This is a genomic window from Phenylobacterium sp. (assembly GCF_004799515.1).
Classification (GTDB): Bacteria; Pseudomonadota; Alphaproteobacteria; order Caulobacterales; family Caulobacteraceae; genus Phenylobacterium.
In genome coordinates this window covers 113,535-166,016 of sequence record NZ_SSMX01000047.1, presented here as the reverse complement: position 1 = coordinate 166,016, position 52,482 = coordinate 113,535, and the positions used below count along the sequence as shown (strand labels likewise).

General features: G+C 69.8%; 62 protein-coding genes (2 of these 62 running past the window's edge). 23 read left to right on the top strand and 39 right to left on the bottom strand.

All coding sequences use genetic code 11. The annotated features are described in order from the left end of the window. From E8A49_RS19325 to E8A49_RS19295, 7 genes are all read left to right on the top strand, one after another. A protein-coding gene (locus E8A49_RS19325; protein WP_293385459.1) for an alpha/beta hydrolase crosses the window boundary here: on the top strand, positions 1-286 show its final stretch. Its footprint begins 782 nt before the window's first position; only the last 286 of its 1,068 coding nucleotides appear in the window; the start codon falls outside the window, past its left edge; the stop codon is at positions 284-286. Positions 287-330: 44 nt separating this feature from the next. Next, complete coding sequence (locus E8A49_RS19320) at positions 331-585, top strand: aa3-type cytochrome c oxidase subunit IV (protein ID WP_293385456.1); 255 nt, start codon at positions 331-333, stop codon at positions 583-585. Between the two features lie 134 nt (positions 586-719). Then, a complete protein-coding gene (locus E8A49_RS19315; protein WP_293385453.1) occupies positions 720-1,853 on the top strand; it encodes a Re/Si-specific NAD(P)(+) transhydrogenase subunit alpha in 1,134 nt (377 codons plus the stop codon). Between the two features lie 5 nt (positions 1,854-1,858). Next, entirely contained in the window at positions 1,859-2,203 is a 345-nt protein-coding gene (locus E8A49_RS19310; protein WP_293385450.1) for a proton-translocating transhydrogenase family protein, read from the top strand. Further along, positions 2,200-3,615 carry an NAD(P)(+) transhydrogenase (Re/Si-specific) subunit beta gene (locus E8A49_RS19305; RefSeq protein ID WP_293385447.1) on the top strand — a complete coding sequence of 472 codons (1,416 nt, stop codon included), beginning with the start codon at positions 2,200-2,202 and terminating at the stop codon, positions 3,613-3,615. Before E8A49_RS19310 ends, E8A49_RS19305 begins: the two co-directional genes overlap by 4 nt. Before the next feature lie 150 nt (positions 3,616-3,765). Continuing rightward, positions 3,766-4,815: an aldo/keto reductase gene (locus E8A49_RS19300; protein WP_293385444.1), complete on the top strand. Its 1,050-nt coding sequence runs from the start codon at positions 3,766-3,768 to the stop codon at positions 4,813-4,815. Between the two features lie 27 nt (positions 4,816-4,842). Continuing rightward, complete coding sequence (locus E8A49_RS19295) at positions 4,843-5,721, top strand: alpha/beta hydrolase (RefSeq protein WP_293385442.1); 879 nt, start codon at positions 4,843-4,845, stop codon at positions 5,719-5,721. Positions 5,722-5,731: 10 nt separating this feature from the next. Here the strand turns inward: E8A49_RS19295 and tilS are convergent, their stop codons facing one another. From tilS to ruvA, 10 genes are all read right to left on the bottom strand, one after another. After that, a complete protein-coding gene (gene tilS, locus E8A49_RS19290; RefSeq protein ID WP_293385439.1) occupies positions 5,732-6,952 on the bottom strand; it encodes a tRNA lysidine(34) synthetase TilS in 1,221 nt (406 codons plus the stop codon). Further along, positions 6,943-7,809, bottom strand: a complete 867-nt coding sequence (gene ybgF / locus E8A49_RS19285) for a tol-pal system protein YbgF (RefSeq protein WP_293385436.1) — start codon at positions 7,807-7,809, stop codon at positions 6,943-6,945. Before ybgF ends, tilS begins: the two co-directional genes overlap by 10 nt. Continuing rightward, entirely contained in the window at positions 7,806-8,378 is a 573-nt protein-coding gene (gene pal, locus E8A49_RS19280) for a peptidoglycan-associated lipoprotein Pal (protein ID WP_293385433.1), read from the bottom strand. The genes ybgF and pal overlap by 4 nt, the downstream gene beginning before the upstream one ends. A 90-nt stretch (positions 8,379-8,468) precedes the next feature. After that, on the bottom strand, positions 8,469-9,773 hold the full coding sequence (gene tolB / locus E8A49_RS19275) for a Tol-Pal system beta propeller repeat protein TolB (RefSeq protein WP_293385430.1): 1,305 nt from the start codon (positions 9,771-9,773) through the stop codon (positions 8,469-8,471). Further along, on the bottom strand, positions 9,773-10,576 hold the full coding sequence (locus E8A49_RS19270; protein ID WP_293385427.1) for an energy transducer TonB: 804 nt from the start codon (positions 10,574-10,576) through the stop codon (positions 9,773-9,775). Before E8A49_RS19270 ends, tolB begins: the two co-directional genes overlap by 1 nt. Before the next feature lie 23 nt (positions 10,577-10,599). After that, positions 10,600-11,115 (bottom strand): ExbD/TolR family protein, encoded by a 516-nt coding sequence (locus tag E8A49_RS19265; protein WP_293385424.1) that lies wholly within the window; start codon positions 11,113-11,115, stop codon positions 10,600-10,602. 3 nt (positions 11,116-11,118) lie between these two features. After that, entirely contained in the window at positions 11,119-11,823 is a 705-nt protein-coding gene (tolQ, locus tag E8A49_RS19260; protein ID WP_293385421.1) for a protein TolQ, read from the bottom strand. Positions 11,824-11,899: 76 nt separating this feature from the next. Continuing rightward, a complete protein-coding gene (locus E8A49_RS19255; protein WP_293385418.1) occupies positions 11,900-12,388 on the bottom strand; it encodes a YbgC/FadM family acyl-CoA thioesterase in 489 nt (162 codons plus the stop codon). Further along, positions 12,381-13,418, bottom strand: a complete 1,038-nt coding sequence (gene ruvB, locus E8A49_RS19250) for a Holliday junction branch migration DNA helicase RuvB (RefSeq protein WP_293385415.1) — start codon at positions 13,416-13,418, stop codon at positions 12,381-12,383. Before ruvB ends, E8A49_RS19255 begins: the two co-directional genes overlap by 8 nt. After that, entirely contained in the window at positions 13,415-14,029 is a 615-nt protein-coding gene (gene ruvA / locus E8A49_RS19245) for a Holliday junction branch migration protein RuvA (RefSeq protein ID WP_293385412.1), read from the bottom strand. Before ruvA ends, ruvB begins: the two co-directional genes overlap by 4 nt. A gap of 235 nt (positions 14,030-14,264) precedes the next feature. On the opposite strand from ruvA, the gene E8A49_RS19240 reads away from it, so the two are divergent. Continuing rightward, positions 14,265-15,518, top strand: a complete 1,254-nt coding sequence (locus E8A49_RS19240; protein ID WP_293385409.1) for an MFS transporter — start codon at positions 14,265-14,267, stop codon at positions 15,516-15,518. 3 nt (positions 15,519-15,521) lie between these two features. Here E8A49_RS19240 and E8A49_RS19235 read toward each other — a convergent pair whose 3' ends face one another. Then, the gene (locus tag E8A49_RS19235; protein WP_293385406.1) at positions 15,522-15,662 is read right to left on the bottom strand and encodes a hypothetical protein; all 141 of its coding nucleotides are present in this window, start codon (positions 15,660-15,662) and stop codon (positions 15,522-15,524) included. A gap of 99 nt (positions 15,663-15,761) precedes the next feature. On the opposite strand from E8A49_RS19235, the gene E8A49_RS19230 reads away from it, so the two are divergent. Further along, positions 15,762-16,085: a hypothetical protein gene (locus tag E8A49_RS19230; RefSeq protein ID WP_293385403.1), complete on the top strand. Its 324-nt coding sequence runs from the start codon at positions 15,762-15,764 to the stop codon at positions 16,083-16,085. Between the two features lie 13 nt (positions 16,086-16,098). Here E8A49_RS19230 and ruvC read toward each other — a convergent pair whose 3' ends face one another. After that, positions 16,099-16,602 carry a crossover junction endodeoxyribonuclease RuvC gene (ruvC, locus tag E8A49_RS19225; RefSeq protein ID WP_293385400.1) on the bottom strand — a complete coding sequence of 168 codons (504 nt, stop codon included), beginning with the start codon at positions 16,600-16,602 and terminating at the stop codon, positions 16,099-16,101. A gap of 67 nt (positions 16,603-16,669) precedes the next feature. Next, on the bottom strand, positions 16,670-17,380 hold the full coding sequence (locus tag E8A49_RS19220) for a hypothetical protein (RefSeq protein ID WP_293385397.1): 711 nt from the start codon (positions 17,378-17,380) through the stop codon (positions 16,670-16,672). A 272-nt stretch (positions 17,381-17,652) separates the two neighbouring features. On the opposite strand from E8A49_RS19220, the gene E8A49_RS19215 reads away from it, so the two are divergent. Further along, positions 17,653-18,072, top strand: coding sequence for a hypothetical protein (locus E8A49_RS19215; protein ID WP_293385394.1), 420 nt, complete (start codon positions 17,653-17,655; stop codon positions 18,070-18,072). Between the two features lie 63 nt (positions 18,073-18,135). On the opposite strand, the gene E8A49_RS19210 is transcribed toward E8A49_RS19215, so the two are convergent. Both E8A49_RS19210 and E8A49_RS19205 read right to left on the bottom strand, forming a co-directional pair. After that, positions 18,136-18,441 carry a hypothetical protein gene (locus E8A49_RS19210; RefSeq protein ID WP_293385391.1) on the bottom strand — a complete coding sequence of 102 codons (306 nt, stop codon included), beginning with the start codon at positions 18,439-18,441 and terminating at the stop codon, positions 18,136-18,138. A gap of 87 nt (positions 18,442-18,528) precedes the next feature. Next, entirely contained in the window at positions 18,529-19,116 is a 588-nt protein-coding gene (locus E8A49_RS19205) for an NAD(P)H-dependent oxidoreductase (protein ID WP_293385388.1), read from the bottom strand. A 37-nt stretch (positions 19,117-19,153) separates the two neighbouring features. Between E8A49_RS19205 and E8A49_RS19200 the strand changes: the two genes are divergently transcribed. The 3 genes from E8A49_RS19200 (at position 19,154) to E8A49_RS19190 (ending at position 21,315) form a co-directional block, all read left to right on the top strand. Further along, complete coding sequence (locus tag E8A49_RS19200; protein WP_293385385.1) at positions 19,154-19,624, top strand: MarR family transcriptional regulator; 471 nt, start codon at positions 19,154-19,156, stop codon at positions 19,622-19,624. Positions 19,625-19,700: 76 nt separating this feature from the next. After that, positions 19,701-20,975 (top strand): cytochrome c3 family protein, encoded by a 1,275-nt coding sequence (locus E8A49_RS19195; RefSeq protein WP_293385383.1) that lies wholly within the window; start codon positions 19,701-19,703, stop codon positions 20,973-20,975. 73 nt (positions 20,976-21,048) lie between these two features. Further along, entirely contained in the window at positions 21,049-21,315 is a 267-nt protein-coding gene (locus tag E8A49_RS19190; protein WP_293385380.1) for a hypothetical protein, read from the top strand. A 40-nt stretch (positions 21,316-21,355) separates the two neighbouring features. Here the strand turns inward: E8A49_RS19190 and E8A49_RS19185 are convergent, their stop codons facing one another. Continuing rightward, positions 21,356-22,042 carry a GNAT family N-acetyltransferase gene (locus E8A49_RS19185; protein WP_293385378.1) on the bottom strand — a complete coding sequence of 229 codons (687 nt, stop codon included), beginning with the start codon at positions 22,040-22,042 and terminating at the stop codon, positions 21,356-21,358. A gap of 162 nt (positions 22,043-22,204) precedes the next feature. Here E8A49_RS19185 and E8A49_RS19180 point away from each other — a divergent pair, with 162 nt between their 5' ends. Next, positions 22,205-24,067, top strand: a complete 1,863-nt coding sequence (locus E8A49_RS19180; RefSeq protein WP_293385375.1) for an NF038122 family metalloprotease — start codon at positions 22,205-22,207, stop codon at positions 24,065-24,067. A 145-nt stretch (positions 24,068-24,212) separates the two neighbouring features. On the opposite strand, the gene E8A49_RS19175 is transcribed toward E8A49_RS19180, so the two are convergent. From E8A49_RS19175 to E8A49_RS19145, 7 genes are all read right to left on the bottom strand, one after another. After that, positions 24,213-24,509: a UrcA family protein gene (locus tag E8A49_RS19175; RefSeq protein ID WP_293385372.1), complete on the bottom strand. Its 297-nt coding sequence runs from the start codon at positions 24,507-24,509 to the stop codon at positions 24,213-24,215. 171 nt (positions 24,510-24,680) lie between these two features. After that, positions 24,681-25,256, bottom strand: a complete 576-nt coding sequence (locus tag E8A49_RS19170) for a hypothetical protein (protein ID WP_293385369.1) — start codon at positions 25,254-25,256, stop codon at positions 24,681-24,683. 3 nt (positions 25,257-25,259) lie between these two features. After that, entirely contained in the window at positions 25,260-25,943 is a 684-nt protein-coding gene (locus tag E8A49_RS19165) for a peptidylprolyl isomerase (protein ID WP_293385366.1), read from the bottom strand. A 23-nt stretch (positions 25,944-25,966) separates the two neighbouring features. Next, entirely contained in the window at positions 25,967-26,755 is a 789-nt protein-coding gene (locus tag E8A49_RS19160; RefSeq protein WP_293385363.1) for a site-2 protease family protein, read from the bottom strand. A 71-nt stretch (positions 26,756-26,826) separates the two neighbouring features. After that, positions 26,827-27,885: an alpha/beta hydrolase gene (locus E8A49_RS19155; protein WP_293385360.1), complete on the bottom strand. Its 1,059-nt coding sequence runs from the start codon at positions 27,883-27,885 to the stop codon at positions 26,827-26,829. After that, the gene (locus tag E8A49_RS19150) at positions 27,882-29,561 is read right to left on the bottom strand and encodes a M28 family metallopeptidase (RefSeq protein ID WP_293385357.1); all 1,680 of its coding nucleotides are present in this window, start codon (positions 29,559-29,561) and stop codon (positions 27,882-27,884) included. The genes E8A49_RS19155 and E8A49_RS19150 overlap by 4 nt, the downstream gene beginning before the upstream one ends. 229 nt (positions 29,562-29,790) lie before the next feature. After that, the gene (locus E8A49_RS19145) at positions 29,791-30,000 is read right to left on the bottom strand and encodes a cold-shock protein (protein ID WP_293385354.1); all 210 of its coding nucleotides are present in this window, start codon (positions 29,998-30,000) and stop codon (positions 29,791-29,793) included. 307 nt (positions 30,001-30,307) lie between these two features. On the opposite strand from E8A49_RS19145, the gene E8A49_RS19140 reads away from it, so the two are divergent. Both E8A49_RS19140 and E8A49_RS19135 read left to right on the top strand, forming a co-directional pair. Beyond that, positions 30,308-30,523 (top strand): hypothetical protein, encoded by a 216-nt coding sequence (locus E8A49_RS19140; protein ID WP_293385351.1) that lies wholly within the window; start codon positions 30,308-30,310, stop codon positions 30,521-30,523. A gap of 107 nt (positions 30,524-30,630) precedes the next feature. After that, entirely contained in the window at positions 30,631-30,927 is a 297-nt protein-coding gene (locus tag E8A49_RS19135) for a hypothetical protein (RefSeq protein ID WP_293385348.1), read from the top strand. 27 nt (positions 30,928-30,954) lie between these two features. Here E8A49_RS19135 and E8A49_RS19130 read toward each other — a convergent pair whose 3' ends face one another. Next, entirely contained in the window at positions 30,955-31,587 is a 633-nt protein-coding gene (locus tag E8A49_RS19130) for a DUF4142 domain-containing protein (protein ID WP_293385345.1), read from the bottom strand. Positions 31,588-31,682: 95 nt separating this feature from the next. Further along, positions 31,683-32,999: an alkyl sulfatase dimerization domain-containing protein gene (locus E8A49_RS19125; RefSeq protein WP_293385342.1), complete on the bottom strand. Its 1,317-nt coding sequence runs from the start codon at positions 32,997-32,999 to the stop codon at positions 31,683-31,685. On the opposite strand from E8A49_RS19125, the gene E8A49_RS19120 reads away from it, so the two are divergent. Then, entirely contained in the window at positions 32,998-33,210 is a 213-nt protein-coding gene (locus tag E8A49_RS19120; protein ID WP_293385339.1) for a hypothetical protein, read from the top strand. The genes E8A49_RS19125 and E8A49_RS19120 overlap by 2 nt on opposite strands. Before the next feature lie 9 nt (positions 33,211-33,219). On the opposite strand, the gene E8A49_RS19115 is transcribed toward E8A49_RS19120, so the two are convergent. From E8A49_RS19115 to E8A49_RS19095, 5 genes are all read right to left on the bottom strand, one after another. Then, on the bottom strand, positions 33,220-33,708 hold the full coding sequence (locus tag E8A49_RS19115) for an SRPBCC family protein (protein WP_293385336.1): 489 nt from the start codon (positions 33,706-33,708) through the stop codon (positions 33,220-33,222). 63 nt (positions 33,709-33,771) lie between these two features. Next, positions 33,772-34,806, bottom strand: a complete 1,035-nt coding sequence (locus E8A49_RS19110; protein ID WP_293385334.1) for a response regulator — start codon at positions 34,804-34,806, stop codon at positions 33,772-33,774. Beyond that, a complete protein-coding gene (locus E8A49_RS19105) occupies positions 34,803-35,249 on the bottom strand; it encodes a response regulator (RefSeq protein ID WP_293385332.1) in 447 nt (148 codons plus the stop codon). Before E8A49_RS19105 ends, E8A49_RS19110 begins: the two co-directional genes overlap by 4 nt. Then, positions 35,246-36,751 carry an ATP-binding protein gene (locus E8A49_RS19100; RefSeq protein WP_293385330.1) on the bottom strand — a complete coding sequence of 502 codons (1,506 nt, stop codon included), beginning with the start codon at positions 36,749-36,751 and terminating at the stop codon, positions 35,246-35,248. Before E8A49_RS19100 ends, E8A49_RS19105 begins: the two co-directional genes overlap by 4 nt. Beyond that, positions 36,751-37,497 (bottom strand): YebC/PmpR family DNA-binding transcriptional regulator, encoded by a 747-nt coding sequence (locus E8A49_RS19095; protein ID WP_293385328.1) that lies wholly within the window; start codon positions 37,495-37,497, stop codon positions 36,751-36,753. Before E8A49_RS19095 ends, E8A49_RS19100 begins: the two co-directional genes overlap by 1 nt. Before the next feature lie 152 nt (positions 37,498-37,649). On the opposite strand from E8A49_RS19095, the gene E8A49_RS19090 reads away from it, so the two are divergent. Then, on the top strand, positions 37,650-37,886 hold the full coding sequence (locus E8A49_RS19090; RefSeq protein ID WP_293385325.1) for a hypothetical protein: 237 nt from the start codon (positions 37,650-37,652) through the stop codon (positions 37,884-37,886). Positions 37,887-37,962: 76 nt separating this feature from the next. On the opposite strand, the gene E8A49_RS19085 is transcribed toward E8A49_RS19090, so the two are convergent. From E8A49_RS19085 to E8A49_RS19075, 3 genes are all read right to left on the bottom strand, one after another. After that, entirely contained in the window at positions 37,963-38,568 is a 606-nt protein-coding gene (locus E8A49_RS19085) for a histidine phosphatase family protein (RefSeq protein WP_293385322.1), read from the bottom strand. A gap of 12 nt (positions 38,569-38,580) precedes the next feature. After that, positions 38,581-39,366 carry an SDR family NAD(P)-dependent oxidoreductase gene (locus tag E8A49_RS19080; RefSeq protein ID WP_293385319.1) on the bottom strand — a complete coding sequence of 262 codons (786 nt, stop codon included), beginning with the start codon at positions 39,364-39,366 and terminating at the stop codon, positions 38,581-38,583. A gap of 147 nt (positions 39,367-39,513) precedes the next feature. Continuing rightward, a complete protein-coding gene (locus tag E8A49_RS19075; protein WP_293385316.1) occupies positions 39,514-40,479 on the bottom strand; it encodes a zinc-binding alcohol dehydrogenase family protein in 966 nt (321 codons plus the stop codon). Between the two features lie 84 nt (positions 40,480-40,563). On the opposite strand from E8A49_RS19075, the gene E8A49_RS19070 reads away from it, so the two are divergent. Continuing rightward, a complete protein-coding gene (locus E8A49_RS19070; protein ID WP_293385313.1) occupies positions 40,564-41,454 on the top strand; it encodes a patatin-like phospholipase family protein in 891 nt (296 codons plus the stop codon). Here the strand turns inward: E8A49_RS19070 and E8A49_RS19065 are convergent. Further along, positions 41,451-42,614: a DegT/DnrJ/EryC1/StrS aminotransferase family protein gene (locus tag E8A49_RS19065; RefSeq protein ID WP_293385310.1), complete on the bottom strand. Its 1,164-nt coding sequence runs from the start codon at positions 42,612-42,614 to the stop codon at positions 41,451-41,453. The two genes, E8A49_RS19070 and E8A49_RS19065, sit on opposite strands and share 4 nt — an antisense overlap. Positions 42,615-42,747: 133 nt before the next feature. On the opposite strand from E8A49_RS19065, the gene E8A49_RS19060 reads away from it, so the two are divergent. Beyond that, positions 42,748-43,095 (top strand): hypothetical protein, encoded by a 348-nt coding sequence (locus E8A49_RS19060; protein WP_293385307.1) that lies wholly within the window; start codon positions 42,748-42,750, stop codon positions 43,093-43,095. Here the strand turns inward: E8A49_RS19060 and E8A49_RS19055 are convergent. The 4 genes from E8A49_RS19055 to E8A49_RS19040 all read right to left on the bottom strand — a co-directional run bounded on the left by E8A49_RS19055 (position 43,092) and on the right by E8A49_RS19040 (position 46,948). Then, positions 43,092-44,069, bottom strand: coding sequence for a WYL domain-containing protein (locus E8A49_RS19055; protein ID WP_293385305.1), 978 nt, complete (start codon positions 44,067-44,069; stop codon positions 43,092-43,094). The two genes, E8A49_RS19060 and E8A49_RS19055, sit on opposite strands and share 4 nt — an antisense overlap. Positions 44,070-44,114: 45 nt before the next feature. After that, positions 44,115-45,701, bottom strand: coding sequence for an AMP-binding protein (locus tag E8A49_RS19050; RefSeq protein ID WP_293385302.1), 1,587 nt, complete (start codon positions 45,699-45,701; stop codon positions 44,115-44,117). Between the two features lie 162 nt (positions 45,702-45,863). Beyond that, positions 45,864-46,445, bottom strand: a complete 582-nt coding sequence (locus tag E8A49_RS19045) for a hypothetical protein (protein WP_293385299.1) — start codon at positions 46,443-46,445, stop codon at positions 45,864-45,866. Positions 46,446-46,537: 92 nt separating this feature from the next. Next, the gene (locus E8A49_RS19040) at positions 46,538-46,948 is read right to left on the bottom strand and encodes a DUF2177 family protein (protein WP_293385296.1); all 411 of its coding nucleotides are present in this window, start codon (positions 46,946-46,948) and stop codon (positions 46,538-46,540) included. A 101-nt stretch (positions 46,949-47,049) separates the two neighbouring features. Between E8A49_RS19040 and E8A49_RS19035 the strand changes: the two genes are divergently transcribed. The 3 genes from E8A49_RS19035 (at position 47,050) to E8A49_RS19025 (ending at position 51,630) form a co-directional block, all read left to right on the top strand. Beyond that, the gene (locus tag E8A49_RS19035; RefSeq protein WP_293385293.1) at positions 47,050-48,426 is read left to right on the top strand and encodes a VWA domain-containing protein; all 1,377 of its coding nucleotides are present in this window, start codon (positions 47,050-47,052) and stop codon (positions 48,424-48,426) included. Between the two features lie 207 nt (positions 48,427-48,633). Next, positions 48,634-50,661: a PAS domain-containing hybrid sensor histidine kinase/response regulator gene (locus E8A49_RS19030; protein ID WP_293385290.1), complete on the top strand. Its 2,028-nt coding sequence runs from the start codon at positions 48,634-48,636 to the stop codon at positions 50,659-50,661. A 156-nt stretch (positions 50,662-50,817) separates the two neighbouring features. Continuing rightward, entirely contained in the window at positions 50,818-51,630 is an 813-nt protein-coding gene (locus E8A49_RS19025) for an SDR family oxidoreductase (protein WP_293385287.1), read from the top strand. A 4-nt stretch (positions 51,631-51,634) separates the two neighbouring features. On the opposite strand, the gene E8A49_RS19020 is transcribed toward E8A49_RS19025, so the two are convergent. Next, a protein-coding gene (locus tag E8A49_RS19020) for a carboxyl transferase domain-containing protein (RefSeq protein ID WP_293385284.1) crosses the window boundary here: on the bottom strand, positions 51,635-52,482 show its 3' portion. Its footprint extends 2,494 nt past the window's final position; only the last 848 of its 3,342 coding nucleotides appear in the window; its start codon lies off the right edge, out of view; its stop codon occupies positions 51,635-51,637.

The window sequence follows — 52,482 nt, the reverse complement described above, 5'->3', positions numbered from 1 at the left end:
GTTCGACCCCAACATGTGGGCCAAGCTCGACCGCGAGCGGGCCATGGGCGGCGATCCCCTGGAGGCGGTCACGGTCAAGACGCCCATGGTGCACATCTATGGCGCCAAGAGCCGCATCGTGGAGCACCGCAAGGCGGGCGCGCCCTCGCCCTTCCCGCCGGGCATGATCGAGATCGAGATCCCGGACGCCCACCACCACATCATGATCGACCAGCCGCTGGCGCTGGTGGCGGCGTTGCGCGCCCTGCTCGCCGCCTGGCCGCCCGAACCCGCAAGCGCGTCTTGAGCACAGCGGCGGTCTCGTGTAGCACCGCCCTCAAGAGCCCAGAGTTGAAGAGAGACGTGATGGCCGGCCAGGCTTCCGAATATCACCGCGGCGACATGGACATCCACGAGCAGGTGGCGACCTTCCACCTGGTGATGGGCATCACCAAGTGGGGCTCGCTGATCATCGCCGCCTCGCTGCTGTTCCTGACGCTGTGGTTCTGCACGCCGACCGGCTTCTTCGGCGCCTTCATCACGGGCGCGGTGGTCCTGGCGCTCGGGATCTTCTTCCTGCGCAGCCGCGGCGACGCCGAGCACTGATCCGACCGCCCGCCGGGGCCGTCACCAAAGCTTCTTCCGCATTCGTTCGCCGACCTCGGTGGGGCGGCTGGACAGGTCGGGTGAACCGATCCTAAGGTCCCTCCCGCAGCCGCGTTCGGGGGGCTTTGCGCTTTATGGCCGTCATTGCCGTCACCAGGGAGCGCCGCAGCGGCGAGACCCGGGTCGCCGCCGTTCCGGAAACGGTCAAGAAGCTCATCGGCGCAGGGTTCACCGTGGTGGTCGAGACCGGCGCTGGGACCGCCGCCTCCTACCCCGACGCCGACTATGAGGCCGCCGGCGCGACGCTGGCCAAGACCGCCAAGGATGTGCTCGCCAAGGCCGACATCCTCTTCAAGGTGCGGGGGCCCGAGGCCGACGAGCTCGCGGTCCTGAAACCCGGCACGATCGTCGTGGCGACCCTCAATCCCTATCAGGACAAGGCGACGCTGGACGGCCTGGCCAAGGCTGGGGCCACCGCCTTCGCCATGGAGTTCGTGCCGCGCATCACCCGCGCCCAGGTGATGGACGTGCTGTCCTCCCAGGCCAATCTCGCCGGCTACCGGGCGGTGATCGAGGGCGCAGAGGCCTACGGCAAGGCCATGCCGATGATGATGACCGCCGCCGGCACGGTGGCCGCGGCCAAGGTGTTCATCATGGGCGTGGGCGTCGCCGGCCTGCAGGCTATCGCCACGGCGCGGCGGCTGGGCGCGGTGGTCACCGCCACCGACGTGCGCCCGGCCACCAAGGAGCAGGTGGAAAGCCTCGGCGCCAAGTTCCTGGCGGTCGAGGACGAGGAGTTCAGGAACGCCCAGACCGTCGGCGGCTACGCCAAGGAGATGAGCGCCGAGTACCAGGCCAAGCAGGCCGAGCTGATCTCCAGCCACATCGCCAAGCAGGACATGGTGATCACCACCGCCCTGATCCCCGGCCACCCGGCGCCCAGGCTGGTGAACGCCGCCCAGGTGGCCTCCATGAAGCCCGGCTCGGTGATCGTCGACCTGGCCATCGAGCAGGGCGGCAATGTGGAGGGCGCCAAGCTGGGCGAGGTGGCCGTCACCCGGAACGGCGTGAAGATCCTGGGCATTCCCAACCTGCCCGGCCGCATCGCCGCCGATGCCTCGGCGCTTTACGCCCGCAACCTCTTCGCCTTCTCCGGCCTGTTCCTCGACAAGGAGGGCCAGTTCGCCCCCGACTATGAGGACGAGATCCTGAAGGCGGCCCTGGTCACGCAGGGCGGCGCGGTCGTGCACCCGAACCTCAAGGGCTGAAGCGCATGGAAGCCGTCGATCCCACCGTCTTCCGCCTGGCGATCTTCGTGCTGGCGATCTTCGTCGGCTACTACGTGGTCTGGAGCGTGACGCCGGCGCTGCACACGCCGCTGATGGCGGTCACCAACGCCATCTCCTCGGTGATCGTCGTGGGCGCGCTGCTGGCGGTGGCCGCGCACGGCGAAGGCGGCGAGCTGACCGCCAACGTCATGATCTCCAAAGGCGCCGGCGCGGTCGCCGCGGCCTTCGCCAGCGTCAACATCTTCGGCGGCTTCCTCGTCGTTCGGCGGATGCTGGCCATGTACAAGAAGAAGGCTCCCGCCGCGCCCAAGAAGGACGCCGCGGCATGAACGCCAACCTCGCGGCCATCCTCTACCTGGTCTCCGGCGTCCTGTTCATCCTCGCGCTGCGGGGCCTCTCCTCGCCGACCACCAGCCAGGCCGGCAACCGCAACGGCATGATCGGCATGGCCATCGCCGTCGGCACGGCGCTGGCGACGCTCTGGAGCCAGGGCGCGCTCGACCCGCTGACACTAGGCCTGATCGTCGGCGGCGTGGCCATCGGCGGCGGGGTCGGCGCGGTGATCGCCCGGCGCGTGGCCATGACCGCCATGCCGCAGCTCGTGGCGGCCTTCCACAGCCTGGTGGGCATGGCCGCCTGCCTGGTGGCGGTGGCCGCCATCCACACGCCGGCCGCCTACGGCATCGCCGCGGAAGGCGGCGGGGTGGTCACCCACTCGCTGATCGAGCTGGCCGTGGGCCTCGCCATCGGCGCGGTGACCTTCACCGGCTCGGTGATCGCGTTCGCCAAGCTGAACGGCAACATGAGCGGCGCACCGATCCTGCTGCCCGCGCGCCACCTGCTTAACCTGGCGCTGGGCGTCGGCATCGTGGCCCTGATCGTGCTCCTGGTGATGAGCGGCGGGACCGCCCTCTGGGCCTTCTGGGGCGTCTTCGCCCTCAGCCTGATCGTGGGCGTCACCCTGATCATTCCGATCGGCGGCGCCGACATGCCCGTCGTGGTCTCGATGCTGAATTCCTACTCCGGCTGGGCGGCTGCGGCGCTGGGCTTCACGCTGGAGAACACCACCCTGATCATCACCGGCGCTCTGGTGGGCTCGTCCGGGGCGATCCTCAGCTACATCATGTGCAAGGCGATGAACCGCAGCTTCATCTCCGTGATCCTGGGCGGCTTCGGCGCGACGGACGCCGCGGCCGGCGGCGGCAAGGTCGAGACGCGGCCGGTGAAGCAGGGCAGCGCCGACGACGCGGCCTTCATCATGAAGAACGCCTCGAAGGTGATCATTGTCCCCGGCTACGGCATGGCGGTCAGCCAGGCGCAGCACGCGCTTCGCGAAATGGCCGACAAGCTGAAGGCCGAGGGTGTCGACGTCCGCTACGCCATCCACCCGGTGGCCGGCCGCATGCCCGGCCACATGAACGTGCTGCTGGCCGAGGCCAATGTCCCCTACGACGAGGTTTTCGAGCTGGACGACATCAACGCCGAGTTCCCCACCGCCGACGTGGCCTTCGTGATCGGCGCCAACGACGTCACCAACCCCGCCGCCAAGACCGATCCGGCCAGCCCGATCTTCGGCATGCCGATCCTGGACGTGGAGAAGGCGCGCACGGTCCTGTTCGTGAAGCGCGGCATGAGCTCCGGCTACGCCGGCGTCGAGAACGAACTCTTCTTCCGCGACAACACCATGATGCTGTTCGGCGACGCCAAGAAGATGGTCGAGGGCATCCTCAAGAGCCTCTGACGGCCGCGACCGCCGGCCGTTCGCCGAAGCTCACTCTGCACGCGACAGGTCATTTCGGGTTTATTGCACCGCTGGCGCGGGATGGACCTTCCCGCGCCACATCCGCCTGACCATATGGCCTGGCATCCAACAAAAACCTGGAGGCGCCCCATGAAGTACAACCAGCTTGGCCGTACGGGCCTGTTCGTGTCCGAGATCTGCCTGGGGACCATGACCTTCGGCGGCAACGAGGACGCCGGCATGTGGAAGGCCATCGGCGCGCTGCAGCAGGACGACGTGGACAAGATCGTGGGCCGCGCGCTTGAGGTCGGGGTGAATTTCTTCGACACCGCCGACGTCTATTCCTTCGGCGAGAGCGAGAAGCGGCTGGGCCAGGCGTTCAAGAACCTGGGGACCAAGCGCAAGGACGTGGTCATCGCCACCAAGGTGTTCGGCGAGATGGGCCCGCGCCCCAACGACCGCGGCGCCTCGCGCGGCCACATCATGGACTCGGTGCGCGCCAGCCTGGAGCGGCTGCAGACCGACCATATCGACCTCTACCAGATCCACGGCAACGACTCGGTCACGCCCATCGACGAGACCCTGCGCGCCCTCGACGACCTCGTGAGCCAGGGCTTGGTGCGCTACATCGGCGTGTCGAACTGGGCCGCCTGGAAGATCGCCAAGGCGCTCGGCCTGTCGGAGGCCAAGGGCTACGCCCGCTTCGAGACCCTGCAGGCCTACTACTCCATCGCCGGCCGCGATCTCGAGCGCGAGCTGGTCCCGATGATCGCCGAGGAGAAGGTCGGGCTGATGGTCTGGTCGCCGCTGGCCGGCGGCCTGCTCTCGGGCAAGTTCGGGCCGGGGTCGAACAATCCGGAAGGCTCGCGCCGCACCACCTTCGACTTCCCGCCGGTGGACAAGGACCGCGCCTGGGCGTGCGTCGAGGTCATGCGCGAGGTGGGCGAGGCCCATGGCGCCTCGGTGGCCCGCGTGGCGCTCGCCTACATCCTGCAGAAGGCCTTCACGATGAGCATCATCATCGGCGCCAAGACCCTGGAGCAGCTGGACGACAACCTGGCGGCCGTGGAGCTTACGCTCAGCGCTGACGAGATGAAGCGGCTGGACGAGGTCTCCGAACTGCCCAGCGAATACCCCGGCTGGATGTTCGCCCGCCAGGGCGGCGCGCGCCGGCCAAAGCCCTTCGTCAAGGCCAGCTGACCGCCAACCCGAAACCTGGAGCCGCCGATGTCCGTCGCTTTCGCTCACCACCCGCCCAAGGCGCCCCGCGGCGAGATGGTGGATGTGGGCGGGCGGCGGCTTCGTGTGGTCCGCGCCGGCGGGGGCGGCGGGCGGCCGACCATCGTGCTGGAGCACGGCGCCTTCGGCTGCGCCACCGACTGGACGGTGGTGCAGGAGAAGCTGGCGGCCAAGGGGCTCTCCAGCCTGGCCTACGACCGCGCGGGCCTCGGCCACTCCGAGCCAGGGCCGAAGCCGCGCGACGGGCGGGCCATCGTCGCCGACCTGGCCGCCCTGTTGCGCGAGGTGGACGAGGCCGGCCCCTTCGTCCTCGTTGGCCACTCCATGGGCGGGCTGATGGTCAGGCTCTATGCGCTGACCCACCCCGGCCAGGTGCTGGGCGTTGTGCTGGTGGACGCGGTGACGCCCGACGTCATCACCCATCCGGTGGGTGAAAAGGGCGTCTACGCCTTCAGCCGGATCCTGGGCTGGACCAGCCAGGGGGCGAAGCTCGGCATGATGCGCCCGGTGGCGGCGGTGGCCGGCGACAAGATCGGCCTGCCGCCGGAGGCCTCGGCCGAGAAGCGGCGCATCTACGGCTCGCCGCCGCACGCGCTCTGGGCCGCCGAGGAGGTCAGCCATTGGCGCGCCACCTCCGACCAGGCTCGCGCCGCCGACTTCCCGCCGGCCATGCCGGTCGCGGTGATCACCGCCGGCGCGCACACGGTGACCGCGCTGAAGGAGATCCAGTCGGTGCCGGCGCTGGCCTCCCAGAACGGCTACATCGAGCATGTGGCCGGCGCCGGCCACGCCAACCTGCTCGGCCGCAAGTTCGCCGACCCCATCGTGCGCGGCGTGGAACACGTCCTGGCGACGGCGCACCGCTGAGGCGGCGGCCTCAGGCGGGTTCGCGCGCGATCGCGCCGCACGCGGCCAGCAGCCGCGGATAGGCGAGCGCCTCCATCCGCAGCGGGACGTCCGCCGTCGGCAGCGTCCGCCGCACCCGGGAGGGCAATCCTCGAAACGCCGGCGGCAGGTCTTCATCCACGACCGCCGCCCGGACCTCGGTCTCGCGATCCGCGACGACCTCGAACCGTCCGTCCCAGACCGCGCGCTCGCCCGCCGCCAGGCGCAGGGGCGAAAGGCCGCCTCGCGCCGCCTCGCCGGCCTCGCGCCGGAACCGGACCTCCGACTCGTCCGCCTCAACCCGCGCGCCGGCCAGGCTGGCGGTGAAGCCCTCGCCGTCCGCGATCCGCCGCGCCAGGGCCTTGACCCGCGCCCGGGCCGGCGGATGGCTGGTCCCGGCGGCGCAGAGGCAGACGGCGGAGAGGAACCGCAGCCGGGCGGCGTCGTCAGCGGCGGCCAGGGCCGCGCGGGAGATCGCGAGGCCGCCGGTGGCATCGGCCTGGCAGGCTTCGGCGAGCGCCTTGGCTGAGGCCGGCTCCGCGGCGGCGGGCGGCGCGGCGGCGGGCAGGTCGCGGCGCGCCCGGGCTCGGGCGTAGGCCATGTCCTCATTGGCCGGGTCGTCGATCCAGGCCTCGCCTCGGCCGGTGAGCCAGGCGCGGATCTCCGCCCGCCGGGTCCCCAGCAACGGGCGGAGCAGGAAGAGTCCACGCCCCTGCGGCCAGGCGGGCGAGGGCGACCATTCGCGCGGTGTGGGCGTGGTCGAGCCTTCCGCCCGCATCCGCCCGGCTTCCAGCATGTCGTCGGCGGTGTGGCCCATCAGGATCACCCGCGCCCCGGCCTCGCGGGCGGCGTCGGCCAGCAGGGCGTGGCGCGCGCCACGGGCGGCGGCGGGCAGGCCGGATGCGGGCTTGTCGCCGGTCCAGGCCAGGGCCTGGAAGGCCGCGCCCAGCCGCGCGGCGGTCGTGGCGCAGGTGGCGGTCCAGTGGGCGCTCTCCGGGCGCAGGCCGTGGTCGACGGTGAGCACCAGCAAGGGCCGCCTCACCGCCGCCGCCCAGTCGGCGGCGGCCAGCAGCAAGGCCAGGGAGTCGCCACCGCCGGACAGGGCCACCGCGATCGGGCGCGGCGTGTCCCTCAGCAGGCGGCGGTCGAGGACCTCGCCGACCGTCCGCCGAAGGTCGGGCTCTGGGATCGCGCGGGCTGCGCCTAGGCGCACTTCGCCTGCAGCTTGACGGTCGCCACCCGGCTGGCGACCGCTGGGCCCGCCTTCGGGTACTTGTGCGGCAGCTCGGCCAGCGCCTGGCAGGCGTCGGCCGGCTTCTTCAGCTGCACCAGGGCGCGGGCCAGCTCGACCACGGCGTCGGGCGCCCAGGCCGTCTGCGGCCAGCCGCGGATAGCGCCGATGAAGGCGCTGGCCGCCTTCGCATAGTCGCCGCGCACCGCCAGCGTCTTGCCCCACCAGTAGCGCGCCTCCGGCGTCTTCGGCGTGTCCGGATAGGTGGTGACGAAGTCGCTGAAGGCCTGCTCGGCGGCGTCGTAGTCGCCGCTCAGCATCATCTGCCGGGCCTTGCCGAAGGCGTCGTTCGCCGCCGCGGCCGCCGCCTTGGGATCGGCCGGCGGCGGAGGCTCGGCGGGGGCGGGCGGCGCTGCTTGCGCCGCGGCCTGGGCCGCGTCGGCCAGCTTCTGCTCGTCGGCGGTCAGCCGGTCGCCCAGCGCCTTCACCTGGGCGCGGAGCTGGCTGTTGTCGCGCTTGGCCTGGTCGAGTTCGTGGGTGGTGACCTCGATGGAGGCGTTGATCTTGGTGAGCGACTGCTGAATGTCGTCCAGCCGTGTGGCGAGATCGGCCAGGCGCGCATCGGTGTCGGCCGGTTGCACCGTCACCGGGGCGCCGGTCTTCTGCGCGGCGAAGACGATGTCGCGCAGCTCCCGGACCACCTTTTCCATGCGGTCCAGGCGCTTAGCGTCGCGCGCGTCCAGCGGGTCGTCCATCGGCGTCTGGGCGAATGCCGGGGCGGCGGCGAGCCCGATCGCCGCCGCCGCGCCCAGGAGACGCAGTCTTGTCCTTCGGGTCATTGCATCCGTGCGCCGCTGACGATGGCGGTGTGGCCGTTGCGGTTGTGGCTGTCGGCCACGTCGCCCGTGCCCGGATCGATGGGCTTTTCCTTGCCGTAGGAGACGGTGGTGATCCGAGTCGCGGCGACGCCGTGCGCCACCAGGTACTCCCGCACTGCGTTGGCGCGGCGAGCGCCGAGGGCGAGGTTGTATTCCTCGGTGCCGCGTTCGTCGCAGTTGCCCTCGATGCGCACCTGCACGGCGGGATAGCGCTTCAGCCAGGCGGACTGGGCGTCGAGGATCGGGCCGGCGTCGGCGCGCACCGAATAGCTGTCGAAGTCGAAGTAGATGCGGTCGCCGACGTTGATGGTGAAGTCCCGCTCCGAGCCCGGCAGGGCGTTCTGGGTCACCGGCTCCGGCGGCGGCGGGCTGTAGGGCGCGCGGGGCGGCTCGGGCGCGCGTTCAGGCGCCGGCGGGGCGGCGGTCGGATAGGACGGCTTGGGCGCATGCGCGCAGGCCGCCAGCGACAGCGCCGTGGCCGCGATGAGCGTCAGTCGAAGCGCGCTCCCGGTGTTGCGGGGGTTGATCATGGACTGCGTCTCCTTCGGGTGGCGCGCCGACGGCGCGGCGCAAGGCGAAAATCCAACTTCGGACCTACGGGCGCAAGTCCAGTCGAGGTGCTAGTTGAGTAACGGCGACCAGGCCGGGTCCGATCCCGAGCCCGGGTAAGGCATTGGCTGCAGGATGCGGCCGGTGACGTCGACGCTCCAGAGTTTGGTGCCGCCGCCCGCGCCTTCGCGGCTGAACAGCAGCACCCGGCCGTTGGGCGCCCAAGCGGGGCCTTCGTCGAGGTAGCTGGTGGTGAGGATCCGCTCGTCGGTGCCGTCCGGCTTCATGACCCCGATGGAGAACTGGCCGCCCACCTGCTTGGTGAAGGCGATGAACTCGCCGGTCGGGCTCCAGACCGGGGTGGTGTAGCGCCCCTGGCCGAAGCTGATCCGCCGCGGGTTCGAGCCATCGGCGCCCATGATGTAGAGCTGCGGCGAGCCGGAGCGGTCGGAGTTGAAGGCGATCCGCGCCCCGTCCGGCGAGAAGGACGGCGAGGTGTCGATGGCCGGGTCGACGGTCAGCCGCGCGCTCACGCGGCTCTTCAGGTCCATGACGAAGATGTCGGTGTTGCCGCCGCGCTCGACCGAGAAGGCCACCTTGCCTCCATCCGGCGAGAAGCGCGGGGCGAACACCATGCCCTTGAAGTCGCCCAGGCTCTCGCGCCGGGTGGTGTCGAGGTTCAAGAGGTAGATCTTCGACCCCTCGGGCCGAAGCTCCATGTAGGTGATCTCCTGGCTGTTCGAGGAGAACCTGGGCGTCATGATGATCGAGGAGCCGTCGGTCAGGTAGCTGGGGTTGGCGCCGTCCTGGTCCATGATCGCCAGGCGCTTGGTCTTGGCGCCGCGGGCGCCGGTCTCGGCCACGAACACCACGCGGGTGTCGAAATAGCCCTTCTCGCCGGTCAGCCGCTCATAGATGGCGTCGCTGATCTTGTGCGCCACGCGCCGCCAGTTCTCCGGGCTGGAGGCGAACTGCAGGCCGAGCAGCTGCTTCTGGGCGAACACGTCCCAGAGGCGGAAGTCCACCTGCAGACGCGCGCCGTCCACCGTCACCTGACCGTTGACCAGGGCCTGGGCGTTGATCGCCTGCCAGCCGGCGAAGCGCGGCTCGACGGCGACGTTGAGGTCATGTTCGGTGAAGCTCGCCGGATCCAGCGGCCGGAACAGGCCTGAGCGCTGCAGGTTGGCGGAGATCACCCCGGCGATGTCGCCACCCTGCTGGCCGCCGAAGGCCGGAATGGCGATCGGCAGAGGCTGGACGTCGCCGCGGTTGACGTTGACCTCGATGTCGGCGCGCGCCATGGCCGGCGCGATCAGCGCCGCCGCCGGCAGGGCCGCCAGCGCGCTCAACAGAGTCCGTTTGGAGAAGGTCGTCATCAGGAGCAGGCCTCTCGCGCGTTGAAATGGACGGTGATCTTCTGGCCATAGAAGTCGTGAGGCAGGTTGCGGAAAGGGGCTGCGGCGTAGACCGCGCTCACCGCCCGCTCGGCGGCGGTGCGGGCCACCGGCGTTGGGGCGCTCTTGATCTGCGGGGTGACGTCGCCCACCACCTGGCCGCCCTGGCCGATGGTGAAGGCCACCTGCACCTGCACGTCACGGCCGCCCTCCACGTCGCAGTTGGGGTTCCAGCGCCGGGTGAGCTCATCGCTGAGACCGCTCATCGCCGCGGCCGAGGCGGCCGTCCCCAGCGTCTGGCGGGCCACCGGCGCGGTCTGCGCCTGGGTCGGGCCCTTGGGCGCCGACGACGGCTTGGCGGGCTTGGACAGGCTGGAGATGCTGGCGGAGAGCGCGTCGAGGTCGAGGCTCTTCTCCGGCTTGGCCGGCGCCTGGGCCTTGGGCGTGGGGATGGGCTTCGGCGGCGGCTCGGCCTTGGGGACCGGCTTGGGCGTAGGCGGCGGCGGGACAGGTTTGGGCGGCGGCGGCGCGGGCTTGGGTGGCGGCGGGGCGGGTTTCGGTTCGGGTGCGGGCGGCGTCGGCTGGAGCGGAGCCTCGGGCGTCGGTTGGTCGGTCTGCGCCTGTTGCTCGATGGGCGCCTGTTCCGCCGGCGCCGGTTCAGGGGACGGTTCTCGGGAGACGATGGTGACCGGCACCACCGAGCCCACCTTCAGGTCGCGGCTGAAGTTCCAGGAGACCAGCAGGGCCACGGCCACGGTCGCGTGCAGCAGCAACGACCCCAGCATCGCAGGCGAGAGCTCCCGGCGGGTCACTGGATGTCGCTCTCCGCGGGCCTGGCGGCGGCGGGCGGCGTGGCGCCGGAGGAAGGGCCGCCGGTGTCGGTGATCAGATTGATGGAGGTGAAGCCGGAGGTGGAGAGCGAGGCCATGACCTGGGCGACGATGGCGTAGGGCGCCTTGCCGTCGGCGCGGACGTAGATCGGCTTGGCGCCGGTGTTCGGCCCGGCCAGCTCATGCAGCCGCGGCGCGAGCACGCCGAACGGCACCTCGTCCTCCTTGACGAAGATCTGGCCGTCGGCGCGGATCGTGACGGTCAGCGGCTCGGTCTGGTCCTGCAGCGAGCCGGCCTCGGTCTTCGGCAGCTCCACCGGCACGCCGGCGGTGAGCAGGGGCGCGGAGATCATGAAGACGATCAGCAGCACCAGCATCACGTCCACCAGGGGCGTGACGTTGATCTCCGAAAGGGCTCCGCGCCGGGTGCGGCCGCCCCGGCGGCGACGGCCCCGGCCGCCGGCGGCGAAGGCGTCGTTGGCGGAGAGCGCCACGGCCTAGACCCGTTCCGCCAGCCGCCGCTGGATGGCGGTGGACAGGTCGTCGGCGAAGCTCTCCAGGCGGCCGGAGAACTTGGCCGCGTCGGTCGAGAATTTGTTGAAGGCGATGTAGGCGGGGATGGCGGCGATCAGGCCGATGGCCGTGGCGAACAGGGCCTCGGCGATGGAGGGGGCGACGACCGCGAGCGAGGTGTTCTTCTGCAGGGCGATGGCCTGGAAGGAGTGCATGATGCCCCAGACGGTGCCGAAGAGGCCGATGAAGGGCGAGGCCGTCGCCACGATGGCCAGGGAGCCCAGGCCGTCCTCGACGCGGGCGCTTTCGCGGGCGATCACCGCGTCCAGCACCCGGTCGATGCGCTGGATCAGGAAGGCCGCCTGGGTGTCGGTGTTGATCCCCTTGTTGCGGGCGTCGCGCCACTCCTTCAGCGCCGCCTGCAGCATGCGCGGCAGGGCGTGGCGCGGCCGCTCGCCGGCGGCGTTGGCGATCTCCTCGAGGCTCTTGCCGGAGGCGACCTCGTCCTCGAAGCGGTTGGCCTGACGGGTCAGGCCGCCCAGGCGGAAGGTCTTGTCGAGGATCACCGTCCAGGACCACAGCGAGGCCGCGCCCAGGCCCAGCATGACCAGTTTGACGACCCAGTCGGCCTTCATGAACAGGACGAAGAAGTTGAAGCTCTCTGGCGTGACGGCGGCGGCGGAATCCATGCGAGGCCAGGAGCTCCCAAGACGAGACGCGAATCGGTGGGGGAAATTTAGCTCGTCCCGCGATGCGGTGGCGATCTTATGGCGGACCTGAAACGGGATCGGCGAAGAGCGGCGCCAGGGCCACGGCGAGCCCCGGCGGCGGCTTGCGCGCGCGGCCCTTCAGGTCGATGCAGGCGGCCTCCACCAGGGCGGTGGCGATCAGCTCGTCGCCGCGGGTGATGCGCTGGCTGACGAAGAGCCGCGGCCCCTTGATGGCGTCATAGGTGGTGCGCACCAGGAGCGCGTCGTCGATCCGCGCGGCGCGTTTGAAGTCGACGGTCATGCGGGTGATGGTGAAGGCCGCCGGGTCAGGGCGCTCCAGCAGCGCCGAGTGGCTGACGCCCACCAGCCGGAAGAAGTCGCTCCGCCCCCGCTCGAAATAGCGCAGGTAGTTGGCGTGGTAGACGACGCCGGTGAAGTCGGTGTCCTCGTAGTAGATGCGCACCGCCAGCTGATGCTCGCGGCCGACCAGCCAGCCGGCAGAGGGGTCCCCGCCTTCGCGGGGATGAGCGGGGTTGTCACTCATCCTCGAACAGGTCCCCGGGCTTGGGCTGCTCCACGCCCTTGGGCGCGGCGAGGCCCAGGTGGGCGTAGGCTTTGGCGCAGGCCATGCGGCCGCGGGGGGTGCGCTGGATGAAGCCCTGCTGCAGCAGGAAGGGCTCGATCACGTCCTCCACCGCGTCGCGGGCCTCGGCGATGGCGTAGGCGAGCGTCTCCACGCCTGCCGGGCCGCCGGCGTAGTTCTCGATCAGCGCGCGCAGGTAGCGGCGGTCCAGCGCGTCCAGGCCCATCTCGTCGACGTCCAGGCGGGCCAGGGCCGACGCCGCGGCGGCGCGGTCGATGCGCGCCGTGCCGTCGGCGGCGGCGAAGTCGCGGACCCGGCGCAGGAGGCGGCCGGCGACGCGCGGGGTGCCGCGGGCGCGGGCGGCGATCTCGGCGGCGCCGTCGGGGGCCAGCGGCGTCCCCATCTTGGCCGCCGCGCCCAGCAGCACCTTCTGCAGCTCGGCGGCGGTGTAGAACTCCAGCCGGATCGGGATGCCGAAGCGGTCGCGCAGCGGCGTGGCCAGGAGGCCAGCGCGCGTGGTGGCCGCCACCAGGGTGAAGGGCGCCAGATCGATGCGGATCGAGCGCGCCGACGGGCCCTCGCCGATCATCAGGTCGAGGACGTGGTCCTCCATGGCCGGATAGAGGATCTCCTCAACATTGGCCGGCAGGCGGTGGATCTCGTCGATGAACAGGACGTCGTGCGGCTCCAGGTTGGTCAAGATCGCCGCCAGGTCGCCGGCCTTGGCCAGCACCGGGCCGGACGTGGCGCGGAAGTTGACCCCCAGCTCGCGCGCGACGATCTGGGCCAGCGTGGTCTTGCCGAGGCCCGGCGGGCCGAACAGCAGGACGTGGTCCAGCGCCTCGCCGCGCGCCTTCGCGCCCTCGATGAACACCCGCAGGTTCCCCTTGGCCTGCTCCTGACCGACGAACTCGGCGAGGGTCTGGGGCCTGAGCGCCTTGTCGGCGGGTTCGAGCGGCGAGGGTTCGCCGGAGACCAGGCGGGCAGTCACCGCCCCAGCTCCTGCAACGCCGCCTTGATCAGCGCCGGCGCCTCGGCGCCGTCGCCCAGGCGCAAGGACGCCTGTTCGACCACGCGGCGGGCGGCGGGTTCGGCGACGCCCAGGCCCATAAGGGCGGCGACGGCCTCGCCAGTGGCGGAGGGCTTGGCTGGGACGGCGGGCGAGGCGGCGGTGTGGGCCGCCATGACCAGGCCGTCGGCGATGGGCTTGTCCTTGAGTTCGGTGACGATGCGCAGGGCGAGCTTCGGGCCGACGCCCTGGGCGCGGGCCACGGCGGCCTGGTCGCCCCGGGCGGCGGCGGCCTGCAGGTCGGCGGGCGCCAGGACGTCGAGCACCGAGAGCGCCGCCTTGGGCCCGACGCCCTGGATGGTCTTCAGCATCACGAAGGCGCGGCGCTCGTTGCGGTCCAGGAAGCCGTAGAGGGTCATCCCCGTCTGCTCGCCCCACTGGCTTTCGATGTGCAGGTCGATTTGGCCGCCAATGGCCGGCATGCGGCCGAGGGTGCGTGAGCCGCAGCGCACCACATAGCCCACGCCGGAGACGTCGATCAGCGCGTCCTCCTCGCCAACCTCGGCGACAAGACCCCACAGGCGGCCGATCATGCGAGCTCCCCCGCGCTTTGGTGAATCACGTTCGGCATCTGTTCCGAGCATGCCGTAAACCGCGTCGCTCCGCTTGAAAACCGTGAACGCCTGGAGACCGTCCGGCCCCGCCGGCGGGCGGCGGTTAACCAGCCTGCTCAACCAAGGGGCGCCGGCGGACAAAGGCGGCCGGATAAAATTGTGCAGTTTGGATGACGGCGGTTGGCGGCTAGGCTCGGGGCGACTGAGGGCCTCGATGACCGACGCAGAACCCGCCGCCCGCCGCGGCGCCCACCCGATCGTCTACCTCGTCCTCTACCTGCCTTTCGGCATCGCCACGGGCTATGTGACGGTGACCCTGGCCTGGATGCTGAGCCACGCGGGCGCGAGCGTCGAGGCGATCGCCGGCCTGGCCGGCATGGGCCTGCTCGCCAACACCTGGAAGGTGCTCTGGTCGCCGCTGATCGACACCACGCTTTCGGCGAAAAGCTGGTTCCTCATCGGCCTGGTCGCCACCGTGGCCACGCTGGGGGCGCTGGCGATCCTGCCGCTGGACCCCAAGCTCTTGCCCACCTTCAACGCGGTCGTGCTGGTGGCCGCGGTCGCCGCGACCGTGACGGCCATCGCGGTCGACCGGCTGATGGCGTTCGACGTCCCCGATCACCTGAAGGGCCAGGCCGGCGGTTGGAGCCAGGCGGGCAACCTGGGCGGCACGGGCCTGGGCGGCGGCGCGGGCCTGTGGCTGGCGCAGCACTCCGGGCATCCGTGGATCGCCGGGGCGATGCTGGCGGCGCTTTCACTGGCCTGCGCCGCGCCCCTGATGGCGATCCACGAGCCCGGCCGGGTCGGCCGCGGCAAGGGCTACGTCGAGACCCTGGCGGAGACCTGGCGCGACGTGCTGACCCTGATCCGCACCCGCATCGGCCTCCTGGCCTGCTTCCTGATGCTGTTGCCGATCGGCTCCGGAGGATTGCAGCAGCTCTGGGCGGCCATCGCCAAGGACTGGGGCGCGGGATCCGACGAGGTGGCCCTGGTCAGCGGCATGCTGTCGGGCGTGGTGAGCATCGTGGGCTGCGTGATCGGCGGCTACTTCGCCGACCGCATCGACCGCAAACGCGCCTACAGCCTCTACGGGATCGCGCTGTCGGCGGTGGCGGTGGTAATGGCGCTGACCGTGCGGACGCCGCTGACCTTCATGATCTACGCCTGTGTCTACAACCTGGTGGTGGGCTTCTGCTATGGGGCCTATTCGGCGGTGACCCTGGAGGCCATCGGCCACGGCGCGGCGGGCACCAAGTTCAACCTGATCTCCTCGCTTTCCAACGCGCCGATCCTGATGGTGACCCTGGTGGACGGCTGGGCGGAGACGCACCTGGGCGCGGTCGGCATGCTCTATGTGGAGGCGGCGCTCGGCGTGGCCGGGGTGGTGGTCTACACCGTGGTGGCGGTCGCCACCCGCGGCCTGACCTGGGGCGTCTTTTTCGGCCGCGGCAAGGTCAGGCCGGCGTAGGTCCTACTGCGGGAACGGAGCGTGCGGCTCGGGGATGGTCGAGCCCCAGCCCGGCGGGTCGAGGCCGTGCGGGTCGTCGGCGCAGTATTGACCGGCGCACGCGCCGAGCAGCAGAGCGGTCAGGATTAGGGCCAGAACGCGCATGGCCCCATGCTGAAGCTCGTTTCAGGGCCGAATTGGGGCGCAACCAAACACGGTAAAAGCCGGTTATCGGCCCCGGTCGGGCGCTGGAACGGAACGCATATGAAGAAACTCCTGATCATCCTGGCCGCGACCACGGCCATTGGCGGCGCCGGCCTCGCCGGTTGTGCGAGCGACGGCCACCACTATTTCGGGGGCGGAGGCGGCGGCTACGACGCCTACTACGACGACTTCTACGGCCCCTATGTGGACGGCTACTGGGGCGACGACGGCGTCTTCATGTTCCGGCATGAGCGGGGCGGCGAGTTCGCCCGCGACGAATCCCACCACTTCCGCCGCGACACCGCGAGCGGCTTCCACGGCGTCCGCGCCGGCCACGCCCCGGCCGGCGGCGCGGCGCGCCCCGCGGCGGGCCGTCCGGGCTAAGCCGGCCTGACCCTCAGGCGGCGTAGCTGCGCGCCCGGCGCGCGTGCGCATGGGCGATAGCGACGGCCAGCGCGTCGGCGGCGTCGGCGGTGGTGTCGCCGGCGGTCGGCAGCAGGCGGCGGATCATGAAGCCCACCTGGGCCTTGTCCGCTCCGCCCGTGCCGACCACGGCCTTCTTGACCACGGTGGCGGCGTACTCGGCCACCGGCAGGCCGGCGCGCGCCGGGGCGATCAGGCAGCAGGCCCGCGCATGGCCCAGCTTCAGCGCCGAGGCGGCGTTGTTGTTCATGAAGGTCTCCTCCACGGCCGCCTCCTGCGGCGCGTGGAGCGCGATCACCTGGGCCAGGCCCTCGAACAGGATCAGCAGCCGCTCGGAAAACGCCAGGCTGTCCTTGGGCGCGATCACCCCGTGCGCCACATGGACCAGCCGCGCGCCGTCCACCGCCACCACGCCCCAGCCGGTGCGGCGCAGCCCCGGGTCGAGGCCGATTATGCGGAGCGGCTGATTCGCGTTCATCGTCTGTTCCAGTGTGCCCCTGGAAGGGATGCGCGGGAAGGGTTGAGGAAGGATGAGCGGGGCGCGGTCAGTTCAGGTCGCGCGACAGGATGAGCTTCAGCGTCAGGTGATCGGTCGCGGAGTTCAGGCCGAAGCCCACGCCGCCCTCCACGTTGATGGGTTTGCCGTTGTAGTCGATCACCGCGAACAGCTGGTGCGTCTGCCCGCTGGGCCGGTCGAAATGGCGCAGCTGGCCGAAGTCGTCGTACTCCTCCGCCGCGATCGCCCACTTGTCGGAGAAATTGTAGTCGACGCGGGTGGCCGGGGCGAAATCGAGCCGTGAAAAGCCCTTCCAGGAATTGTCCAGGATCGGGTTGACGATGAAGTCCATCTTGCCGAACCGCCACCCCAGGATGGGGCGGATCTCCTGGGTGTAGGTATTCGGGTCCCAGTGCTTGGAATTGAAGCTGAACTCGAAATTGACGCCGTAGAAGAAGGTGTGCTGGGCGGCGTCGGGCTCGACGAACAGGGCGCGGAGCTTGAACCCGTCCAGCTGGGCGTCGCCATTGCGGGGGAGACTGTAGAGCGGCAGGTAGAGCCCCGCCTCGAACCAGGGGGTCACGCCGTAGGCCCACTCCGGCACGCCGTTGAGCGAGCCGTTCGACACGATGGCCCCCGGGAACGCCGGCGTCTTGCGGCCATCGGGCGTGAAGTTGTCATGCAGGGTCAGGTTGAAGACGCCGGGCTCGGCGATCTGGGCGTTGTAGACCTGGATTTCGTCGGTCTGCGCGGTCGCCATTTGGGGGAAGGCTGTGAGAAGGCCGGCGCTCAAGCCCGCGACACACGCGTTTCGCATGACCTGATCGCCCTTCGTTGACCTTGGGGAACGTAGCGGCAAGCAGCGTTTCAAGACAACCGCCGCTGACGCCCAGAGCCGTGTAACGATCGCAGAAGTGGGCCGGCCCATTCGGGGCGTTCACGCCTCCAACTTCCCGCTGCGCATATCGTCATCGAAACAGATGCCGGCAAATCCGCCATGGAACGGACACGCCGTTGGGGCGTGATCGCGGGATGAAGAGCATCGTCACCGCTGTGGTCCCCTTCCTTTGTCTGACGCTCGTCGGCGCCTCGGCCTTCGCGCAGGAAGCCATTCGAACCGGGGATGGCGGCGCGCCGCCTCACGTGGACGCACCGGTGGACGGCGCCGTGGCGACGGAGAACGATCCGGAGGCGCTCGACGCCTGGGCGCAGCGCACGCTTAAGGCGGCGACGGACAAGGCTCTCGCGAAACCGGCGGCGCCGTCCGCGCAATGTGCGGCGATCAAGGCCGACGGCAAACCCCACGGCGAGGTCTGGGCCGGAGCCGGCACCCAAGGCTACCGGGAGGTCGGCGGCGTCGTCACCCAGCCGGTCGGCGACTGCAGCAGCGTCACCTTGATGGTCGACCACACGCAAGGCGGCTACGGCTATTCTGGGACCAGGGCGAGGTAGAGCCGCCGCGCGGCGCACTACCTACCCCCCTGAAGACCCTCCGACGCCTCTCGTGACGCGGCGCTAGCGCCGCCGGGTCGCCGCGGGCGCGTGGCCGTGCACCGGGTTGAAGCCCTCGCGGCCCTGACGCTGGAAGTGGCCGCCGACGTCGCGGTGGTAGTGCCGGTGGTCCTGGCTCCAATAGTAGAACTGGTCGCCGGGGCCCCAGTAGCCGCCGTAGAACGGGCCGTAGGAGCCGTCGTAGTAGGCGTCGTAGTCCACATCGCCATAGGGCGCCGTCGGGCCGTAGAAGTGTTCGTCCGTCGCGCAGCCGGCGAGGCCCCCCGCGAGGATCACCGCGCCGGCCAAGGCCGCAAGACGAGCGTTCATGACTGTTCTCCCCCGGCGCCAGCGCCAGGCGGCGACGCTAACACCGAACGTTCGCGGGGGCGCGGCAAATTCCCATGCCGCGGCGGTCTACTGCCGCGGACCGGCCGCCAGCGCCGCGGCCAGTTCGGCGAAGGCCTGGGTGAGTTCGTCCAGGTGGTCGGCGAATTCCTTGGCGGGGTCGATCTCGCCCGCGTTGGCCTCGATGTGCGTGCGCGGGAGCTTCATCCGGGGCCGGGTCGCGAGGGGCGCCATGTGCAGGCCCTGGCAGACCTGCAGCAGCTGTTCGGAGCAGCGGTCGCCGCCGTGACCGCCGTAGGTGACGATCATCGCGGGCTTACCGGCCCACTCCGCATAGAGGTGATCGAGTGCGTTCTTGAGCGCGGCGGGATAGCCCCAGTTGTACTGCGGCGTCACGAAGACGAAGGCCTGGGCGGCGGCGACCTTGCGGCTCCAGGCGCGGGTGTGCTCGTGCTCATAGTGGCCGCCGGCCGGGACCCCCGGCTCGTCGTCGAGGGGCAGCGGCCAGTCCTTCAGGTCGACCACCTCCAGCGCGATGGGTTGGGCGGCGGACGTGGCCGCGCGGCCGACCTCGGCCACCCAGGCGGCCACCTGCGGGGCGATGCGCCGCGCGCGGACGCTTCCGGCGATGACGAGCACTTCGGTTGAGTGTATCATGCACGTTTTATGGGCCTGAAGCGGATCGGTGTAAAGAGTGCATGATACACGCAACGGATTAGGGGACATCGACGCCCTGGCCGCCGCCCTGGTCGAGCTGATGAGCTTCCTGAACAGTCCTCGCCGCGACGAGGTGCTGTTGCGGGAGGCGGGCGTCAGCCTGGACCGGGCGCTGTTCCCGCTGCTGGTGCGGCTGGGCGCGCGCGGGCCGTTGAGCGTCGCCGGCCTCGCCGACCAGGTCGGGCGCGACCACACCACCCTCAGCCGCCAGCTCGCCAAGCTGGAAGGCCTGGGCCTGATCGCCCGCCATGGCGGCGAGGGCGACCGGCGGGTGCGGACGGCCCACCTGACGGCGGCGGGCGAGGCGGCGGTCCAGGCGATCACCGCGGCGCGGCGGCGGCTCTTGTCCAAGGCGCTGGCCGGCTGGGACCCGGCGGACCGGGCGCGGCTGGCGGCGCTGAACCGCCGCTTCGTCGACGCCTTGGCCAAGCCGGCGGGCGCGAATTGACCTAAGGTCAACACCGGAGCTGGACTCCGGCGGCCAGGCCGAGGTCTAAGGGCGCTGGGCCCTTCGAGGAGACGTCGTGAGGACTGGTTCCGTCCCGTACGTGGGCCTGGCCGTGGCCTTTCTGCTGGCGAGCGTCATCGCCGGCGCCGCCCTCGCGCCGGGCCGCTCCGCCGCCCAGGCTGCGCCCCCGAAGGCGGCGGTCTCGGAGGCCCACTACGTCGGCTCGGCCACTTGCGGGACCTGCCACCAGGAGATCTACGCCCGCTGGTCAAAGACCCGCATGGCCAATGTGGTGCGCGACCCGAAGGAACATCCGGACGCGATCATCCCGGACCTCAGCAAGCCCAACGCGCTCGTCACCTTCACCGCCAAGGACATCGCCTTCGTCTACGGCAGCGGCTGGAAGCAGCGCTACTTCCACAAGGTGGGCAAGGACTACTTCCCCTATCCGATCCAGTGGGACGTCACCAACAAGACCTGGTTGCCCTACCACGTGCCCGACGTGGGCGGCGACTGGTGGGCGAAGTTCTATCCGGACCCGAAGGGCGACAACTCCGGGCGGCCGACCGGGCCGCTGTGCGACGGCTGCCACTCCGTCAACTACGACATCAAGACCCAGGCGGTGGCGGAATGGAACGTCGGCTGCGAGGCCTGCCACGGGCCGGGCAGCGCGCATGCGGCGCATCCGGCGGCGGCCAATGTCGTCAATCCGGGGCGGCAGGACTACGTCAGCGCCAACGACACCTGCATCCGCTGCCACTCCCAGGGCCAGCCGCTCGGCAACCCGATCGCCGGCAAGTACTACGACTGGCCGGTGGGCTATCAGGCCGGGCTGAAGCTGTCGGATTTCTGGAAGCTGGAGGACCACAAGCTGGGTGAGCTGACCTTCACCCACTACCCGGATGGCACGGCGCACAAGAACCGGATGCAGGGCAACGACTTCATCCAGAGCCTGATGTACGCGCGGGGCGTCACCTGTTTCTCCTGCCACGATCCGCACGGCACGCAGAACGAAGCCATGCTGAAGAAGCCGGCGAGCGAGGTCTGCCTGACCTGCCACAGCCCGAACGGCCGCAACGGTCCGCGCGCGGCGTCCATCGAGGCGCACACCCACCACGCGGCGGGCAGCGCGGGCGACCAGTGCGTGGCCTGCCACATGCCGAAGATCGAGCAGACGGTGGCCAAGGTGAACGTCGCCAGCCACACCTTCCGCTTCGTCCCGCCGGCGCAGACGGACAAGCTGGGCGTCCCCAACGCCTGCAATGTCTGCCACACGGACAAGACCACGGCCTGGGCGACGGCGGCGATCGCCACATGGGCCGACCGATCGCCCTGGCGGATGAATCCCTGAGGCCGGTTCGCGGCGGAACCACGTTTGCGGGCGAGTCGTTGGGGGGCTGTTCAACCTTTAAACAGGAGGCCCCATGAAGCCCCTTCTTATTGGACTGGCCGCGGCGGGCGCCGCCGCCGCCCTCGCTCTTTCCGCCCTGCCGGCCTCGGCCGATGTCGTCTGCAACCGCGACGGCGATTGCTGGCATGCGCACGAGCACTACAACTACGCTCCGAACCTGGGCGTCGTGGTGCATCCCGACGACTGGTACTTCCACCAGCACTGGGACGACCATCACCACTGGCGCGACTATCACGAAGGCCGCGGCTACTATCGCGGCGGCGTCTGGGTGCCGTTCTAGGGCCTGACGTCTTCACAGGGCTGTCTTGGCGCGGGCCGCTTCAGGCCCGCGTCAGCACCGCCATCGCCATCTCGCGGCGCAGGGAAAAGCCCAGCGCTTCATAGAGGGCAATGGCGGCCTTGTTGTGCGCGTAGACGTGCAGGAAGGGCTGCTCTCCCCGCTCGAGGACCCGTTGGGTCGCCAGATAGGTCAGCGCCGCTGCATAGCCGTAGCCGCGGTGATTGGGATGGGTGCAGACGCCGCTGATCTCGGTGAAGCCGACGGGCTTCATCCGCTCGCCGGCCATCGCCAGCAGCTGGCCGCGCGCCTTCACCCCGATGAAGTCCCCCAGGCGATGCGTGCGGCTGAAGAACGGCCCAGGTTCGGTGAGGGTGGCCAGCGCCAGCATCTGCGGCGCATCGTCCTCGGTCAGCGGGACGATCTCGAAGTCCGGCCGGGACGCGGCGTGGGGCCTCAAGGCCTCAGCGGTCATCTGCCAGATGTAACGCAGTTCGCAGCGGGTTCCGGGGACCCGAGGGGGCCGGTCGGCCTCCACCAGGGCCAGGGCGCCGCTCGCGGGCGTGAGCGCCCCCAACGCCGCCAGACTCTGCCGCGTGCGGTCGGCGGCGGCGGCGAACAAGCCGTAATCGGGGTCCATCCGCAGGGCGTGGGTGTCGCCCAGGGCCAGGTCGGCCTGGCGGTTGGTGAGGGCGCTCCAGACCGGACGGTCGAGGGGATGGGCGGTCATGGCTCCAGCTCTAGTCGAAATCCGCGCCGCCGAAACCCGTCCGACGCCCTGGCGCCGGGGTTACGCGGGGGGAAAGTTGCAGCTTGGCCGAGTACAACCGATTGACAAGGTCCGAGCTTCGCCGCCCTTCTGCGCAGGGGACGTAGTGACAAGAGAGTACCGATGACTCTGCCCACGGAAGCCGTCACCCTCGCCGGCAGCGGCCTGACGTTCATCAATTACTACGAGGACGGCGTCACCCCGGCCTACCGCGCCGCGGCGATCGCCGCCGAGAACTTCCTGCAGAGCCAGTTCACCAACCAGCTCACCGTGAGCGTGGACTTCCAGTTCTCGTCGCTGGGCCAGGCCGACAGCGCCGAGAACAACTTCTCGGAAGTGAACCTCAGCTACCAGACGCTGGTGAGCGAGCTGCGCTCCCACGCCACGACGGCCAACGACGACATCGCGGTGAACGGCCTGCCGGCCAGCGATCCGTCCGGCGGCGTCGGCTTCGACATCCCGCAAGCCCAGGCGGTGATGCTGGGCCTGAAGGCGCAGGGCAATGCCATCGACGACGTCGTCACCCTGAACAGCGACCTGAATTGGACCTTCGGCCAGGACGCCATCGGGGCCATCGACCACGAGCTCACCGAGGGCGTGTTTGGGCGCATCTCCAGCCTGGGGGTCGCCGAGACCCGGTGGAACACGCTGGACCTGTTCCGCTTCACGGCCAGCGGCGTGCGCGACTACACCGGCGGGTCTGACGGGGTGACGACCTTCTTCGGCCTCGACTCCAACGACGTCTCCAACCTCGCCTTCCACAACTCGGTGAGCACGACGGGCCAGTTCGACGGCCAGGACCTGGGCGACTGGGACCACACCGTGGGCGACTCCTTCGGCCCCGGCGGACCGGGCTCGCCGGGCACCGTCTCGGCCACCGACCTGCAGGTGCTGGACATCCTGGGCTGGAACCCGACCAATTCCTCGGGCCCGTTCACGCCCGCGCCAGACGACTACGCCTCAAGCCTGACCGACACCTCCGCTCCCATGGGCCATCTCGCCATCGGCGGCTCGATTTCCGCCGCCCTGCAGGAGGCGGGCGACCACGACTGGTTCGCCGTTCAGTTGCAGGCGGGCGACACCTACACCATCAACGAGATCGGCGCGACGGGCCACGGAGGCACCCTGGCCGACCCGTTCCTGGAGCTGCACGACGCCAGCGGCAACGTGGTCGCCTCCAACGACGACATCACCGACGGCACCGACCCCGACTCGCGGATCGTCTACACGGCGACCCAGAGCTCGACCTACTACGTGGACGCCGGGGCCTTCGTGGACGGCTATGCCGGCTCCTACACCGTGTCGATCGCCCAGACCGGCGGCCAGGTCACGCCGCCGGGAGCCGGCATGGTGCTGACCGGCACGGGCGGCGACGACAGCCTGGTGGGCGGCGCCGGGAACGACACCATCACCGCCGGTTCCGGCCACAACGTGCTGCGCGGCGGCCAGGGCGACGACATCATCACCGGAAGCTCCGGCTTCAGCGACATGAACGGCAACATGGGCGACGACACCATCCACGGGGGCTCGGGCTCCAATTGGGTGGTGGGCGGCCAGGGCGACGATTCGCTGGTGGGCGGCGGAGGCTTCCAGGACATCGTGCTGGGCAACCTTGGCAACGACACCCTGCACGCGGGGACCGAGGCCAACGTCCTGCGCGGCGGCCAGGGCGACGACGTGATCGTCGGCGGCCCCGGCAACGACTACATCTCCGGAGACCTGGGCAACGACACCGAGACGGGCGGAACCGGCGCGGAGCTGTTCCACGGCTCCCAGAACATCGGCGAAGACCTGATCACCAACTTCGACTACGCCAAGGGCGACCGGGTGGAGTTGGACCCCGGCACCCAGTTCACCCTCAGCCAGGTGGGCGCCAACACCGTGGTCGAGATGACGGGCGGCGGCGGCGAGATGATCCTGCAGAACGTGACGCTCTCCAACCTGCCCAGCGACTGGATCTTCGAGGGGACGCTCTCGCACCTCTAGGCGTGGCGTATCCCGGACAGCAAAAGGCCCGCGGCCGGGGAGGGTCGCGGGCCTCACGCCCGCCAGGTGGCCGGGGAGCCTGGGGCGGGCTGGCTGGAGGGCCGGGGGGAGGCCCTCTCACTCCATGTACGCACGGAGCGAGCGTTTAGACGCGCGAGGCGAGCATCACGGCGCCGGAGACCTTTTCGTTGGCCTCGGTGCGCACGCCGGCTTCACAGGCGGCCTTGGTGGTCAGGTTCTTTTCGATGCGGCAGAAGCGGTGGGCGGCGCCGTCGACGCGTTGTTCGAACACGGCGTGGCCGTTGGGCGCGTTCAGGTTCAGGTCGGCGACGTGGACCCGCTCGGCGGCGTGGGCCGCGGTGGTCAGGGCGGCGATCGGCAGGACGGCCAGGGCCAGGGTGGCGACGCCGGCGAAACGCGAGGTCAGGGTGGAGGTCTTCATGGCTTGGTTTCCTTCTTCGAATGTGGTTGGCGGTGCGGGCCGCCGATGAAGAGGGAATACTTGGATGCCTGAGTTAAGTCCCGTGAAGTCTCCGTAATGACCTCGATTTCATAAAGTTACCGCGCATTAATTACCTAAACGCTGTGTAATGTTCTGAACGGTTTGTAATCTTCAGCCGTCGTAGTCCGGCACGCCGATCAGCTGCAGGAAGGTCACCGCCGGGACCGATCGGATCGGCAGGTTCGAGTAGACCGCCTGTGGGCGGGCCTCGACGGTCAGGGTGGCGATCAGCCAGGCGTCGGGAAACGCCTTCAGCTCGCGGTCGGCCATGCCCTTCAGATGCGGGCAGTACATCAGCGCGCGGTCGGCGCAGGCGCGGTGCAGGGGCGCGATCGCGCCCGAATCGAACAGGCGGTGGCTGTCGGCCATGTCCGGCGGGATCCAGACGCCCATGTTCTTGGCCCTCACCGCGCCGGCGGTGGTCCAGTGGCCGGTCTGGCTCCAGCGGTCGTCGTTGGCCGTCGGCTTGCCGCACATCGGGCAGAGCATCTCGCGCACCGACTTGCGCTGGCGGAAGAGGTGGTTGCGCGAATAGAGCGGGCGGCCGACGCCCGGGCGCTCCACCTGGCCCACGGCCAGCACGCCGTCGACGCTGGGGCAGGGCGCGACCCCGGTCATCGGCTCCTCCGACCAGCTGGTCACCCAGGGCACATCGACGCCCACCTGCAGCCGGGACTCGGGCGTCATGGATCAGGCTTTCGGGGTTTGGGCGGGCGTGGCCGGGGCGGCGGCCGCGCCATCCGCCGTTGGGGCGTCGGCCGGCGGGGCGCGGCGGATGGAGACGATCTTCACCGGCTTGACCAGCATCTCGCCCTTCATGGCGCCGACGCCGGCGTCGGGGTCGGTGGGCTGCCCTAGGATGGCCTCAGCCACGGGCTTGCCGTCGATCATCCGCCCGAAGGCTGCGAAGCCCGGGTTGGAAGGGTCCTTCGGATCGGCGTCGAGGTAGGGCATGTCGCCGATGCAGATGAACCAGTCGGCCTGGGCGGTGCCCGGTGCGTGGCGGCCCATGGAGATGGTCCCGTCGGTGTGCTTGAGGCCGGTCTTCAGGGTGCTTTCATGGGCGATGGGCGGCAGCACCTTCTTGGGGTTGTTCTGCAAGCCCCCCTGGATGGTGCCGTAGTCGTTGGCGACCTGGCCCTTGGGCTTGGACGCCCGGTAGAAGGTCGCCCCGTCGTAAAGCTTGCGGTCGACGTACTTCAGGAAGTTGGCGACGGTGACCGGCGCCTTGTCGGCGAACAGCTCCAGCGTCAGCGTCCCCTCGGCGGTGGTGATGATCACCCGCGGGTTGGGCTTGGCGTCCTGGGCGTGAGCGGCGGAGGCGGCGAGGCTGGCGGCGGCGGCGAGGGCGAGGAGGGTGCGGCGCAGGATCATGCGCCGAGCTTAGCGGGCCTCGCCTATCGCTGCCAGAAGTGGAACGCCCGCCAGCCGGCCTGCAGGGCGTCGAGGTCAAGGCCCAGGAAGAGGCCAAGCCGCGCGGCGATCTGGAACAGGGTCGAGCTGACGCCCGGGACCACGAACAGCGCGAGCAGCAGGATCAGCATCACCACGCCCTCGGCGCGCCGGCTGCGGAAGGCGAGCCCCGTCGGCAGGAAGGGCCGGATGACGCCGAACCCGTCCAGGCCGGGGATCGGCAGCAGGTTCAGGATCAGCCCCATGGCCTGCAGGAAGGCCAGCACGCTCAGCGCCTCGAACAGCGCCAGCGGTCCCGCGCCGTGGACGCCCCAGCCGGCCCAGAAGGCGAGGCCGAAGCTCAGGGCCAGCAGGACCACGAAGGTGGCCGCTGGCCCTGCCAGCGACGCCGCCGAGCGCCAGAGCGGCCCGCGGATCAGGTCGTTGCGGATGTAGACGGCCCCGCCCGGGAAGCCGATGCCGCCCATCAACAGCGCCAGCAGCGGGATCACCAGGCTGACGCCCAGGTCGCCGTAGCGGCGCGGGTCGAAAGAGAGATAGCCCTTCTCCGTGACCGTCCGGTCGCCGCCCAGCCAGGCCACCGCGGCGTGGCTGAACTCGTGGGCCATCACCGACAGGATCCAGCCCACCATGACGAAGGCGAAGACCAGCGGCCCGCTGGGCGCGGCGACGAGGACGCCGCCCAGCGCCAGCCAGATCAGCAGGATCACCGGGCCGACGAGGGGGTTGGCGGGCTTTGGTGGTGCGGCGGCGACGGGTGGGGCTTCGGTCACGCCATGCCCTTAGCATGGTCGAGCACGTCAAAAACCTCCCCCGCTCGCGGGGGAGGTTTTGTGTCGAGACTCTAGTTCCCAGCCACCTTCGCTTCGTCGACCACCTGCTTGATCGCGTCGACGATGGCTTGCGGCTTGTCCTGCATCATCACGTGGCCGGAGTCGGCGACGAAGACATAGGCGCCGCGCGAGGAGAGGCGGGCCAGGGCCCGATGCGCCTGTACCTTCTGCGCCATCAGGGCTGGGATCTCCGCCGCCACCTCGGGCGGCGCGCCGGGCAGCGCGAACCGGCCGGCGCTGAGCACCACCAGCGGCATGTCGCCGTAGGCCCGTTTCGGGTTGATCGCTTGCCTGAAATTGCGCTCACGCTGGTCGAGTTCGGACCGGAAGGTCCGCCAGTAGGCGGGGTCCTCCGTCCACGGTTTCAGTGCGGCCTGGATGCCAGGCGGCAGGCCGGCGCGCAGAGCGGCGCAAGCCTGCGGCGTCGGATCCTTCGGCCCGGCCTCGAGGGCGGCGATGCAAGCGTCGTAGGGGATGTAGACCTTGCGGTCGCCCTCGCGCGACCAGGCCGCCAGCTTCGGCGCGACGCGGCGGTCCGCGTCGAGCGCGCCCGGCGACGACGGATCGACCAGCACCATGCCCGCGACCCGGTCGCGATGGCGGTCGGCGAACAACAGGCTCTCCAGGCCGCCGATGGAAGCGCCGACCAGCACCAGGGGGCCGTCGATCCCGGCGACCTTCAGCACCGTATCGAGGTCGGCCTCGTCATCGGCGACGTCCAAGGGATGCGGGCTCGCGTCGCTGAAGCCGTTCCCCGGCCGGTCCCAGCTGCACACCCGGTTCGCCTGGGCGAGGGCCGGGGCGACCTTCACCCAGTTGATCGACCAGCCGCCGGCGCCGGTCGTCAGGATCACCGTCGGCGCCCCCTGGCCGGCGCACACCAGGTTGATGTGGCGGCCCGGCGCGACCTCGACGGCCTCGCCCTTCGTGGCGAAGCGCGTCATCACCGCGATCGCGCCGGCCGCTCCCGCGGGGGCGGGCGTCGGCGGTTGGGCGCGGGCGGCCACGGCGCAGGCGAGGGCCGCCAGGGCTGCGCACAGGCCGACGCCGCGCGGACCCTTCGCGGTCACTTCCGCTGCGCCGCCGTCTGGTCGCGCAGCGCCTTGAACTCGGAGTCGGGATTCCAGGTCGGCCAGGCGCGGGAGTTGGCCAGATCGCGGCCGACCTCGTAGAGCAGGGCGATATCGTCCGCCGCGCCGCGCAGGTCCCAGGCTGCGCTCCAGTTGTCGCAGACCTGGTGGTAGCAGCGGGCGGTGTAGTCGTTGACCCAGCGGTCGCCGGCCTCACGGCCGCCGGCGACCAGGTCGGGGCCGCCGGCCATGCCCATGATCAGCTCGGTGGGCACGCCGCGCTTGGCGACGCTGAAGTGGTCGGCGCGGTAGAACAGCGCCTTCTCCGGATGCGGGTCGGGGGTGATGCGCCGGCCCTGCCCGGCCGCGGCGCGGGCCAGGTCGGCGTCGAGGCTCGACTTGCCATCGCCCACCAGCACGGTGTCATGGCTGGGGCCGGCGGTCTGCACCACGTCCATGGTGAAATTGGCCGCCGTGGTGGCCAGCGGGAATTTCGGGTGGTTGGAGGCGTAGAACTCGCTGCCCAGGAGGCCGCGCTCCTCGGCGGTCCAGGCGGCGAAGACGACGGTGCGCCGTGGCTTCGGTCCGTGGCCGAAGGCGCGGGCGATCTCCAGCACGCCGGCGATGCCCATGCCGTCGTCGATGGCCCCGTGGCGGATGGTGTCGCCGCTGGCGTCCGGCGGGCCCTGACCGAAGGCGTCCCAGTGGGCGGCGAACATCACGCTTTCCTTGGGATGCGTGGCGCCGGGGATCTGGCCCAGCACATTGTGGCTCATGATCTTTGCAATCTTGATCGGGAAGTCGGCGGAGAAGTGCGCGCCCTTCAGCTCCACCGGCCTGAAGCCGAAGGTCCGGGCGCGGACCTTCTCGGCCTCGAAGTCGAGGCCGGCGTCCTTGAAGAGGCGCACCGCCAGGTCGCGCTGCATCCAGCCCTGCAGCAGGGGATGGACCTTCTCGGGGTCCGGGCGGACCACGTCGTAGCTGTCGCCGTTGGAGGCCACCACGGTGGACCAGGGATAGGCCGCCCCGGCGGTCTCGTGGACGATCAGGCAGCCCAACGCGCCTTTACGGGCGGCCTCCTCGAACTTGTAGATCCAGCGGCCGTAGTAGGTGGCCGCCTTGCCGCCGAACTTGCCGGCCACGGGCTCGCCCGGTTCGGCTTCGAAGTCGGGATCGTTGATCAGGACGACGACGATCTTGCCCTTCAGGTCGACGCCCTTGAAGTCGTCCCAGCCGCGCTCCGGGGCGGTGACGCCATAGCCCACGAAGACCAGGGGCGCCTTCTCCACCGTCACCCGGTCCACCGGCCGCTGCGACCAGACCATGACGTCCTTGGTTTCGGCGAGGTCGCGGGTCTGGCCGCCGCTCTCCAGCTGGAAGCGGGTCTGGGCGGGGTCGACGGTGAAGCGGATCAGCGGCACCGCCTGGGTCCAGCCCCCGTTCTCGCCGGCCGGCTGCAAGCCCGCGGCTTTGAACTGAGCCTCGATGTAGGCCAGCGTCCCCGGCTCGCCCGGACCGCCCGGCGCGCGGCCGGCCAGGCTGGCGTCGGCCAGCACCTTGACGTCGGCGGAGAGGCGGGCGGGCGATATGGGGTTGGCGTCGGGGGCCTTCGGCTGGGCGGCGGCGGGCAGGGCGAGGGCGGCCAGGGCCGCGAGGGCGAGGGAAGCGATGCGCATGGCCTCGACCGTATAGGCCGCGGGCGGAGAAGCGGAAGCCCTACGGCTGTGGAGAGACCGCAAAGCTTATGGCGACGCCGCGTTTGTGGGTCACGGTCTTCGCTTGCAGCGAAAGCGGGACGCCGCCGTGTGGCGGCCGCCGATCCGCCCAAGCAAAAGGGCCGGCGCCTCGCGGCGCCGGCCCTCGTGGCTTCAACGCGGCTCCTTGAGGGAGCGCGGCTGACGTCGCTTAGGCGCTTTGCAGCTGGCCGGCGGACGTCTTGCCGTTGCGGGGGTCCTTTTCCAGCTCGTAGCTGATCTTTTGACCCTCGTTCAGCGAAGACATGTTCGCCCGTTCGACCGCCGAGATGTGCACGAACACATCCGGACCGCCATTGTCGGGCTGAATGAAACCAAAGCCTTTTTGGCCGTTAAACCACTTCACGACACCCGTCGCCATAATAGTATCCCCTTTCGGGCCTTAAGTATTCTCGCGCCCACGATGGACGGCGAGATCAAATTTTCGGAAAGGGTCGAGGGCGGGTCCGGCGCCCGATCGTGAGATCGGGGATAGGAGAGCGGGCGAGCCAAAACGATATTCGATGGCTCAAGCATCGCATCTCTCGCTGCAACAGACAAGTGAATTTGTCACATTTCACCGGAAAGGCGAGACAAAGCGCTGCTTTACCTATAGAAAACTCTCTTCATTCGTCAGTCGACGCTACAGCTTTCACGGCTCCCGCCGTGCTTTTCGAGGACAGGACTATATGGCCATCCGCGCCGCCGGAGACCGCGAGACCCTCACCGTCTCGCGCCACGAAGGCCGCTGGGCGGTCGAACACCTGGGTGTGTTCACCGACCACAGCGCCGAGAAGGAGGAGGCCAAGGCCGCCGCCAACAAACGCGCGCGGGTGCTGCAGGATCAAGGCCGGGCCTGCCAAGTACGGGTGACCGGCGAACATGGCTTCTTCGCGGACATCTGATCATTACATCCCAGGCCCCCAAAACCCCCCGCCGCCGCGGCACCGCCGCTGAAGAGGCCCGCCACGCCATCGAACAGGCCGAGGCCGACGGCGTCAGCCGCGAGGACATGACCCTGCGCATGACCCTGCGCGACGTCTCTGAGCTGAAGCGCGATCCGAAGGTCGCCACCGAGGACATCAGCTTCCGCGATGGGAAGATGACCTATCTGGGCGTCTTCGTGGAGACCGGCGGCGTGACGCTCAGCGATCTCGACCGCGGTGACACCGGCTTCCTGCGCGGCGCGGCCGCCGCTGCGGCCGCTGCGGCGGCGAAGCCCAAGACCAAGGCCGCGGCCAAGCCGCGCGCCAAGAAGGCGGCGGTCAAGAAGACCCCGGTCACCGCGGACGACGCCACCGCCGAATAGGCGGCCCGTCGCCCGCCGCGACGTCCTTTAGGACTTCAGCGAGGCCTGGATGCCCTGGATCTTGTCCAGGTGCATCTGCACGGTGGGCGCGATCTGCGCCGCGCCGCCCTTCAGCCCGGCGTCGGAGCCGTCCTTGGCGTAGCCCTGCATCAGGCTCAGCGCCTCCTTGTGGGCGGCCACCTGCTGGTCGACGTAGGTCTTGTCGAAGTCGGCGTCGCTGGCCGAGTTCAGGTGGTCGATGAAACCCTGCCGGCGGTCGTCCAGCTTGGCGGCGGGCGTCTGGCCGGCGGCCTGCACCAGCGGCTTCATCAGGTCTGTGCTCTTGGTGTGGTCCTTCACCATCATCTTGGCGAAGGCTGTGATCTGCGGGTTATGCGAGCGCTTCTCCGCGATCTGGGCGGCCTGGATCTCGTACATGTCGCTCTGGCTGGCGTTCGAGACGAAGGCGGCGGTGTCGTGCGAGCCGGTGGTGGCCGCCGAGGCGCCGCCGACCGCCGCACCCGTGGCGTCCTCGGCCTTGTTGACCGCGGCGCCCGCGCCGGCGGCGGCGTTGGACGCGGTCGAGCTGGCGTTGTCCGCCGCGGACCCGGCGGGCTTGTTGCAGGCGGCGAGCGACAGGGCGGCCAGGATGGCGGCGCTGGCGAAAAGGGCGTGTTTCATGGCTTGGCGTCTCCCAATGTAAGGTTGGGACATGAAGCCGCGCCGTGGAGCTTGGTTCCGGGCGCTCGGCTCCCTGGGGCGACTTGGGGGCCGGCCTACTTCTGCGCTGCCTCGACGCGGGCCAGGCCGGCGTGCAGCCAGCCGCTCTCGTTGGAATTCTTCGAGGCCTTGAGCAGGGCCTCCAGGGCGGTCTTGCGCACGGCCAGCGCCGCGGCGTTCCTGGGCTCGACGGCCAGGGCGGCGCTGGTCAGGCGCAGCGCCAGCGCCGGGTCGCTGGCGGCCACCGCCTGGGCGCGGGCGGCGACAGGGCCGGCCCCGCCGGCGATGCGCACCAGCTCGGCCGCCGCCTCGCCGGGCGAGGTCGCGTACATGGTCGCGGGATCCCCGTCGAACCAGCCGGCGTAGCCCTCATAGACGCCGCGCACCGACCAGCTGACCGCGCCGTAGCCCTCGCCCACGTCCAGCTCGGGCGGCAGCTTCACCGACCTCATCAGGCTGTAGACGTCCTGGCCCGCGTTCATGCCGCGCACCGTGGCGTCGTGCACATAGAGGATGGCGTCGCGGTACTGGGTCAGCGTCTTGCGGACGTTCTCGGCGCCGACGATGGGGACGCCGTGGCTGGGCAGCACGATCTCGGGCTTCAGCGCCAGCACCTTGTCGATGGATTCGACGTAGTTCAGCGCCGGCCGCGGGGGCGTGCCCCGCAACGTGTACATGTTGGGGAATGACGCATAGTAGTTGTCGCCGATGAAGAGCGCCTTCAGCTCCGGGACCCAGACGTTGAGCATGTCCGGGGTCTCGCCCGGCATGGCCAGGCAGTCGAAGGTCAGGTCGCCCAGCTTGAACCTGTATTCCTTGTCGAACAGCACGTCGGCCAGCGGCGGGGCGGCGTAGTCGCCGGGGTTCAGGTTCGGCCGCGCGCCGCCCCCAAGCGCTCCGGGCGGGGCGTTGTACTGGGCGGCGTTGCGCACGGCGAAGAAGCCGGCCAGCCGCTCCTGGTAGTTGCGGAACTCCACCTCGTTCGCCTGGCCGATGACGTGGGTCCCAGCCTCCTTCCAGACCGGCACGCCGCCGGTGTGGTCACCGTGGCTGTGGGTGAGGATGATGTCCTTGATCGGCGCCTTGTCCTCGGCGCGCAGCAGGGCGTGGTGGCGCTGGGCGTTCATCGGCAGCGAGGTGTCGATGACCACATCGCCGGCCTTGGTGGTCACCAGGAAAGTGTTGCCGAAGCCGGTGGCCTGGAAGATACGGCCGCCCGCGAAGGACAGCGCCTTCGCCTGGCCCGCGCCCGCCGCGGTGGGCTGGCTGGCGCCGAGGCGCTCCTGCGCAGGGGCCTGCGCCAGTGTTACGCCAGCGGTTCCCACCGCCAGCGACAGGGCCAGAACCGGAGCCAGAGCCCGCAACGAACGCATGGCAATCCTCTTCTTGACGCCGGCGCCGCTTGACGCGGCGGCTCCGGCGAGGCTCATCGGCGCCATGGACGACGCCCCGCCGGAAAATCCCCAGGTTGCGAAGCTGGACCGCGAGGCCGCCCGGCGCAAGCTGCTGGGCCGCGCCGTGGTGATCGGCCTCCTGGTCCTGGTCGCGATCTACGCCTTCGCGACCTTCTGGGGCCGCCGCTAGGCGCGAGCCCTACTTCGCCTCGGCGATGCCCTTCATGACGTTGATCACGTTGGTGAACTGCTTGGTGCGGTTGGCGATGTCCTGGTCTTTGTTCTCCGGATGCGGCAGGGCGGCCGCGTCATAGACCAGGGTGTAGAGGAGCTTGGAGTGGCCCTTGTCGATGGGCCGGATCTCCACCGTGCCGTGGTAGTCGATCGGCGACTTCGGCTGGGCGTAGCTGTAGGACCAGGCGGTCGAGGCCACCAGAACCTCATCGACCCGGCTGGCGATCTTGCGCACCGCGCCGACCTCATGGTCCTTGCCGGAGGTGATCTCGCAGGTGGTGTGCATCCAGCCGCCGATGTCGCAGAAGCCGGAGATCTTCTTCCAGGCCACGTCGGCCGAAGCGTTGACCGTGACCTCCAGCGGGACGGTCACATAGTCGGTGGCGGCCTGGGCCGACGCGGCGGCGCAAAGCGTGGCGCCGGCGAGCGCGGCGGCGGCGAGTTTCAGGTGCATTCTGGTGTTCCCCCTCTTGGTTGGCGTCACTGTGCCCTGAGGACCCTGGGTAAGCCAAGAGGCTTAGCTGGCCGGCAGACGCAGGCTCGCGCGCACGCCGGCGTGGGCGGGGTCGTAGACCACCTCGGAGTTGAGGCTGGAGGCCATGGCCTTGATCAGCCGCCCGCCCAGGCCGGTGCCGTGCACCTGCCCGCCCTCGGCCATGCCCGCGCCGTCGTCCTCGACGGTGAGCAGCAGGTCCTGGCCGTCGCGGGCCAGGCGGATGCGCACCTCGCCGGCCTCGCCGCGCCGGTAGGCGTATTTGCAGGCGTTGGTGACCAGCTCGTTGACGATGACGCCCACCGAGACGGCCTTGTCGGTCTCCAGCCGCACCTCGTCGGCCGCCAGGCTGAGGCGGCGCGGCGCGGCGGCGGAGGACAGCGTGTCCTGCAGCTCGCGCACCAGGGCGGCCAGGTAGTCCTGCATGTCCACCGACTCCACGTCCTCGGAGGAGTAGAGCCGGCGGTGCACCTGGATGATCGCCTCGATGCGCCGCTGGGTGTCCTTCAGCGCCGAGCGGGCGACGCCTTCGACGGCGGAAGCCTGCATCTGCACGAAGGCCGAGACCAGCTGCAGGCTGTTGGCCACCCGGTGGTTGACCTCATGCAGCAGGGCCTCGAGCCGCTGGTTGCTGGTGACCAGGTCCGCCTCGGCCTTGGCGTGGCGCCGCCGCAACTCCACCTGGGCGAAGGCCTGCAGCATGGCGCTTTCCAGGAGGTCGAAGAACTCCTCGCCGACGGTCTTGACCACATAGTCCGAGGCGCCGGCCTTCAGCGCGGAGACCGCGACCCGGCTCTCGTCGGAGCCGGTGACATAGACGATGGGCGGCGGGTCCGGCCGCTCGCGGATCTGCTTGAGGGTCTCGAAGCCGCCTTGGCCCGGCATGTAGTGGTCGAGCGCCACCACGTCGAAGGCCTCGGCGTCCAGACGGGCCAGGCCCTCCTCGCCGGTGGCGGCCAGGGTCACCGCGTAGCCGCGCCGCTCCAGGGCGCGGCGCACCAGGCTGCGCAGGCCTTCGTCGTCGTCGACGTAGAGGACGCGGCGCTGGTCTCCGCTCACCCGTTGCCCTCGACCTCGGGCACCTGGATCACCGACAGGAAGAGGCCGAGCTGGCGGATGGCGTCGGCGAAGCTCTCATAATTCACCGGCTTGGTGATGTAGACGTTGCAGCCCAGGTCGTAGCAGCGCTGGATCTCCACCTTGTCGTCGGTGGTGGTCAGCACGACGACCGGGGTGCGCTTCAGCCGGTCGTTCGACTTCACCCGGGCCAGGATGTCGATGCCGCTCATGTCCGGCAGGTTCAGGTCCAGCAGCACCAGGGCAGGGCCGTTCAGCGCCGGGCCGGTGTTGTCGTTCTCCAGGTAGTGCAGGGCCGAGGCGCCGTCGGCGAAATGGCGGATCTCGTTGGAGATGCCCGCGCGGCGGATGTTGCGCTCGATGAGGCGGGCATGGCCGTCGTCGTCCTCGATCATCACGATCGTGACGTGTCGCTGCTCACTCATGACGCGGACCCCTGGATACTCAACCTGGCGGGGAGAGAAACGCGGAATGTCGCACCCTGGTCAAGGGCGGACTGGCAGGTGACGGTCCCGCCCAGGCGGTAGGCCAACGCCCGCACATGCGCCAGGCCGATGCCTTCGCCCGGCTGGTCCTGCAGGCCGGCGCGGCGGAACAGGTCGAAGACCCGGTCGTGGTCCTTCGGGTCGATGCCGCGGCCGTTGTCGCGCACCTCATAGACCATCCGCCCGCCCTGGTGCTGGCCGGTGACCGCGATCCGGCCGGGGCGGCCCGGCTTGAGGTACTTGAGCGCGTTCTCCACCAGGTTCGAGAAGATCTGCTCCAGGGCCAAGCGGTCGCTGATCACCACCGGCAGGTCGGGGGCGATCTCGATCTCCGCGCCCAGCTCCTGGCTTCTGTGCTTCAGGTTGTCAGCGATGCCCTGCGCCACGCGGACCATGTCCACCGGTTCCGGCGTCAGCACGCGCCGGCCCTGGCGCGACAGCTGCAGGATGGCGTTGATCAGCCGGTCCATTTTCTGGGTGGAGGTGCGGATGAAGCCGATGGATTCCGGCAAGTCCGTGCGGACCGCGGCGCGGGCGTCCTCGCTGACGATCTGCGGCGCCTCGGCCTCGGCCCGCTCCAGGAGCACGCCCAGCGGCTTGGCGGCGGCCTCCAGCTCGCTGGTGAAGCCCATGACATTGACCAGGGGCGAGCGCAGGTCGTGGCTGACGATATAGGCGAAGCGCTGGATCTCCTCGTTGGCCCGCTGCAGGTCGGCGGTGCGGGTGGCGACCTGGTCTTCCAGGCCGGCGTTGAGCTGGGCCAGCTCGCGCTGCGAGCGGTTGAGCTGGCGGGTGTAGCGCAGGATCACCAGGGTCGAGCCGGTCGCCACGAAGACCAGCAGCACGCCGCCGGCGACGGCGATCCACAGAAGCTGATCGAGGGCGGCCTCCTGGGCCGCATTGCGCAGGCGCAGGAGGCGGGTCTCCTCCTCAGTCATCTGTTCGGCGAGCCGGCGGATCAGCCGCGTCGCCTCGACCCCGCTGTCATGATAGAACTGCGAGCTGTCCGAATGGCCGGCGCGGGCGAAGGCCATGGAGACGATGACCGCCTGCTGCTGCTGGGCGAACAGCGGCCGCATCCGGGCCAGAAAGGCCTGTTGCGCCGGATTGTCGGGCGTGAGCGCGCCGATCCGGTCCAGGGCGCGCGCCGCCCGCTGCGAGGTCCGGGCGGCCGACTGGGCGAACACCTCATCGTGCGACAACAGATAGCCGCGCCGGGCGGTCTCGGTGCGTTCGTCGAGGATCAGGAAGTCGGAGATCGCGCCTTCCACCTCGTAGGTGTGCGACACCCAGCGGGTGAAGGTGACGTTCTGGCCCATCACGTAGAGGCCATAGCCCGCGACGCCGACCAGGGTCAGGAAGCCGGCGACCACAATGCCCACGACAAGGCCGTTGAACAGGCGCTCCGAACGGATCTGGAGGCGTGTCGCGTCCGCGGTCATCAGCCGGCCAGGGACTCCAGCTCGGCGGCGTCGATGTCCTCGCTCGAGTAGACGTTCTGCACGTCGTCGTCGTCGTCGAGCATCTCCAGGAGCTTCATCAGAGTGGCGGCGGCCTCACCGCTGATCGGGGTACGGACCCGGGGTCGCCACGCGATGGCGGTGGACTGGGCGGCGCCCAGGGAAGCCTCCAGGGCGGCGGCCACCTCGGAAAGATCGCCAAAGGCGGTGTAGACGGTGTGCCCGTCCTCGTCGGATTCCACGTCCTCGGCGCCGGCCTCGATGGCGGCTTCCATCACCTTGTCCTCAGAACCGGCCGAGGCCGAATAGGTGATCTGGCCCACCCGGTCCCACAGGAAGGAGACCGACCCGGTCTCGCCGAGGTTGCCGCCATACTTGGAGAAGGTGGAGCGGACGTTGGACGCGGCGCGGTTGCGGTTGTCGGTCAGAACCTCGACGATCACGCCGACGCCGCCCGGGCCGAAGCCCTCGTAGCGGATCTCCTCGTAGGTCTCCGCGTCGCCGCCGGCAGCCTTCTTGATCGCCCGGTCGATGTTGTCCTTGGGCATGGACTCGGCCTTGGCGTTGGCCACCGCCAGGCGCAGGCGCGCGTTCATCGCCGGGTCGGGCAGGCCGGCCTTGGCCGCCACGGTGATTTCCCGCGAGAGCTTGGAGAACAGCTTGGATCGCACCGAGTCGGCGCGGCCCTTGCGGTGCATGATGTTCTTGAACTTGGAATGTCCGGCCATGTCGGTCTTTTGAGGTCCGTCGAAGTTTTCGGGAGATCTGGCGTCTTTCGCGAGGCTAAGACCTGTTTCTAGCCCTGGGCGGGCTTGATCGGAACCCCCGCCATGTGCGCGGGTTAGCGCGCAAGGGGCCAAAGGCCCTGCCGGAGGCTGCAATGAGCGAAGAGGTCCTGGACCACACTGAAGAAGCCGCCGAGCCGATCCCGCCGGCGAATGGCGGGCTCGTGCATTGGATGGCGCCCAAGCCGCTCAGCCTTGGCCCGGCCGGCGTCTCGGCCGCGGCCCTGGGCGGCTTCGCGCTCGGCGTGGCCGCAACCTTGGCCGCGCTGGCGCTCGCCGGCTGGCTGGGTCCGGAGCGGGAGATCGTGGTGACCCGGCGCGCCGGGGCTTAGGCCCGCGTATTCAATATCGCTCATGCCGCGAAAGCGGGGATGAGCGGATGTCGGTTGTCCTGGTCTGGAGGTCAGGTCACGGAGCCGGCGCGTCCTCCGCGACCGGCTCGCAGTCGATGCGGCCGACGCCGCCGTGGCGCAGCTGGAAGACCGCGTCCTGCGGCACGTCTTGCTGGCCGGCCAGGTCGCGCGGCAGGTTGGCGTAGAGGCCCCGCAGCACGCGGCCGGAAACGCCATGGCTGACGCAGATCACCCGGCGCCCCGGCTCCGGCGGCAGCTCGGCCAGCCAGGCGCCCATGCGCGCGGCCACCTGCTCGTAGGTCTCGCCCGAGCCCGCGTCGAAGGCCCAGCCGGTGCGCCCGAAGGTCTCCGGATGCTCGGCCTCCAGCTCGCTGCGCAGCCGGCCGTCGAAGGCGCCCCAGCTGATCTCCTTCAGCCGGTCGTCGAGTTCGACAGGCAGGCCGTCCAGATGGCGCGCGACGATCTCGGCGGTGGACCGCGCGCGGCCGAGCGGGCTGGAGACGATGCGCCAGCCGGCCGGATCGCCGATCAGATCGCGCAGCAGGCGCCCGACCGCTTCGGCCTGGCGAAGGCCCAGCGCGGTGAGCGGACTGTCCACATGGCCCTGGATGCGCCGTTCACGGTTGAACTCGGTCTGGCCGTGCCGGACGAGGTAGATCACGCGCCGCCCCTGCTATCGCCGGCGCCGCACCACCGGGTGCGAGGTCGAAAGCCCGCCATCGACCGCAATCGTCTGGCCATTGACGTAGGAGGCCTCGTCGGAGGCCAGGAACAGGCCGGCCTGGGCGATCTCGTCCGGCAGGCCGTAACGGGTCAGCGGGTTGAGCTGGCCGATCTTGTCCTCGGTGCCTTTGGCGCGGCTGGCGTCGAAGATCGGCTTGGTCATGCCGGTCTCGATCAGGCCGGGCGCGATGGCGTTGACCCGCACGCCCGTGCCGTAGAACTCGTTGGCTGAGGTCTGCACCAGGCTGATGACGCCGGCCTTGGAGGCGGAATAGGCCGGCCCGCCGGCGCCGGAGCGGAGGCCCGCCACCGAGGCCGTGCAGATCAGCGAGCCGCGGCCGGCGGCGATCATCGGCGCGGAAGCATGCTTGATGGCCAGGAAGGCGCCGATCAGGTTGATCCGCAGGATCTCGGCCCAGTAGTCGGCGGTCTGCTCCGCGAGCGGCGTCCAGCCGCCGGAGATGCCGGCGTTGGCCCAGACGATATCCAGCCCGCCGAACTCGCCCTGGGCGCGGTCGATGTAGGATTTCACGAAGCCGTCCTCGCCGGCGTCGCCCTGCAGGGCCACCGCCGTCCCGCCCGCCTGGCCGATCATCGCGGCGGTCTCGGCGACGCTGTTGGCGCGGTCGACGCAGACCATGCGCGCGCCTTCGCGGGCGAACAGCAGGCTGGCGGCGCGGCCGATGCCGCTGCCCGCCCCGGTGATGACGGCCGTGCGGCCAGTGAGACGTCCCATGGGGTCCATGCTCCCTTTTTCTTCGGTGTCGTCCCGATTCGCGAAGCGAGACCGGGACCCATAAGCGTCGGCGTTCGAGGATTGGTCGGATGGATCGGTGTTCATGGATCCCGGACGAGCGCCGCGCCTTCCGGATGACACCGTGGATTACGGAATCAGCAACACGCGCCCGACCGCCTGGCGGCTTTCGATGTAGCGGTGGGCGTCGGCGGCGTTCTTCAGCGGGAAGGTGCGGTCGATCAGCACCTTCAGCGCGCCGTCGGCGACGTCCTGGATCAGCTGCTGGATGTTGTCATGCACCCGGTCGGTGGCGATCTCGGCGCCCAGGAAGACGCCGCTGAGCGAGCGGTTGCCGCCCATCATCGAGCCCACGTCCACGACCATCGCCTCGCGCCCGGCCGCGCCCACCATCGAGACCCGGCCGCGGTAGGCCAGCGAGGCTATGGAGGACTGCAGCGTCGGGCCGCCCACCGGGTCGACGATCACGTCGGCCATGTGCTTGTCGGTGATCCGCGCCACCTCGCCGGCCACCTCGTCGCGCTGGTAGTTGATCCCGTGGGTCAGGCCATAGGCTTTCAGTTTCTCCAGCCGCGCGTCGGAGGAGGCGGTGGCGATCACCATGGCGGCGCCGGCCCGCGCGGCCAGCTGGATGGCGGCCACGCCCACGCCGGAGGCGCCGGCCTGAACCAGGACGATCTCGCCCTTCCGCATGCGGCCGAACTCGAACAGGCAGTCGTGGGCGGTGCCGAAGGGCACGGGGATGGCCGAAGCTTCCAGCACGTTCATGCCGGGCGGGATCACCCAGGCCGTGCGGGCGGGCACGGCGCGCAGTTCCGCGTGGCTGCCGAAGCCGCCCGTGGTGACCACCTTGTCGCCGACCTTGATGTTGTCGACCTCCTCGCCGACCTCGACCACTTCGCCGGCCGCCTGATAGCCCACGATGTGCGGCTTGGTGACCAGCGCGCCACGGAAGCGGTTGAGGGTGTCGCCGCCCTCAATGGACACCGCCTCGACGCGGATCACGATCCCCTTGCGGTGGACCTGCGGGTCGGGGACGTCCTCGTAGCGGAAGACGTCCGGGCCGCCATTCTCATAGTAGACCGCAGCCTTCATCGCGCCGGCTCCCAAACATCCGTTTGACTCAACCCATTCCACGGCCAACCTGGGGGTGCAAGATCGGACAGGCGGGAGACGGGCATGACGCGGGCGCTGGTGCTGGGCGGAGGCGGGCCGGTAGGCATCGCCTGGGAGAGCGGATTGATCGCGGGCCTGGCCCAGGGAGGCGTCGACCTCGGCCGCGCAGATTTCACCATGGGCACCTCGGCGGGGTCCTTCGTGGGTGCGCGCCTGGCGATGGGCGCCGAGGCCGCGACGCTCGCCGATCCGATCCTGGCCGAGCCGGAGCCCTCCGCGTCGGCGTCGGGCGCCGCCAATTCCGACCGGCCGGCGGCGGACCTGTCGAAGCTGATGGGGCTGATGGCCGAGGCGCAGGGCGGCAAGCGCAACCCCGCCGAGGTCCGCGCCGAGATCGGCGCCTGGGCGCTCGCCGCGCCGACCATGGCCGAGGCCGACTTCATCGCCAGCTTCGGCCGCTCGTTCGCCGGCCAGCCGGACGACGCCTGGCCGGAGCGCGACTTCGCCTGCACCGCGGTGGACGCCGCGACCGGCGCCTTCACCCTGTGGACCAAGGCCTCGGGCGTCGGCGTGGTGCGCGCGGTGGCCTCCAGCTGCAGCGTGCCGGGGGTCTATCCGCCGGTGACGCTGAACGGGCGGCGTTACATCGACGGCGGCATGCGCTCGCCCACCAACGCCGACATGGCCCAGGGCCACACCCTGGTGATGCTGATCGCCGTGCGGGTCGGCGCGCCGGTCGGGGCCTTCGCCGAGCGCATGGCCGTTCAGCTCGACGAGGAGATCGAGAGCCTGAAGGAGGGCGGCTCGGTCGTGCTGACCATCACCCCGGACGAGGCCAGCGCCGAGGCCTTCGGCGCCAACTTGATGGACTTCACCCGCCGGGCCGGCGCGGCGCGCGCGGGCCTGGCCCAGGGCCTGGCCTATGCGGCGGATGTGAAGCCGTATTGGAGCTAGGCGTTCTTCTTCACGAAGGCGCGGATGGCGGCGACGATCTGGTCCTGGTCGTCTTCCGTCAGGTAGGGGTGCATCGGCAGGCTGATCACCTGACCGGCCTTGGCCTCGGTGACCGGCAGGCCGCCGGGCGCGACCGGATAGTGCGAATAGACGCCCTGCCTGTGGATCGGGATCGGATAGTAGACCGCGGTCGGCACGCCCTGCTCGCGCAGCGCCGGGGCGAGGTTGTCGCGGCCGTCCAGTTCGATCGTGTACTGCGCCCAGACGCTGACCCCGCCCTCGATCACCGTGGGCGTCTTGACGAGGTCGGATAGGCCCGCGGCGTAGCGGTCGGCGACGCGGTTGCGGGCGGCGATCTCGTCCTCGAAGATCTTCAGCTTCTCGATCAGGACGGCGGCCTGGATGGTGTCCATCCGCGAGTTCATCCCGATGCGGACGTTCAGGTACTTCGGGTCGTGCTCAAAGGTCTTGCCCTCGATGTCCGACTTCACCGCCTGGCCGTGGACGCGCAGGCTGACCAGCAGGTCGTGCAGCTTCTCGTCCTTCGACAGCACCGCCCCGCCGTCGCCGTAGCAGCCCAGCGGCTTGGCCGGGAAGAAGGAGGTGGTGGCGACGTCGGCCCAGTGGATCGGGTGCTGGCCGCCGAGCGTGCAGCCGAAGCCCTGGGCGCTGTCGCTGATCAGCTTCAGCCCGTGCTTCTTGCAGACCCGTTGGATGGCCGGATAATCGGCCGGGCCGCCGAACAGGTCGACGGCGATCACCGCGCGCGGCGTCAGCTTGCCCTCGCGCTTCACCGCCTCGATGGCCGCCTGCAGGCTCTCCGGATCGAGGTTGTAGGTTTCCGGATCGATGTCGACGAACACCGGGGAGGCGCCCACCAGGGGCATGGCCTCGGCGGTGGCGGCGAAGGTGAAGGAGGGGCAGAAGACCGCATCGCCCGGGCCGATCCCCCAGGCCATCAGCGGCAGCACCAGGGCCTCGGTGCCCGAGCCGCAGGAGAGCGCGAAGGGCGCCTGGCCGAAGGCGGCGAGCTGGCGTTCGAACTCGGCGATCTCCGGGCCCATGATGTAGGCGCCGGACCGCACCACCTTGAGGATCGCGTCCTCCAGGGGCTGGCCCAGGCGCTTGCGCTGCGCCTGCAGGTCGATGAACGGGATCATGCGGGCCTCATTCCAAAGTGCGGCGGGCCTATGCCATGCGTTGGAGGCTGACGCCAAAACACGCTTGATGTCGCGGTGTTTCGCCCGCTCGCCGGGCCCGTGCTAGGGTCGCGGCGACGGCAAGGAGGCCCGCATGCCCAATTTCCTGGCGCTCTACATGGGATCTGAAGAGGCGAACGCGCGGGCGGCGGCCGGCCCGCCAACCCCCGAACAGATGACTGAGGGCATGGCGGCCTGGACCAAGTGGATGGCCGACCACGCCGCGGTGATCGTCGACCACGGCGGCCCGCTCGGCAAAACCAAGAAGGCGTCGAAGGCGGGCCTGGGCGAGGCTCGCAACTTCATCGCCGGCTACGTGATCGTCAGCGCCGACTCCCACGACGAAGCGGTGAAGCTGTTCGAAGGCCATCCGCACTTTTCGATCTTTCCGGGGGACTCGGTGGAGGTCATGACGGTGCTGCCGGTCCCGGGCGCCGCCTAGGCGTAGAGGGCGCCGAGCCGGCCGGCGACCGCGGCCAGGTGGGCGCGCAGGTCGGCGGGCTCCAGAACCTCGGCCTCGGTGCCCAGCTTCAGGATGTCGCCGGCGGCGTGGTCCAGTGAGGTGGTCTCGACAGGGATGGTCGCCTCGACCCAACCGTCCGCGTCCGGCGCCGTGGCCGTGCTGGCCGCCATCGCCACCGCCGCCGGCCCGATCAGCACCAGCCGGCGCAGGCCGGTGGGCGAAAGCCGCAGCTTCGCCTCGCCCTGCTGCAGCCGCGCCTCGAAGTCCCTGGCCCAGGCGGCCCAATAGGCGGCGAGGTCGAAGTCCGCGGGCCGTTCGAAACCGTCCGGCCTCGGCTCCAGGCTCTGGATCGCCGAGACGCGGTAGGTGCGGGGCTCGCGCGACCGTCCCCCGATCGCCCGGCCGACCAGGTACCAGGTCCCGCCCTTCAGGGCCAAACCCAGCGGCTCCAGCTCGCGCTCCACGACGTCGGTCCAGCTCTCGTAACGGATGCGGACCTTGCGCGCGTTCCAGACCGCGTCGGCGAGCGCCGGCAGGTGTTCGCTGCGCTCCGGTCCCCGGAACCAGCCGACGGGGTCGAGGTGGAAGCGCGCGGCGACGCGGCCGACGGCGTCCCGGCGCTCCGGCAGCGCGGCCCGCAGCTTCAGCTGGGCGACCGCCATGGCCTCGCCCAGGCCCAGCTCCGCCGCCGGCCCCGGCAGGCCCGAGAGGAACAGGGCCTCGGCTTCCACCGGCGTCATCCCGGTCAGCTTGGTGCGGTAGCCGTCGAGCAGTTGGAAGCCGCCGGAGCGGCCCCGCTCGGCGTAGATCGGCACGCCGGCGGCTGAGAGCTGGTCCACGTCGCGGTAGATGGTGCGCACCGAGACCTCGAAGGCCTCGGCTAGCGCCTGGGCGCTCATCCGCCCGCGCGCCTGCAGCAGCAGAAGGATCGACAGAAGGCGGCTCGCCTGCATGCGGCAAGCCTAGCAGAGATAGCTGACACGTTGTGTCAGCTATCGTCAGATTTGCCGGGCGCGGCCTTCCCAGTAGGGGGCGCGGACCTTGTTGCGCTGGATCTTGCCGGCCTCGGAGCGCGGCAGGTCGGTGGCGAAGTCGACGCTGCGCGGGACCTTGAAGGCCGGCAGGTTGGCGCGGGCGAAGGCCAGGATCTCTTGGGCCAGGGCGTCGGAGGGCTGGTAGCCCGCCTTCAGCAGGATCACCGCCTTGACCTGCTCGCCCCACTCGTCGTGCGGCACGCCGACGGTGGAAGAATCGGCCACGGCGTCGTGCTTGATCAACTCGTTGTCGATCTCCTGCGGATAGATGTTCACCCCGCCGGAGATGATGGTCTCGGCGTTGCGGCCGGTAAGGAACAGGTAGCCGTCCTCGTCGAAGTAGCCGACGTCGCCCATGGTGAAGTAGTCGCCCACCCGGTTGGCGTTGGTCTTGGCCTCGTCCTTGTAATAGGTGAACCCGCCGCCGGGGGGCAGCTGGTGGTAGATGCCGCCGGGGACTCCGGTGGGGCATTCATTGCCCTGTTCGTCGAGGATCTTGGAGCCGAGCAGGACCGGGCGCTTGCCGACGCTGCCGGGCTTCTTCAGCCATTCCTCCGAGCTGATCACGAAGCCCGCGCCGCCCTCAGAGCCGGCGTAGTACTCGCTGAGCACCGGGCCGAACCACTCGATCATCGCGGCCTTGACCTCCGGCGGGCAGGGCGCGGCGCCGTGGACGATGTACTTCACATGGCCGACGTCGTGCGCCGCCTTGACCTCGTCCGGCAGGGCCAGGAGGCGCTGGAACATGATCGGCACCAGGTGCATGTGGGTCACGCGCTTGTCGACGATGGCGCCTAGGATCCCCTCGGAATCCCACTTGTCGAAGAAGACCAGCTCGCACCCCGCGCCCATGGCCGCGCGGACGTCGAAGGCCAGCGGGGCGGCGTGATAGGCGGGCCCGGCGCACAGCTGCACCGAGGTCTCGTGGTCGTAGCCGCGCATCGCATAGATGCCGGTCGGCGCCACGATGGGCTGGGCGCGGTAGACGCCCTTGGGCCGGCCCGTGGTGCCGGAGGTGTACATCATGGCGTTGCCGAGCGAGGGGTCGGCGATGTCGCCGCCGTCCAGGCCGCTCAGGGCCTCATCATAGGCCTCGAACCCCGGGATCGGGCCTCCGATGGCGACCTTGGCCGCGAGGCCCGGGCATTGCTCGACGGCGGCCTGGGAGGCGGTGACACGGGCGTCGCAGAACACCGCCTTCGCCTCGCAGTCCTTGATGATGTAGGCGATCTCGTCGGCGGTCAGGTGCCAGTTGACGGGGGTGATCCGCCAACCGGCCCGCATGGTCGCGGCCAGCACCTCGACGAACTCGGCGCGGTTCGAGCAGACCAACGCCACGGCGTCGCCGGCCTTGAGGCCCTTGGACCGCAACAGGCGCACGATGCGGTTGGCCTGGGCGTTGACCTTGCCCCAGCTGTGGGTCCTGCCGTCGGGATCGTGGATGAAGGTCGCGTTCGGCTTCAGCTCGGCCCAGACGGCTGTGGTCATGCCGGTCATGCCGGCGGCGGCCAGCCGGTCGTCGAGGCTCACGCGATCCTTCAGGTCTTCCATCAATATCCTCCCGGCGCCGACGTTGGCGGCGCGCTCAAATGCTTTTGGAGGACCCCGGAGGACGGGACGAAATGATCCGCGCCCCTTGGCGTCCGGGACCTCTCCAGCAACATCACACGACAGGAAGCAGGCGACAATTGGGAGCGCGGCGCAACGTCCGGATCAGGGCTTTTGGCGGGCCAGCTCGCAGATCCAGTTGACCTCCCAGGTCTTGCCGCCGTCGAGTGAGAAGGCCTGCTGCATCAGGGCGTCGTTGGGGCCCTTGTGGCTCCACTGGTAGCGGACCAGCACCATGCGGCCCTTCCAGTCCTGCTGGTTGTAGAACTCGCCGACTCCGTCGTGGAACGCGCCCACCACCGCGGGCAGGTCCATGGTTCCGGCGTCCACATCGACGCCATAGATGCTCCACTGGTGGGACGTCGGGTTGTAGAGCCGTAGGGTCTGGGCGCGTATGTGCTTGACCGCCCCCTTCGGCGCATTGGGGCTGTCGACCTCGAACTCCTCGAAGTTGGCGGCCGAGCCCAGCACCGGGTGATGGTTGGAGACGCCGTCGTACTCGATCCAGGCGGTCGAGCCGACCAGCCGGTCTGGCAGGCGCTTCACATGCGCCTTCCAGTCGCCCAGCAGGAAGTCGAAGTCGTGCGCGCCGTCATGCTGCTCGGGCGGCGGCACACGTGGCAGGTTTTGGGCGGCGGCCGGCGCGGCCAGGATCAGGGCCAGGACGAAGGGGATCAGGCGGTTCATGGGAAGCCTCGCGTTTTGGGTGCGAGGCTTATCGCCGCCTAAAGCTGACAGGCGGCGTCAGGATTTGTTCGGAGGCTGGAAAAAAGCTTGGACTAAGGGAAGGTCTTCGCCGCCCAGCGCCAGGTCAGATAGCCGGCGGCGGCGCCCGCGCAAGTCAGGATCGTGCCCCAGCAGATGTCGATAAGGGTGATCCGTGTCGCCCAGACCTTCAGCGTCGCCTGGTTGGTGAGGTCGTAGGTGGCGTAGGCGAAGGCGCCCAGGATCGCGCCGGTCCGCGCCGTCCTGCCGAGGCCCGCGTCGCGGTTGGGCAGCACCGCCAGCAGCACCACGCCCAGCACATAGACCAGGTAGAAGGCCGCCACCGCGGGGAGGTCCGGCTTGTCGGCCAGCGCATAGTCCAGGATCGGGCGGTAGACCCGCTGGCCGGCCAGGGTCAGGTAGGCCGCGTCGAGCAGGGCGATGCTGACGCCGGCGCCCAGGTAGGTGATCAGGTATTTCAGCACGGCTCCCCGCTCCTGCCCGCCGGCCGCTCTTCCCGTCCGGACGAATGATGTAAGAGTTTGATCTCCCATCCCGGTTCCGAGGATAGGCCGAACAACCGCCGATGCAGCATACCCTGGAAGAGTTCCTCCGCGCCCTCCGCGCCGCCGATGTGAAGGTCTCGCCGGCCGAGGCCATCGATGCGGCGCGCACCGTGGCCGCCGTGGGCTATGGCGACCGGGAGCTGTTCAAGGACGCGCTCTGCGCCACGCTCGCCAAGTCGAAGGACGAGGTGGTCCGTTTCGACCAGGCCTTCGAGACCTTCTTCACCCGTGACAGTTTCAGCCTGCCGCCGCCGGACGATGGCGAAGACGGCGAGGCCGGCGGCGCACCGCAGGATGGCGCCGGCGACCCGGGCGTGGAGCAATCGCCGCTGGCCCAGATGCTGCTGGTCGGCGACTCCTCCGGCGTGTCGCAGGCGATGGAGGCGGCCGCGGCGAGCGCGGGGGTCGCCGAGATCCGCCTTTCCACCCAGAAGAGCCGGCTGACGCGCCGGTTGCTGGATGAGATGGGCTTGGCGGAGATCGAGCAGATCATCGCCGCCGCCAAGCGGCTCCAGACCTTCGAGGGCAATCGCCTGGCGCTGCGCCTGGACGTCGCGCGCAAGGCGCTGGTCGCCGAGGCCCAGGCCTATGTGGAGCGCCAGCACGCCCTCTATGCCTCAGGCTCCGGGACCCGGCTGCGTGAGGAGATGCTGGCCAAGAAGGCGCTTAACGCCGACGGCGGCATCGACCCCGTCGATCTCGTCATGATGCAGGCGCTGGTCAAGCGGATGGCCAAGCGGCTGGCCGACCGCTACTCGCGCCGCCGCCACACCGCCAACACCGGCCACCTGGACGTGCGCAAGACCCTGCGCAAATCCATGGCCCACGGCGGCGTGCCCTTCGAGATCGAGTGGAAGGTCAAGAAGGTCGACAAACCGTCCATCGTGGCGATCTGCGACGTCTCCAAGTCGGTGGCCGCCGCCGCCCAGTTCCTGCTGACCTTCCTCTATTCCCTGAACGAGGTGGTCGACCGGCTGGACGCCTTCGCCTTCTCCGGCCGGCTGATCCCGGTCAACGCCATCCTCGACGAGAACGGCGTCGAGGGCGCGATCCTGAAGGTCCTGCAGACCATCGGCTTCCAGCAGACCGACTACGGCCAGGCGCTGGAGGACTTCGTGGACAACCACATCGACCGGGTCGACCGCCACACGACGGTGATCATCCTGGGCGACGGCCGCTCCAACTTCGCCGATCCCAGGCTGGACCTGATGCACCTGATCCAGCAGCGGGCGCGGGCGGTGATCTGGCTGAATCCCGAGCCCGAAAGCTACTGGGGCCAGGGCGACAGCGTCATGTCCCGCTACGCCCGCTTCACCCACGTCGCCAAGACCTGCAACACGCTGGGCCAGTTCGAGCGCATCGTCGAAGACGTGCTCAGAACCTACTCGGCGCACTGAGGCGCACGCGGGATTTCGCGATCGCGCGGGAAAGTCGCCCCATGTAAAATCCGAAAAAAGCTCGGCTTTAGCGAATAATTTAAGCTTAGCTGTTATTTATCCATGACTTAATGCCACACGTAAGGATTGTGCATTTCGTAACCCGGCGGTGGCACTATACGGCCTTGATCCCCGTTTGCGCAGGTCTCGCGCAGGAAGGAAGCCGGCATGCGTCAATACGCAAAGCCGTCGCTCGCCTCATCCCGGCGCGCGCCCGAAAGCCCGGGCCACACGCCCGATTCCGAGGCGCGTTACCGCGGTCTGCTGGAAGCCGCGCCGGACGCCATGGTGGTGGTCAATCCACAGGGCGAGATCGTCCTTCTGAACGTGCAGGCCGAGAACCGCTTCGGCTATCCGCGCGACGAACTGATTGGCCAACGGATCACCAACATCATCCCGGCGGGCTTCGCCGAGCGGCTGATCGCCGATGGGCTGCGTTCCCCCGAAGCGGCTTCGGCCCAGCAGATCGGCACGGGGATCGAACTCTCCGCCCGGCGCAAGGACGGCAGCGAATTCCCGATCGAGATCATGCTCAGTCCCCTGGCGAGCGCTGACGGCGTGCTGGTGACCGCGGCGATCCGCGACATCAGCGTGCGCAAGGCGGCGGCGGACGAACTGCTGCGCACCGAGGCCCGCTATCGGGGCCTGCTGGAGGCCGCGCCGGACGCGATGGTGGTGGTCAACCCCGACGGCGTGATCGTGCTGCTGAACGTCCAGGCCGAGAAGCAGTTCGGCTACCCGCGCGACGAGCTGATCGGCCAGCGGGTCACCAACATCATCCCCGAGGGTTTCGCCGAACGCCTGGTCGCCGACGGCCTGCGGTCTCCCGAGGCGGCGCTGGCCCAGCAGATCGGCACGGGCATCGAGCTTTCGGCGCGCCGGAAGGACGGCAGCGAATTCCCCATCGAGATCATGCTGAGCCCGCTGGAAAGTCCGGAAGGGATCCTGGTCACCGCGGCGATCCGCGACATCAGCCTGCGGCGGGAATCGATGGACCGCCTGCACGCCTCCGAGCAGACGGCGATCGAGTCCGCCGACGCCATGTCGGCCTTCCTGGCCACCATGAGCCACGAGATCCGCACCCCGCTCAACGGCGTCCTCGGCATGGCCCAGGCGATGGCGCGGGGCGAGATGTCGCCCCTGCAGCGCGAGCGCCTGGACGTCATCCAGACCGCTGGGAAGTCGCTGCTGGCGCTGCTGAACGACCTGCTCGACCTCTCGAAGATCCAGGCCGGCAAGATCGAGCTCGAGGACGGGGCGGTCGACGCCCAGGACCTGGCCGACGGGGCGCTGGCGTTCAAAGCGCTTGTCGAGGACAAGGACGTCTGCTTCCGCGTGATCCTTTCGCCGAGCGGCGAAGGCTGCTGGCGGGTGGACCCCAAGCGGGTGCGCCAGATCCTGCATAACCTGGTCTCCAATGCTGTGAAGTTCACCGAGCGTGGCTCCGTCGTGGTGGAGATCGGCCATGACGGCGCGAACCTGACCATGCAGGTGAAGGACACCGGCATCGGGATCGCGCGGGACCGGCTGCCGCATGTCTACGACCGCTTCGTCCAGGCCGACACCTCCATGACCCGGCGCTACGGCGGTTCGGGGCTGGGGCTGGCCATCTGCCGCGACCTGGTGACCCTGATGGACGGGACCATCGCGGTCGACAGCACGCTCGGCGTCGGCACGACCTTCACCGTCAACCTGCCGTCGGCCCCCGCGGAGTGCGCGAAGCCGGCGGAGCCGGACGCCGATCTCGTCCTCGACCCGTCGGCGGCGACAGGGGCGGGCGGATTGCGGGTGCTGGCCGCGGAGGACAATCCGATGAACCAGCTGGTGCTCAAGACCCTGCTGGGGGAAGTCGGGATCGAGATCGTCATGGTGGACAACGGCGAGGAAGCCGTCGCGGCGTGGCGCGCCGCCCCGTGGGACCTCGTGCTGATGGATATCCAGATGCCGGTGATGGATGGGGTGTCCGCCATCCGGCTGATGCGGGAGATCGAGGATCGCGAGCATCGCCCCAGGACGCCGGTGATCGCGCTGACCGCCAACGCCATGGCCCATCACCGGACCGAATACCTGGCGGCCGGCATGGACGCCGTGGTGGCCAAGCCCATCAGCCTGACGCTTCTCCTGCAGGCCATGGACGAGGCGATCACCAGCGAGGCCGTCGAAGAGTCGGCGCCGGCGAGCCACGCCGCGCGCTGACGGCGCATGAGCCCTTAACGCGTCCGCGGCAATCCGGGGCTTCCGTCTTCATATGGTCGGAGGAGGGCCGTCGGACCCGCAACTCCAGTTGGGGCCTTGGCGCCCGCCCATCCCGCGCCGAAGCTGGACCGGCCTGCCCTTTGAGAGAAGCCTTCCATGACCCAGACCATCTTCATCACCGGCGCCTCCACCGGCCTTGGCCGCGCGACCGCGATCCTGTTCGCCCAGAAGGGCTGGAAGGTGTTCGCCACCATGCGCAACCCTGACAGCGCGGGGGACCTCGGCCAGACGCCGGGCGTCACCCTGCTCCGCCTGGATGTCACCAAGCCGGACCAGATCGCCGAAGCGGCGAAAACGGCGCTGGCGGCCGGGCCGGTCGACGTCCTGTTCAACAACGCCGGCTATGGCCTGGCCGGACCGTTCGAGGGCGCCACCGACGCCCAGCTGACCGACGAGATCGACACCAACCTGCTGGGCGTGCTGCGCATCACCCAGGCCTTCCTGCCGGCCATGCGCGAGCGCGGGCAGGGGGCGATCCTGACCACCACCTCCATCGGCGGCCTGGTCACCTTTCCGTTCAACTCGGTCTACCACGCCACCAAATGGGCCCTGGAGGGCTGGAGCGAGAGCCTGGCCTATGAGCTGGAGCCGTTCGGCATCCGTGTACGGACCGTCGCGCCCGGCGGCATCGCCACCGACTTTGCCAGCCGCTCCCTCGTGCTGACCCAGCACCCGGCCTACGCCGAGCCGATGGGCAAGGTGTTCGCCGCCTTCACCAATCCCGAGCGCCGCGCCCACGGCTCGACGGCCGAGCAGATCGCCGAGGTGGTCTATGAGGCGGCGACCGACACGAGCGACCGGGTGACCTTCGTCGCCGGCGCCGACGCCAAGGCGACCTACGCCCAGCGGCTGCAGGTGGGGATCGACGCCTTCCGCACCGGCATCCGGGCGATGTTCCTGGGCGGCTAGGGCCTCACCAGCTGTCGACCCACTTCAGCTTCTTCTCCGTACGCGGCAGGACGGGCGGCAGGGCCTTCAGGCCGGCGACGATCCAGCGGCGGGTGTCGGCCGGGTCGATCACGTCGTCCAGGGCCGGGCCTGTCGCCTGGCTCAGGGCCTTGCCGCGGGCGTAGGCGGCGGCGACCATCTCGTCGAACTTGGCCTTGCGGGCGGCCGGGTCCTCGATGGCGGCCAGCTCGTTGCGGTAGCCCAGCTTCACCGAGCCCTCCAGGCCCATGCCGCCGAACTCGCCGGTGGGCCAGGCGACGCAGAACATCGCCGCCTGGTAGCTGCCGCCGGTCATGGCGATGGCGCCCAGGCCATAGGACTTGCGCAGGATCACCGAGAAGATCGGCACACTGAGGTTCGCGCCGATCACGAACAGGCGCGAGCAGTGGCGGATCAGGCCGGTCTTCTCCGCCTCCGGCCCCACCATGTTGCCCGGCGTGTCGGAGAGCGACAGCACGGGGATGTCGAAGGCCTCGCAGAGCTGCAGGAACCGCGCGGCCTTGTCGGAGGCGTCGCTGTCGATCGCGCCGCCGATGTGCATCGGGTTGTTGGCGAAGACCCCCATGGGCCGGCCTTCGACCCGGATGAAGGCGGTGACCATGGCCAGGCCGAACTTGGGGCGCAGCTCCAGGACGCTGCCTTCGTCGGCGATCAGTTCGATGACCTTGCGGATGTCGTAGACCCGCAGGCGGTTCTCCGGGATCGACCGGCGCAGCAGGCGCTGGTCCGCGCACGTCCAGTCGGCGGTCGGGCCTTGGAAGTAGGCGAGGTATGTCTTGGCGACCTGCACCGCCTCGGCCTCGTCCTCCACCA

Coding starts and splice junctions, on each gene's coding strand:
- E8A49_RS19315 (WP_293385453.1), top strand. CDS start 720: ATGGCCGTCATTGCCGTCACCAGGGAGCGCCGCAGCGGCGAGACCCGG.
- E8A49_RS19310 (WP_293385450.1), top strand. CDS start 1,859: ATGGAAGCCGTCGATCCCACCGTCTTCCGCCTGGCGATCTTCGTGCTG.
- E8A49_RS19305 (WP_293385447.1), top strand. CDS start 2,200: ATGAACGCCAACCTCGCGGCCATCCTCTACCTGGTCTCCGGCGTCCTG.
- E8A49_RS19300 (WP_293385444.1), top strand. CDS start 3,766: ATGAAGTACAACCAGCTTGGCCGTACGGGCCTGTTCGTGTCCGAGATC.
- E8A49_RS19295 (WP_293385442.1), top strand. CDS start 4,843: ATGTCCGTCGCTTTCGCTCACCACCCGCCCAAGGCGCCCCGCGGCGAG.
- ybgF (WP_293385436.1), bottom strand. CDS start 7,809: ATGACCCGAAGGACAAGACTGCGTCTCCTGGGCGCGGCGGCGGCGATC.
- pal (WP_293385433.1), bottom strand. CDS start 8,378: ATGATCAACCCCCGCAACACCGGGAGCGCGCTTCGACTGACGCTCATC.
- tolB (WP_293385430.1), bottom strand. CDS start 9,773: ATGACGACCTTCTCCAAACGGACTCTGTTGAGCGCGCTGGCGGCCCTG.
- E8A49_RS19270 (WP_293385427.1), bottom strand. CDS start 10,576: ATGCTGGGGTCGTTGCTGCTGCACGCGACCGTGGCCGTGGCCCTGCTG.
- tolQ (WP_293385421.1), bottom strand. CDS start 11,823: ATGGATTCCGCCGCCGCCGTCACGCCAGAGAGCTTCAACTTCTTCGTC.
- E8A49_RS19255 (WP_293385418.1), bottom strand. CDS start 12,388: ATGAGTGACAACCCCGCTCATCCCCGCGAAGGCGGGGACCCCTCTGCC.
- ruvA (WP_293385412.1), bottom strand. CDS start 14,029: ATGATCGGCCGCCTGTGGGGTCTTGTCGCCGAGGTTGGCGAGGAGGAC.
- E8A49_RS19240 (WP_293385409.1), top strand. CDS start 14,265: ATGACCGACGCAGAACCCGCCGCCCGCCGCGGCGCCCACCCGATCGTC.
- E8A49_RS19235 (WP_293385406.1), bottom strand. CDS start 15,662: ATGCGCGTTCTGGCCCTAATCCTGACCGCTCTGCTGCTCGGCGCGTGC.
- E8A49_RS19230 (WP_293385403.1), top strand. CDS start 15,762: ATGAAGAAACTCCTGATCATCCTGGCCGCGACCACGGCCATTGGCGGC.
- ruvC (WP_293385400.1), bottom strand. CDS start 16,602: ATGAACGCGAATCAGCCGCTCCGCATAATCGGCCTCGACCCGGGGCTG.
- E8A49_RS19220 (WP_293385397.1), bottom strand. CDS start 17,380: ATGGCGACCGCGCAGACCGACGAAATCCAGGTCTACAACGCCCAGATC.
- E8A49_RS19215 (WP_293385394.1), top strand. CDS start 17,653: ATGAAGAGCATCGTCACCGCTGTGGTCCCCTTCCTTTGTCTGACGCTC.
- E8A49_RS19210 (WP_293385391.1), bottom strand. CDS start 18,441: ATGAACGCTCGTCTTGCGGCCTTGGCCGGCGCGGTGATCCTCGCGGGG.
- E8A49_RS19205 (WP_293385388.1), bottom strand. CDS start 19,116: ATGATACACTCAACCGAAGTGCTCGTCATCGCCGGAAGCGTCCGCGCG.
- E8A49_RS19190 (WP_293385380.1), top strand. CDS start 21,049: ATGAAGCCCCTTCTTATTGGACTGGCCGCGGCGGGCGCCGCCGCCGCC.
- E8A49_RS19185 (WP_293385378.1), bottom strand. CDS start 22,042: ATGACCGCCCATCCCCTCGACCGTCCGGTCTGGAGCGCCCTCACCAAC.
- E8A49_RS19180 (WP_293385375.1), top strand. CDS start 22,205: ATGACTCTGCCCACGGAAGCCGTCACCCTCGCCGGCAGCGGCCTGACG.
- E8A49_RS19175 (WP_293385372.1), bottom strand. CDS start 24,509: ATGAAGACCTCCACCCTGACCTCGCGTTTCGCCGGCGTCGCCACCCTG.
- E8A49_RS19170 (WP_293385369.1), bottom strand. CDS start 25,256: ATGACGCCCGAGTCCCGGCTGCAGGTGGGCGTCGATGTGCCCTGGGTG.
- E8A49_RS19165 (WP_293385366.1), bottom strand. CDS start 25,943: ATGATCCTGCGCCGCACCCTCCTCGCCCTCGCCGCCGCCGCCAGCCTC.
- E8A49_RS19150 (WP_293385357.1), bottom strand. CDS start 29,561: ATGCGCATCGCTTCCCTCGCCCTCGCGGCCCTGGCCGCCCTCGCCCTG.
- E8A49_RS19145 (WP_293385354.1), bottom strand. CDS start 30,000: ATGGCGACGGGTGTCGTGAAGTGGTTTAACGGCCAAAAAGGCTTTGGT.
- E8A49_RS19140 (WP_293385351.1), top strand. CDS start 30,308: ATGGCCATCCGCGCCGCCGGAGACCGCGAGACCCTCACCGTCTCGCGC.
- E8A49_RS19135 (WP_293385348.1), top strand. CDS start 30,631: ATGACCCTGCGCATGACCCTGCGCGACGTCTCTGAGCTGAAGCGCGAT.
- E8A49_RS19130 (WP_293385345.1), bottom strand. CDS start 31,587: ATGAAACACGCCCTTTTCGCCAGCGCCGCCATCCTGGCCGCCCTGTCG.
- E8A49_RS19120 (WP_293385339.1), top strand. CDS start 32,998: ATGGCAATCCTCTTCTTGACGCCGGCGCCGCTTGACGCGGCGGCTCCG.
- E8A49_RS19125 (WP_293385342.1), bottom strand. CDS start 32,999: ATGCGTTCGTTGCGGGCTCTGGCTCCGGTTCTGGCCCTGTCGCTGGCG.
- E8A49_RS19115 (WP_293385336.1), bottom strand. CDS start 33,708: ATGCACCTGAAACTCGCCGCCGCCGCGCTCGCCGGCGCCACGCTTTGC.
- E8A49_RS19105 (WP_293385332.1), bottom strand. CDS start 35,249: ATGAGTGAGCAGCGACACGTCACGATCGTGATGATCGAGGACGACGAC.
- E8A49_RS19100 (WP_293385330.1), bottom strand. CDS start 36,751: ATGACCGCGGACGCGACACGCCTCCAGATCCGTTCGGAGCGCCTGTTC.
- E8A49_RS19095 (WP_293385328.1), bottom strand. CDS start 37,497: ATGGCCGGACATTCCAAGTTCAAGAACATCATGCACCGCAAGGGCCGC.
- E8A49_RS19090 (WP_293385325.1), top strand. CDS start 37,650: ATGAGCGAAGAGGTCCTGGACCACACTGAAGAAGCCGCCGAGCCGATC.
- E8A49_RS19080 (WP_293385319.1), bottom strand. CDS start 39,366: ATGGGACGTCTCACTGGCCGCACGGCCGTCATCACCGGGGCGGGCAGC.
- E8A49_RS19075 (WP_293385316.1), bottom strand. CDS start 40,479: ATGAAGGCTGCGGTCTACTATGAGAATGGCGGCCCGGACGTCTTCCGC.
- E8A49_RS19070 (WP_293385313.1), top strand. CDS start 40,564: ATGACGCGGGCGCTGGTGCTGGGCGGAGGCGGGCCGGTAGGCATCGCC.
- E8A49_RS19065 (WP_293385310.1), bottom strand. CDS start 42,614: ATGATCCCGTTCATCGACCTGCAGGCGCAGCGCAAGCGCCTGGGCCAG.
- E8A49_RS19060 (WP_293385307.1), top strand. CDS start 42,748: ATGCCCAATTTCCTGGCGCTCTACATGGGATCTGAAGAGGCGAACGCG.
- E8A49_RS19055 (WP_293385305.1), bottom strand. CDS start 44,069: ATGCAGGCGAGCCGCCTTCTGTCGATCCTTCTGCTGCTGCAGGCGCGC.
- E8A49_RS19050 (WP_293385302.1), bottom strand. CDS start 45,701: ATGGAAGACCTGAAGGATCGCGTGAGCCTCGACGACCGGCTGGCCGCC.
- E8A49_RS19045 (WP_293385299.1), bottom strand. CDS start 46,445: ATGAACCGCCTGATCCCCTTCGTCCTGGCCCTGATCCTGGCCGCGCCG.
- E8A49_RS19035 (WP_293385293.1), top strand. CDS start 47,050: ATGCAGCATACCCTGGAAGAGTTCCTCCGCGCCCTCCGCGCCGCCGAT.
- E8A49_RS19030 (WP_293385290.1), top strand. CDS start 48,634: ATGCGTCAATACGCAAAGCCGTCGCTCGCCTCATCCCGGCGCGCGCCC.
- E8A49_RS19025 (WP_293385287.1), top strand. CDS start 50,818: ATGACCCAGACCATCTTCATCACCGGCGCCTCCACCGGCCTTGGCCGC.